Here is a 55457-nt window from a genome sequence, read left to right on the forward strand (position 1 = left end):
ATTGGAGACGATCCACCACCGAAAACCATCATGAGGCGCAATGCGTGACCTCGGAGAGAACCATGACCCCGAACGGACAGATCGCTAGCCCACTTGACATAGCCGCAATCAGAGAACCGTTTTTGTTGCAGATGCCCCCTTCACGGCCGGTGTGCATGTGATGGGTGGCGCTCCCGGCACGCGCGAAACGGATCTGCTGGCTCCGGACAAGACCGTGCAGCAGGTGGACGCGCTGGTTTTGTCAGGTGGGTCCGCATTCGGCCTTGATGCCGCGTCAGGGGTGGCGGATGCCCTGCGGCAGATGGGGCGGGGTTTCCGCGTTGGCGCGCAAATTGTGCCCATCGTGCCCGCGGCGATCCTGTTCGATCTGAACAATGGCGGTGCCAAGGAATGGGAGCAGAATCCCTACAATGCGCTTGGCCGTCAGGCGCTGGCCAATGCGGCGACGTCTTTCGACATCGGCAGTATTGGCGCAGGGACGGGCACGATCACCGCCAACCTGCGCGGCGGGTTGGGATCTGCGTCAGTCGTGCTGCCCTCCGGCCACACGGTCGGCGCACTGGTTGCGGTCAATGCTTTGGGATCGGCCACAGTTGGGGAAGGTGCGCATTTCTGGGCCGCTCCTTTCGAGATGGGCGATGAGTTCGGCGGGCATGGCGTGGCGCATCACTACCCCGATCCCCATATTGCCGTGACCAAAATTGCCAGCCATGCCAATACCACCATCGGGATCGTCGCCACGGATGCCGATTTGACTCAGGCGCAGTGCACGCGCATGGCGACCGCCGCCCACGACGGTTTCGCCCGTGCGATGGTGCCTGCGCATACACCGATGGATGGCGATCTGATCTTCGCCGTCTCGACCGGAGCGCGGCCTTTGGGGCACCCGATCATCGACACGCTGGATCTGGGCCATGCCGCCGCCACCTGCATGGCGCGGGCCATCGCGCGCGCGATCTTCGCTGCCGCAACCTTGCCGGGCGATGTCAAACCCAGTTGGCAGGCCCGCCACGGCAAATAGCCGGATCAAGCCGCCTCTTCATCTTGGCAGAACTCCTCAGAGCACCAAAGCGCGCTTACCCAAGCAGGCGGCGGACCATGGTGCTGTCCGCATCGGCCAATGCGTCGATCACATCGAAGTGGTGCTTGCCCTCGTCCACCACATGCCCGCACCCCCAAGCCTCGGCCAGCCAGCGCGCCTGATCCAGAAAGACCGGACGCTCATCCGCGCCGACCCAGACGGTGACGGGAACGGGCAAACGTTCGACCGTCAGGGCGGGGCTTTCCGCGATGGCCGTTACCTCATCCAGTTTGAAGTCGGCATTCATGCTGGTGCGGAGCAGGGGACGCAGGTCGGACACAGGTGAGATCGGCATGACATGTCGGAGCCTTGCTGCGACCGCTTCGGGAAGCAGGCCGGGTTGCAGCATCCGTGCCACAAGATGCCCGCCCGCCGAATGCCCGGCCAGTGTCACAGGCCCGGCGACCATACCTGCTGCGGTCGTGACCGCTTGGGCAATCTGACGCGTGATGTCGGCGATCCTCACCTGCGGGCAAAGGTCATAGGACGGCATCACTACGGCCCATCCATGGGACAAAGCCCCCGCCGCCAGATGGGACCAGACGCTTTTGTCAAAGCGCAACCAATAGCCGCCATGGACAAAGACCATCAGACCTTTGGGCGTGCTGCCCGGATGAAACAGATCGAACCGCTGGCGCGGACTGTCGCCATAGGGCTGGTCCAGATCGGCCAGTCCCTGCTCCAGCAAACCTTCCCGCAAGGCCGCCGCCGCGCGCTCCCATCGGGGCGGAAAGTCAGCCGCGCCCGGTATGTAGGCGGCATTGGCATAGGCATCGTCAAGCTCGGCCATCGGTATTCTCCCCTCCTGCTCTGGACAAGAGTAGCCCCAGATGGTTTGCCTATGCCATATGTGAATTGGAGGATACGCCATGCTGGACAGCAAGACAGACCTGAAATCGCTGCTCAAGGACCCGTCGCTGCTGGCCGAACAGGCCTATATCGGCGGCAAATGGGTGGACAGTGCCAATGGTGCCATTTTCGAGGTGACGAACCCCGCGCGCGGAGATGTTATCGCCCGTGTCGCGGACGTAACCCGCGCGCAGGTGGCCGAGGCGATCAAGCACGCGGAAGCCGCGCAAAAGGAATGGGCCAAACAGACAGGCAAGGAACGTGCCGCGATCCTGCGCCGCTGGTTCGACCTGATGGTCGAGAATACCGATGATCTGGCGGTGATTCTGACCGCCGAACAGGGCAAGCCGCTGGCCGAGGCCAAGGGTGAAATCGCCTATGGCGCCGCTTTCATCGAGTTTTTCGCCGAAGAGGCCAAGCGCATCTATGGCGAGACGATCCCCGGCCACCAGCGCGACAAGCGCATCACCGTCATCAAGCAACCCATCGGGGTGGCCGCGTCGATCACACCGTGGAATTTCCCGACCGCGATGATCACCCGCAAGGTGGCCCCCGCTCTGGCCGCCGGTTGCGGCTTTGTCGCACGGCCTTCCGAGCTGACGCCGTTGTCGGCGCTGGCCATGGGTGTGCTGGCGGAACGCGCCGGTATTCCTGCGGGTGTTCTGAACATTGTGACAACCACCGATGCGTCCGAGACCGGCAAGGAGTTCTGCGAAAACCCCACCGTGCGCAAGCTGAGCTTTACCGGATCGACCAATGTGGGACGCATCCTGTTGCGTCAGGCTGCGGATCAGGTGATGAAATGTTCGATGGAACTGGGCGGCAACGCGCCGTTCATTGTGTTTGACGATGCCGATCTGGATGCCGCCGTCGAAGGTGCCATCATGTGCAAGTTCCGCAACAACGGGCAGACCTGCGTCTGCGCTAACCGGATCTATGTGCAGGCCGGTGTCTATGATGCCTTCGCCGCCAAGCTGAAAGACGCGGTGGCCAAGCTCAAGGTCGGGGACGGGCTGGAGGCGGGCACCACCTTGGGTCCGCTGATCAACCCTGCAGCCATCAAGAAGGTGCAAACCCATGTGGCCGATGCGACATCCAAGGGCGGCACGGTGATCATGGGGGGCGAGGCTCTGCAAGGCCCGGGCAATTTCCTGACACCGACAATCGTGACGGGGGCGACCCGCGACATGCTGGTGGCCACCGAGGAGACCTTTGGCCCCTTTGCGCCGCTGTTCAAGTTCACCGATGTTGATGAGGTGATCCATCTTGCCAATGACACGATCTTTGGTCTGGCGGCCTATTTCTATGCCCGCGACCTGAGCCGGGTCTACAAGGTGGCAGAGGCGCTGGAATACGGAATCGTCGGCGTGAATACCGGCATCATCTCGACCGAGGTGGCGCCTTTTGGCGGGGTCAAGCAATCGGGTCTGGGTCGCGAGGGCAGCCGCCACGGGATCGAGGATTACCTTGAGATGAAATACATCTGCATGGCGGTCTGACGGCAGGTCATCAGATCGACGACAAAGGCGGGCCGCGCATGGCCCGCCTTTTTTACATTCATCCCGCCGCGATCAGGCGACCCAGTCGCGCCAGACCGTCCGCGATCATCGCTTCGGTCGGGCTTGAGAAGTTCAGCCGGGTCGTGTTGCGTCCTGAACCATCAGGGAAAAAGGCAGCGCCAGGGACGAAGGCCACTTTTTCTTGCGCAAGCGACCGCTCCAGAAGCGTGGCGCCGTCCATCCCCTCCGGCAAGGTAACCCAAACGAACATGCCACCTTCGGGCTGGGTCCATGTCACGCCCGCGGGCATGTGCTGCGCCAGTGCCGCCAGCATCGCATCGCGCCGCGCGCGATACAGGGCGCGCACGCGGGTCACATGGCCATCAAAGCCCTGCGCCACGTCCAGCATCGCGATCTGGTTCAGCGTGGCGCTGTGCAGATCGCCGGCCTGTTTCAGCAGCACCATCTGACGGATCACCGGGGTCGCAGCACAGACCCAACCCAACCGCAGACCGGGCGAAAGGGTCTTGGAGAAACTGCCGCAATAGATTGTCCGGCATGCCTCGATATCGCCTTTGCGGGCGATCTCCAGCGCGAGGATCGGCGGCACAGGCTCTCCGTCATAGCGGAGCGCCTGATAGGCGGCGTCCTCGATCACCGCGCAGTCAAGGGCATCGGTCAGGTCCAACAGCGCTTCGCGTCCGGCGCGGTCCAGTGTGACGCCGGTCGGATTGGCGAAATCTGGTGACAGATAGGCGAACTTGACGCGCCCCCCGGTGGCAGATGCCGCTTGTGCGTAATCGGCGGGGGCGCGGTTGCTGCCTGCGTCCAGCCGGTCATAGCGCGGCTCATAGGCGTTGAAAGCCCCCAGCGCCCCCAGATAAGTAGGCCAGCCCACCAGCGCGGTATCGCCAGGTGACAGGAACAGCTTGCCCAGATAATCCAGAGCCTGTTGCGACCCCGAGGTGATCAGGATGTTGTCACGTCCGCAGGCAACACCAATCGCGGCCATTTGTCCCGCGATCCAGTCGCGCAGGCCAGCGTGGCCTTCGCTGGCCGAGTATTGCAACGATTGTGCGGCCCGACCGTCGGACAGGGCGCGGGTCAGGGCAGCTGCGAATTCAGTCGCCGGAAAAAGCGAGGGGTCAGGGATCCCCCCTGCAAATGAGATGATGCCTGGCTGATCCAGCAGTTTCAGAAGCTCGCGGATCTCGGAGGCTTTCATGCGCGACGCGCGGGTGGCGAAAATCTGGGTCAGCGACATCGGGTCCTCCTGCCTGTTCGCGTCGCAAGCTGGCTTGGCGGTTTCCTTCCGTCAATATAGGGCAGCAGGTCTGACATGAATCGTGAAGGATTGCGCTTGCGGCACCTGATGCCTATCTGGCGGGGATGCAGGGTTGCGCCACCTCTTGGCAAGGCCCGTGAAACACGGGTTTTCCATGACGCCTTTCACTGCCTATGCCACGCTTTTCTTCAGCGCATTTACATCGGCCACGATCCTTCCGGGCTCGTCAGAGGCTGTTCTGCTGGGATTTCTTGTGGCCGGTGTGGGTGACCCTGTCACGCTGGTCGGTGTTGCAGTTGTCGGGAACCTGCTGGGCTCGATCCTGACCTATGCGATGGGTCGCTATGCGGTCGCGTTTCGGGACAAACGCTGGTTTCCCGTTTCCCCCGCTCAATATGATCGCGCGCAGGCATGGTATGACCGATATGGCTGGTGGTCACTGCTGATGGCCTGGGTGCCACTGGTTGGGGACCCGCTGACTGTTGTGGCCGGGGCTATGCGGGCCAGACTGGCGCTGGTGATCCTGCTTGTCGGTCTTGGCAAGTTCGGCCGCTATGTTTTCGTCGCGGGCGGCTATGCGCTGTGGTCCACATGAACGAAAAGGCCCGCGGGCTTTCATCCGCGGGCCAGTGCGTCAGGGCAGAGGGCGTGCCCTTCAGTTGACGGCTTTGGCGTCAACGACGTCCTTGTCGGTGCCATGGTTGGCAGCGGAGCTTGCAATCTGGATCCGGCGCGGCTTGAGAACCTCGGGGATCTCGCGCACGAGATCGATGTGCAGCATTCCGTCAGCATGAGTGGCCCCTGTCACGCGCACATGATCGGCCAGCGTGAAGCGCCGTTCGAACGCGCGGGTCGCAATCCCACGATGCAGATAGGTCCGCGTCTCTTCCGCTTCATCAGCCTTGCGAGCGGCGACAACCAACGCATTCTCCTTGACCTCAACGGTCAGGTCATCAGCGGCAAAGCCTGCCACGGCGATCGAGATGCGATAGGCGTTCTCGGCGGTCTTTTCGATGTTGTAGGGCGGATAGGTCGGCTGCGGCAGGTCGCTGGCGAATACGCGGTCCATCAGGTCTGCAATCTGGTCAAAGCCGACGGTTGCACGGTAGAGCGGTGCAAGGTCAAAGTTTCGCATGGGTCATCCTCCATCTGAGCGATACCGTTTCATGCCTTCCCTCAAGGGACAGGCGGTCAGGCGAGGCCCTCTTGTGGCACCCCGCTCATTCAGATGTGGGTAGCGTTTCTCACGCTTTCAAGATCATGAAATACGGGTTGCGATCAGCGTTCAGGGACGCACGAACTTGGCCCCGGTATCGCGTTGCACGCCGCCCGGCGTGACCCGGTTCACATCCGGCGACGCATGGAGGAACACGCCGTCTCCGGCGGCCAGTTGCGCCTTGAGGCGGCTGAGCGGTTCCTGCAACTGTGTGCCCAACGCGACCTTGGTGCCGCGCACCTCGGCTTTGGCGGACACGACCGATACGATCCGCACGCCGTCCTGGCCAAAGGAAAAGATCGGCGCGCCGGAGGATCCGAAATCGACCGAACAGGACATGATCAACACGCCCTCCTGTTGACCCATCACCCCGCACATTTCCTGCAAGGAGGGCGCATCGGCGCGGTCATAGGCATAAGAGACGACACCGACACGATCACCTGTGCGGGGACGGACATCGGTTTCGAAGGGCACGACCGACGTGGTGCGGATCGGTTGCTGCAATTCCAGCAGGGCCACGTCATTGCGCACGCGGGTCGATACGACATCACCGTCAAAGGAGTAGTCCGGATCGATGACCGCCCGGCGCACCCACCGATAGGCTTCGGCACGACCATTGCGCCAACCGGCCCGGAATTCGATCTTGCCGTGATCGATCCTGTCACCCGTTGCCTTGTCAAACAGGCAATGGGCTGCTGTCAGAACAAGGTCTGGCGCAATCAAGGCCCCGGTGCAGAAGCCGCGCCCGTCGATGTCCAGCCGACCGACAGCTTCCCAGCCGCGTGTCTGGTCACCCGTATCCAGACGGGTAAGGCGTGCGTCCTGCGCCTGCGCTGTTCCAAACATGACCACCAAAACAGTGCACATCAGGCCGGTGGCCAGTGTCAGTCCGCGTCGCATCGCATGTCCCCTAAATTCACCACCAGAGATAGGCGCAGATTAAGGCGAAAATGCGTCACGGGTCAGCGCAGAATCGGGACTTGTGGTGGTCTTTTTCCCGGCGCGCTCAGGGCCGGCGGTTGCGGGCCACCCGTCGCCCAATCCAGAAGCTCGACCGTGTGAACGATGGGAATCTGCGTGGCAGATCCGATCTGCATCATGCAACCGATGTTTCCGGCGGCAATCAGGTCGGGATTGCGTGCCTCAAGCGTCTGGACCTTGCGGGTCTTGAGCTGTTTCGAAATCTCGGGCTGCATCAGGTTGTAGGTCCCGGCTGATCCGCAGCACAGGTGGCTGTCGGCGGGTTCAACCACGGTGAAACCCGCGCGCTTGAGCAGATCCTTGGGGAAGGACTTGATCTGTTGACCGTGCTGAAGTGAACAAGCCGCGTGATAGGCAACCGTCAGGCCCTTATCCTCGCCCTTGGGCAGATCGAGGGTCATCAGGACTTCGGACACATCCTTGGCGATCGCCGAAACCCGCGCCGCATCCTCTGCCAGATCGGTATTGCGGAACATGTGACCGTAATCCTTGACCGTCGTGCCGCAACCGCTGGTATTGATCACGATGGCATCCAGACCGCCGCGATCCATCTCAGTGACCCAGGCACGGATGTTGCGGGCGGCCGTGGCGTGGCTTTCCTTTTCCTTGCCCATGTGATGGGTTAGCGCTCCACAGCAACCCTGCCCTTCGGCAATCACCACATCGCAGCCATGTCGTTGCAACAACCGGATCGTGGAATCGTTGATGTCCGTATTCAGTGCCCGTTGCGCGCAACCCGTCATCAGCGCCACACGCTTGCGCCGTGTGCCCTGCGCCGGGAATGTCTGCGGGTCATCATTGCGGCTGACGGGCGGGATTTCTTTCGGGGCCATTTCCAGCATGGCGCGCAAGCGGGCATCCGGCATCAGGAAGGCAAAGGGCCGCCCGATCTTGGCCCCCAGAAGGGCGACGCGAAACCGCATTGGATAGGGCAGAACCCGCGCCAGCACCCAGCGCAGCAGCCGATCAGACAGCGGGCGTTTGTAGTTGTCTTCGATATAGGCGCGGGCATGATCAACCAGATGCATGTAATGCACACCCGAAGGGCATGTGGTCATGCAGGCCAGACAGGACAGGCAGCGGTCGATATGCTTGACCGTCTTTTCATCCGGCACCCGGTTGTTCTCCAGCATGTCCTTGATCAGGTAGATCCGGCCACGCGGGCTGTCCAACTCATCCCCAAGCACCTGATAGGTGGGGCAGGTCGCCGTGCAGAACCCGCAATGCACGCAAGACCGCAGGATCTGGTTCGACCGCGCGATGGCCGGGTCCTTGAGTTGTTCGGGCGTAAAGGTCGTCTGCATGTCAAATCCCCGCCAATGCGCGCAAAAGGGCTGAAAGTGCGATAAGAAGAATGACAGCCACAAGGGCATAGCCCCAGACTGGCAGGCGCGGCCCAAGAATCCGGTGTGTCAGATGGGCCAGTGCTGCGAGTGCGACGCCGGGGGCGGCCATCATGGCATAGGTACTGGTCAGCCCGTCATCCTGCTCCCCTCCTGACGCGAACCAGAGCGCGGCGAGTAGTGCCGCAGAGATACCGATACCCAGAGCCGCCTGCCGTCCCGGAGGCAGCAGACAAAGGGACAAGGCCACCACCACGGGCACGATGATCAACACGATCATGATGCGGCGGCCCGGAGGGGATCGGTCTCGGTCGCAAAGATACCGCGCGGATCGAACTTGGCGCGAAGACCCGCAGAGAGCGCAGCCAGAGATGCCGTTTCGGGCTGTTCCAGGGGAAACTTCGCCAAGGTCGAAGCATCGGCCCGCACTAGCGTTGCATGCCCCTGAAACGGCGCAATCCGCGCACGAAGATCTATCCCCGGAGCCATGCGGAGCCAGATCAGCCCGCCGCCCCAATCATAAAGCACCGCCTCAGCCCCGGCACGGGCCACGATACCGGGCGCGTCCGTCGGTTTGACCGAGATGCGCCAGATATCACCCTCTCCCGCGTGGAAAGGGGCCACATCGCGGATATCGGCCCAGCGTTGCGCGCCTTCCTCGATCTCGCCGCCCAGCATCTCGCGCAATTGCGCAGCGCGATAGGTGACGGATCCGGCGAAGCCCTCGATCCTGAGGAAAGTCCCCTGCCCCGGCCAATGCGCCGCACCGGTCACCTCAAAGGGCGAAGCCAGCGCCTGCGACATGGCCGTGACCGCCGCCGCATCGTTCAGCCCTTTCAGGACCAGCGTCACTGACACTTCGGGCAGGGGCAGGACCTTGAAGGCAACCTCGCTCAGAACGCCCAGACGGCCACGCGATCCTGCCATCAGTTTCACCAGATCATAGCCGGTCACGTTCTTCATGACCCGCCCGCCATTCTTAAGGATGCGCCCCGCACCATCGACAAACCGCACGCCCAGCAGGAAGTCCCGCGCCGCCCCCACCTGTATGCGGCGCGGACCGCTCACATTGGCGGCAACCACGCCCCCGATCGTCGGCGTCCCGCTGGTCCCCAGCAGGCCGCGATGATCCATCGGTTCAAATGGCAAACGCTGACCTTCGGCGGCGAGGGCCGCATCGATCTGTTCCAGAGGCGTGCCGGCCTGCGCCACAAGCGTCAGAGATCCGGGTTCGTGCAGGGTGATCCCCGAAAGGCCACTGGCCGACAGAAGGGTCGCATTGCCCATTGGCACCACTGACCTCGTGCCCCCGCCGATGATGCGCAGAGGCTCCTTGGTCGCGGCAATCACTTCGGCCAGCTCGGCCTCGCTTTGTGGTGTGATCATCTTCATCGTTCCCAAAATACTCCGGGGGTCCGGGGGCAGCGCCCCCGGCACTGGATCAGGCCGCGCGGCGCGCTTCGGATGCAGCCAGAGGGAACACCTTGGCCGGGTTCAGCAACCACTGCGGATCAAACACGTCCTTGACCGCCATCTGGATATCCAGATCGTCGGGTGCGAATTGATTAACCATCAAATCGCGTTTTTCGATCCCCACGCCATGTTCGCCGGTCAGGCAACCGCCCACTTCGACGCAAAGCCGCAGGATGTCGGCACCGAATGCCTCGCACAGTTCCAGATCACCGGGCTTGTTGGCATCGAACAGGATCAGCGGGTGCATGTTGCCGTCGCCTGCATGGAAGACGTTGCCAACGTCCAGACCGTATTCCCTGCTCATCTCACCGATCCGGCGCAAGACGTAAGGAAGCTGGCTAACCGGAATCGTACCATCAAGGCACATGTAATCGTTGATCTGCCCCATGGCGCCAAAGGCCGATTTGCGACCGAGCCAGATCCGGGCACTTTCATCGGCAGATTTGCTTTCGCGCAGTTCGACCGGATTGTGTCGCCGGGCAATGGCAACGATCTTTTCAAGCTGCTCGTCGATCTCGGCGTCCGAACCCTCGACCTCGACGATCAGCAGCGCCTCGCAATCAGGATAACCCGCCTTGGCAAAAGCTTCGGTCGCGCGGATGCAGGGGCGGTCCATGAACTCGATCGCGACGGGCAGCACGCCCGCCTTGATGATGTCAGAGACACATTCGCCCGCCACCTCGTTGCTGTCGAAGCCCATAAGGACGGGCCGCGCACCTTCGGGCTTGCGCAGGATTCGCAGGGTGGCTTCGGTCACCACACCCAGTTGGCCTTCTGACCCGCAGATTACGCCCAGAAGGTCCAGGCCCGGAGCATCCAGATGTGCTCCGCCAATCTCGACCACGGTGCCATCCATCAACACCATCGTCACACCCATCAGATTATTGGTCGTCACCCCGTATTTCAGGCAATGCGCGCCACCCGAGTTCATCGCGATATTGCCTGCAATGGCGCAGGCCAACTGGCTGGAGGGATCAGGCGCATAGAAGAAATCGTTCTCCTGCACAGCGCCGGTCACGCTCAGGTTCGTACGGCCCGATTGCACGCGGACAAAGCGGTTCTCGTAATCGGTTTCAAGCACGGCATTCATGCGCGCCACCCCAAGGATCACGCAATCCGCCGTCGGTAGCGCACCCCCCGCCAATGAGGTGCCGGAACCGCGCGGCACTACCGGCACGCCCATCTCGTGGCAGATTCGCAGGATGTCCGACACTTCCTGCGTGGTCGAAGGCAGCACCGCCACCATGGGCGGGCAGCGATAGGCCGTAAGGGCATCACATTCATAAGCGCGGGTTTCGGCCTCAAGATGGATGACCGCATCGTTTGGCAGGACGTTCAAGAGCCGCTCGACAAGCCGGGGCTTCTTGGCCAGAATCGCGGGATTCGGGGTCGGCATGTCCATCGGGGCGCTCCTCCTGCGTATTGGTAAGAAAATATAACCAATTTATGCCATATGGCAAGTCCTCATCTGACAGTCTAGGAGAGCATCATGACATGGATGGATCGCCTTGGATTGTTCGGGCCGCTGGATCTGGCGGGTTTGACACTGTTGTTCACTGGCTGGCTGTTGATCGGATGGCGGATCGAAGCCAAGGGCCGATGGCGTCCGTCCGTCTCGATCCTGATGGCAGAGTATCGGCGCGACTGGATGCGAATGATGGTCATGCGCCAGACGCGGATTTTCGATGCGCAGGTTCTCAGTACATTGCGGCAGGGTGCGTCCTTCTTCGCTTCGGCCACAATGATCGCCATCGGCGGCGGTTTGGCCCTGATCGGCAATGCAGAACGTTTGCAAGGTGTGGCAAGCGACCTGACGATGACCAGCGATCCGATCTTTGTCTGGGAGGTGAAGCTGCTGGTCACGCTAATCTTTCTTTCCAATGCCTTTCTGAAATTCGTCTGGTCGCACCGCCTGTTCGGCTATTGTGCGATCCTGATCGCTGCCGTGCCGAACGAAGCGGATGATCCCTATGCCTTGCCCCGTGCGGCAAAGGCGGCCGAGGTGAACATCTCCGCTGCGCGCAGTTTCAACCGCGGACTGCGCTCGGTCTATTTCGCGTTGGGAAGCGCGGCATGGGTGCTGGGTGCCTGGCCTTTGATCATCGCCACCGTGATCACACTTTCGGTTCTCTGGCGGCGCGAGTTCGCGTCGCAATCGCGGGCTGTGCTGATCGCTGACACTGATGGAAGCCGGCACACGCAGACGTGAGGGCGCTGAGGGTCAACGTCCTGTTAGTGTTTCGGAATGAGTATCTCCCGCAGCACAAGCCCCGCCATCGCCCTTCTGGTCGCCTGCCTGCCCGCCATGGCGGAGCCGCCGCAAATTCTGGACGTGGAGACTGGCCTTGCCGGGATGGGGTGGCGCTTTGATGTGACGCTCTCACATCCTGACAGCGGTTGGGACCATTTTGCCGATGGATGGGAGGTGCTGGATGCGGCAGGCAATCGCCTTGGCTATCGCGAGCTGTTCCATCCACATGTCGATGAACAACCCTTCACGCGAAGCCTTCGCAACGTGATGATCCCCGATGGCACGACCGAAGTGTTCATCCGTGTCCGTTGCAACCGCGACAACTGGTCCGGCGCCTTGCACCCTGTGGCGTTGAAACGCTAGGGATCAGCGGCGTCCTTCACGCAGCCAGGCACCGACAATCAGACCCGACGCCAGAAGCAGTACCAGCCAAGCAGGCAGCAACGGGGTCTGCCGCAGGTCGCGGGTTTCGAAAGCCTCGCGAGGGGTCAGGCCGATCCAGCCGCGCCCTGCTGCGGGACGTCCCTGGCTGACATTGCGGATAGCAGGGATGCCATCGACCAAAGGCAGGACTCCACCACGCAGCGAGTCGATGGCGGGCTGCATCACCTCGCCCGTGGCAATGGTCTGCTCGAATTCGCGCGGCGCAGCGGGTCCAAGTCCTATCACTGAGGACTGATCGCCATCCGTCAGACGGTAAAGTCCGATCTCTGGTCCCTCATAGATCGCTTCGAACCGTCCGGGGCTGACCTCGGTCAGGGGCAGTTCCACTTCGTCGCCGCTTGGCGTTGTCACCGTGACTGGCCCTGCGCCGTCTTCCAGCGTGCGGCGAATGATCCGCATCGTCTGACCCGTGGGTTCGGCCCAGATCGCCTCTTCCTCAAGCTCGGGTTCCTTCATCATCCAATGGGCCAGTCGTCGCAGCAATTCCAGTTGCGGGCCGCCCCCTTCATAGCCGCGATCCCAGAGCCACGCCTGATCCGACGCCAGAAGCGCGATACGGCCCTCATCCACACGGTCAAGGATCAGCAGAGGTCGATCCTCTACACCCGACATCACGACATTTCCACGCTCTGTCTCAAGGTCGATCTGACGGAGCCACCGACCCCAGGCATCCTCGCCCTCGGGCGCCAGTCCCGCAGTCACCGGATGCCGTTCGCCCAGATCGGTAATCTGGGGCACGAAGCCCTGTTCGATCACGCGGGCGGTGGGGCGGGCCGGCAGGACCGTGGACAAGGGCGAGCGATACAGCGACGCTGCGGTCGCAAAGTCCGGTCCGGCGGCCACCAGTACAGCCCCACCGTTGCGCACATAGGCGGCCACGTTTTCAAGATAGAGCGAGGGCAGAATGCCGCGCCGTTTGTAGCGGTCGAAGATGATCAGGTCGAAATCCTCGATCTTCTCCATGAACAACTCGCGCGTGGGAAAGGCGATCAGCGAGAGTTCCGACACGGGCACGCCGTCCTGCTTGTCTGGCGGGCGCAGGATCGTGAAATGCACAAGATCGACCGAACTGTCGGATTTCAGCAGGTTGCGCCATGTCCGCCCACCCGCATGGGGTTGACCGGACACCAGCAGGACACGCAGACGGTCGCGCACCCCGTTGATCTGCACCAGCGCCGTATTGTTGCGGTCGGTCAACTCGCCCTCAGCCTCGGGCACCGTGAACTGGATCACGTTGCGCCCACCATGCGGCAGCGTGACGGGAAGGTCGAAGGTGCGACCAATCTCGACCTCGTAACGCTGCGGTTCTCCGCCATCGACCGAGATTTCAAGCGGCGCGTTGGTCATGCCTTCGGGCACGGCCCCCATATCCTCGATCCGCAGGGACAAAGTCACAGGCTCCCCGAGGATGGCAAAAGCCGGAGCGTTCTCGATGATCAGACGGCGGTCCCAATCGTCTGGCAGACCCGTGTGCAGCAGATGCAGCGGTGCCGGGAGATCCGGCGCGCGGTCCATATCGTGAATGCGCCCGTCGCTGAGCGCCACGATCCCTGCAATACGGCCACGCGGCTCCTGCGCCAGAGCTTCGTTCAGGGCGGTCATCATCTGCGTGCCGGTATCGCCTTCCCCATCGGGCACTTCGATGCGGCGCACCTCCGTATTGGCGCGAGCAGCCAGTTCGGTTTCCAGCCTGTCCGCCGCCTCAACTGTGCGGACTGCACGGTCGCCCAGCGCCTGACTGGACGAGCCGTCCACCAGCATCAGCACGATGTCGGACAGAGGGGTGCGATCTTCCTCCTGCCAGCCGGGGCCGGTCAGGGCGGCGAGCACCACTATCCCCGCAAGCAGTCGCAACGGCCAGCCGGACAAGCCGCGAACCAGCGCCAGCAAGCCGGCAACCACAACGATCCCGCCCAGAACCGCCAGAACTGCCCAGGGCAGCAATGGGTCAAATATGATCTGCCCCGTCATTGGCCCAACCTGTCCAGAAGTGCAGGCACATGGACCTGATCGGATTTGTAGTTTCCGGTCAGCACATGCATCACCAGATTGATACCGAAACGAAACGCCAGTTCCCGCTGCCGTTCGCCCCCGAAGCCACGCCCGACGGGGTAAAGCGCATTGCCGCGGTTGTCGATCGCCCAGGCTGCGGCCCAGTCATTGCCGCCGATCACAACAGGTGTGACCCCGTCATTGAGATTACGAAACGGCATCCCCTCGATCTGTTCGGCATCGGCAGGGGCGGCTTCGACCCAGACGTCACGGGCCGTATGGCGGCCGGGAAAATCCTGCAAAAGATAGAAGGTGCGCGTGATGACGTGATCCTCGGGGATCGGCTCCAGCGCGGGAATGTCCAGTGAGGCGGCCAGTTGTTGCAGCTTGCGTCCATTGGGGCTGGCTGCGCCGAAACCGGCCACATCTGCGTCGCGTGTATCGAACAGGATCATGCCACCCGATCGCAGGTAACGGTTCAGTTTCTCATAAGCTTCAACCGAAGGAGTCGGCTGATCCGGAGTGATCGGCCAATACAGAAACGGAAACAGGCCAATTTCGTCAGTTTCCAGATTGACGGCCATCGGTTCGCCAGGTTCGACCGAGGTGCGGAAGAACAGTGTCTCGGACAGGCCGCGCAAACCAGCTTGCGCCATCTCGTCCAGTTGGCGGTCGCCCGTCACGATATGCCCCAGTTTCAGTTCTGTCGTCGCGGCTATGGCAAAGGCATCATCGGCCAAGGCATCGCGCGGCATGGCGGACAACGCCGCCACGACGATCACCGCGGCCCGCGCGCCAAGCAAACGACCCGACAGCGCAAGCGAGGCGATCACGTCAGCCAGCAACAGGGCTAGGGCACCTGCCAGCAGCCAGCCCGCCAAAGGGGTTTCCGCCGGTCGGGACAACCCTTCCACCGGGATACGGGACGGCCAGCTTGCAGGTTCCAGCACGGTATCCGCCGACATCGTGTTGCGTGCGATGCGGCGGTCGCCACCATCGTACAGACCGGGGCGCAGGTCAGGGCCGAGCGAGTCGGAGAGAAGCGCCGCACCATCAACGCCAGGCAGGGTCTGCGCATCCTGCACCCGGCCTGCGCCATCCAGAACAGTCACGGGTTGCCACGTCGTGCCTTCCATATCCTCGGCATCCAAACCTTGCCCCAGTGAGGATACCGCGAGACGATCCAGCATCCGCACGAACAAGCCAGAGAGCGGAAGACTGGACCATTCCGCATTGGCGGTCACGTGGATCAGCACGACCTGCCCTTGTCCGACGGGTTTGCGTGTTACCAAAGGCGTGCCATCGGTCAGTTGCGCGATCACACGGTCGGCCAAGGTCGGGTCGGGCTGCGCCATGACCTGCGCGGTCACGGTGACGTCATCCGGGATCGGGAGGCCGAAAAAGGGGCTGTCCTCGCTAAAGGTTGCCAGCGTCTTGGGATCGCCCCAACTCATCGCGCCGCCAACCGTGCGACCACCGGCCCGCAAACGGACGGGCATAAGGGGATGCTCCTCGGTCCGGCTCACCTCGCTTGCAGCAAGGCGGGGGCCTGCAAAGCGCAGCAAAAGACCGCCAGCTTCGGTCCATTCCATCAACGCGTCTTCTTCGGACGGTGACAAGGTTGCCACATCGGCCAGAATGACGACGTCGGGATTGGCCGGCAGCACATCGGCCAGACCACCCTCCAGCAAATCGGCGTTTGGTGCCAAGGCCTGCCGCAGGTAATGCAGCGGAGACAGCAGTTCCAGCCCCTCGCGGTCATCGCGCCCGGCAATCAGCGCCACTTCACGGCGGCTGAGGCTGTCGTCGGACAGCGCCACAGCACCGGCGCTGCGGATGCCTTCGATCTCGAAACGTGTGATTCTGGCACGCAATTCCGCAGGCAGACTGGCTTCGGTCAGGGCTTCAGTCTCGCCCGCCTCGAAACGCAGCGGCAGCGTAGTCAGGATACGCGGTGTCCCGGAAGGGTCCAGACCATGCGCCGCGATCGTGAATTCCTGTGCACCACCGGCCGCAGCCCGTCTTGCCGCCAGTTGCAGCACACCATCCTGATAGACAGCGGGCAAAAGCGCCACGGGTGTACGACCCGACGCAATCACACGCACCGGGCCATGAGATTCAAGCGCCTCCAGCATAGTGTCGCGGCCATCCATTGTCAGACCGTCCGTGAACCAAAGCGTCTCGAACCCGCCTTCTGGCAACAATTCAACTGCGCGGGCAATCATGTCGGAGGTGGCTGTCCACGGCTGCGGGGCCAGCCCTGCGATGCGAGATCGCCACAGATCTGCGGACTGAAACGCGGCCTCCTCGGGGGCAGTCAGGCGCAAGACGGCCGCTGTGCGTCCCTCGCGTCCGGCTTCTGCCAGAAGCCGATCGGCCAGCTCGGCACGGCTGGTCCAGTCCTGCGCTCCCGGCCAGCCGCCGTCCATCACGATCAGAACCGGGCCCGTGCCCGGCTGACGATCCTGCTGCGGATTCAGGACAGGGCCCGCCAAACCGACGATCACCGCCGCCACAGCCAGCATCCGCAGCAACAAGAGCCACCAAGGCGTGCGGTCCGTGACGCTGTCATCATCCTTGAGGCCCAGCAGCAAGGCTACGCCGGGAAAGCGGCGGCGGATCGGTGCGGGCGGGACCGCGCGCAAGATGATCCAGAGGATCGGCAGCGCCAAAAGCCCCAGCAGCAACCACGGGGCCGCAAAGCCTATGGGACCAAGCATCATGTCCCAGCCCCCCGTTCCAGCGCGCGCCAGATCCACAGCAGCGCTGATTGCGCCGAGGCATCAGTGTGATGGCACTGATATTGCCAACCGGTCGCGGCGCAGAGATCGGACAGTTCCGCCTTGCGTTCTGCCAGCCGTTCCAGATAGCGCCCGCGCAGATCACCAGCCTTCAGGGTTTCATGGGCCAATGTGCCGCCCATGCTCTGGAAAATCGTGCGGCCTTGAAAGGGGAATGCTTCTTCGGTGGGGTCCAACACTTGTAGAAGAATACCACGCACACCACGATCAGCGGCTTTGGTCAAAGCAGCCTGCACGGGGGCAATATCCGAAAGGAAATCAGACACAAACATGGCCCGCGCCTGCGGAATCATCGCCCGCGCTTCGGGAATGCCATAGTCGGTTTCGTCATCGCGGCTGAGCATTTCGGCGAGGCGCAGAAGTTGAGCATTGCCCCGGCGCGGAGGCAGGGTCGTGCCGGTCAGACCAACCCGTTCGCCACCGCGGACCAGAAGCACCGCGACCGACAGTGCCAATAACCGGGCACGATCGGCCTTTTCAGGCAAGTTAGGGTCTGATGTGAAACGCATCGAAGCGGCCTGATCGACCCAGAGCATCACACTTTGCGCGATTTGCCATTCCCGTTCGCGCACGAATTGGGTGTCGCCTCGTGCGGAGCGGCGCCAGTCGATTGTCCGGACCGGATCACCCTGCTGCACTGGCCGGTATTGCCAAAAATCATCCCCCTGTCCGGCGCGGCGGCGACCATGTTCGCCCAGCAGCACGGTGCCTGCCAGATGCTCGGCCCGCGCCAGAAGCGGGGGGAAGCGGGCGGCCTCGGCCTCGGCTCTTGCGCGCAGGGTCAGGGGTTGGGTTTGTGTCACGCCGCCGCCTCGATCCGCGTGATGCGGGCGGCGGTGTCGGTGATCAGGCCAGTCAACGTATCGCCACGGGCACGGGCGGCGAAGTTCAGCGCCATCCGATGCGTCAGCACGGGCCGCGCCATCGCGACCACATCTTCGACAGAAGGAGCAAGCCGTCCTTGCAGCAGCGCCCGCGCCCGCACCGTGAGCATCATGGCCTGCGCCGCACGCGGACCGGGACCCCATGCCACGGTCTGACGCACACGGTCATCAGCTGTGGCATCATCGGGGCGGAAGGCGCGGACCAGATCAAGGATCGCTTCGACCACGGCGTCACCCACGGGCATCCGCCGCAGCAGGGTCTGCGCCGCAAGCAATTCGCCATCGGTAAAGACCTGATGTGCCTCTTCCTCGGCCACGCCTGTGGTGGCGATCAGAATATCCCGCTCGGTTGCGCGGTCGGGATATTGCACGTCGATCTGCACCAGAAAACGGTCAAGCTGCGCTTCGGGCAGCGGGTAAGTGCCTTCCTGTTCGATAGGGTTCTGCGTTGCCAGCACATGGAACGGCGTGCCAAGCGGGCGATCCTGCCCGGCGACGGTGACGCGGCGTTCTTGCATCGCCTGCAACAGCGCGGATTGCGTGCGCGGGCTGGCGCGGTTGATCTCATCCGCCATCAGAAGCTGACAGAAGATCGGGCCTTCCACGAAACGAAAGGCACGGCGGCCATCTGCATCGGTTTCCAGCACCTCGGACCCAAGAATGTCGGCAGGCATCAGATCAGGCGTGAATTGCACGCGGTTGCCATGCAGACCCATCACGGTCGACAGGGTTTCCACCAGACGGGTCTTGCCCAGACCCGGCAGACCGATCAGCAGGCCATGCCCGCCGCACAGCAGCGCCGAGAGCGTCAGGTCCACGACCTGCTCCTGCCCGATGAAACGGCGCGTGATTGAGGAGCGGGCCTGCGCCAGCTTGTCCTCAAGCGCCTCGATACCGGCAACCAGATCGGCGTGATCGGACATGGCAATCCCTCCTTTGAACCCTAACTTGTTATGATGATAGTATCGCGCGAAAGGGAAATGGCAAAAGCAATGAGCGGACAAATGATCGTGACCCCGTCGGCAGAGGGTATCGCTGCCTCTGTCAAGGCAGCCAAAGGGCGGGGACTGCCGCCTGTGCACCTATGGGACCCACCCTTCTGCGGCGATCTGGACATGCGGATCGCGCGCGACGGCACATGGTTCTATCAGGGCACACCGATCGGTCGCCCCGGGCTGGTACGTCTGTTTTCGACGATTCTGCGCAAGGATGGGGATCAGTACTTTCTGGTTACTCCGGTCGAGAAGGTTGGGATCACGGTTGACGACGCGCCTTTCGTGGCAGTGGATTTCGATGTCGCGGGCGAAGATCGGGGCCAGCGTCTGACGTTTCACACCAATGTTGGCGACAGCGTGACGGCGGGCCCCGCAACGCCGCTGCGTTTCGTGCGAGATCCCGAAACTGGTGAGCCATCGCCTTATGTGATGGTCCGCGCCGGTCTGGAGGCTCTGATTGATCGCAAGAGTTTCTACCGGCTTGTCGAGCTTGGAACCGAACATATGGTCGATGGGACGGAATGGTTCGGCATCTGGTCTGATGGTGCGTTCTTCGGCATCATTCCTGCAGCGGACCTACCCTGAGACAGAGCCGCTTTCGGCCGTCTCCGGCTTGGGCTGCATCAGCAGCACGAAAACACCGGGTAGAGTGCTGAGCAGGAACATAAGCCCGAAGGCAAGACTCGCAGCGAAACCTTCGGTCGCGCTGGCGCCTATCACTGGGAAAAGGGCTGCCGCGGCGCCCTCGCGTAGACCCCAACCGCTGATCGAGACGGGGATCAGCATCGTGAAGAGGATCAATGGCACCACGATCAGCACTGCCGTAACGGCCATAGTCGTACCTGTGGCACGCGCGCACAGGGCAAAAGCCAGCAGGTTCAACGCGGTGGTTCCAAGGCTGAGAAGCACCTGATGCGGCAGAACTGCGGGTGTCAGAACAGCGGTCCTGAATGCGGCGATCCAGTCCCTGATATGGCCCTGAATGCCCCTATTGCCGCGGCTGACTGCCAACAGAATACCCCCTGCCAGAACCAGAGCAAGCATGGAAACCGCCACCAAACGCAGCACCCAATCAGGTAGAGAGATGCCACCGGGGCTGATCCAGACCATCAGAACTGCTGCCGCCGTCACCACGAACAATACAAGTTGTCCGGCCAATCGTTCGAACACGACCGCCTGGCCGGCACGTTTCAAACCGGCCTCATGTCGGGCACGGACAGCGCGGCCCGCGTCGCCCAGCACACCGCCCGGCAAGGACTGGTTCACGATCTGAGACAGATAGTATTCGCGCATTGCCCGCCCGACCGGAATGGTCTGACCCAAGGCGCGGGCCGTCAGCCGCCACCGCAAGGCTGAAAACAAGGTCTGCGCCGTCAGCGCCACAACCGCCGCCAGAAGCCAGCGAGGATCGGCGGCAAGCAGCAGCTTTAGCGCGGCAGGACCATCCACCGCTTGCCAAAGAAGCGCCAACAAGGCCAGCGTTACGGCAAGGCGGAGAAGTCTCATCATCACGGGGCGCGAGAACATGGACTCAGCCTCCGTTCATGGATGTGACGGGCAAGGACGCCCCGGTGGGCGGCGCGGTGCTGAATGCCTCAAGCAAGAGGTCGCGCATCGCCTCCATAGGCAGGACGGGTGAGGCCTGCTCAGGTATCATGCCACGCGTCCAGCCCCAATCCGCCACATGTTCCAGCAGATCAGGAGGGCCGATCAGGTGGACGGGAACATCGCTTCGCTCGTCCAGCGCGATGAAACCTGCGGCCTGATGATCGCCCAGAACGATCATCAGCGGCGGGTCGTCAGCGTGGCGCAGAGCATAGTCGACGATCACCTCCATCGCATAGGTGATCGACATCCGATATTGCGCACGGACGCGGTCATGGTCGCGCCAGACAACATCAGGACGATCGTCCGACATGGCCATATCGTTGAAGACAGACCCGTCGCCCAGATCCTCCCACGGGATCAGGCGCGGAATCGGCACCCATGGCGCATGAGAGGAGATCAGGGCCACCTGCGCGAACAACCGTTGGTCGGAAGCATCATTACGCAAAAGTCGGTCCAGCGCGGCCAAGGTGAACTGATCCGGCATGGTGACCCAGTTGAAGGGGAGCCCGCGATAGCCAAGGTCGGCAGCGGGCAGCACCGTATCGAAACCCATAAAGTCCGCTTCGGGCCAGTCCAACGTGATGGCAGGCATAACGGCGGCAGTATGAAAGCCTGAGCGCGCGGCGATGTGAAACAGCGTCTCGCGTCCACTGGCGATCGCGGCCTGATAGCGAGCCTGCCCATCAACTCGCATCCCGTTGGCAAAGGTGGCATGCGCGAGCCAGCTTTGCCCGCCGCGTGTAGGAGAATCCAGATAGGCCGACCGCATGGCAAGACCGGCTTGTTCAAGGCGCTTGGTCGCCTTGGCAAGCAACGGTCGGTGTTCCTCGGCGTAGAACGGAGTGTCGAGGCTTGTCCGCCCATAGCTTTCGACAAAGATCACAAGCACGTCGCGGTCGATCCGGTCCAGTAAACCGGACTGCGCTGCGAAGGGATCCGCGCGAGCCAGTTCATTGAAAGCGCGCAGATCAGCTATCGTGTCGCGAACCAGCACCGCGCGCTCGACCCCGACACGCGCGGTAAAGGCGGCTCCCGGTGCGTTGAAGGGCACAGGCCAGCGCGCCATGATCGCGCCGACATCCATCACGGCAAGACCCAGTGCGAGCACAGCCCCGCCGCCTGCGAAAAGATGTGCCGGTCTTGGCAGGGACAGCCTGGCCCATACGCTCATTGCCCACCACAGGCTTGCGGTCAGTCCAAGAAGCGCGACGACCGCGCCAATCACTGCACCGATCGCGGCCCAAAGGCCTACAGAGCCCCAGAGCAGACGAAACGCCGCCTCCATCAGCGGCAGGTCACCCACAGGATTGAAGCCGCGCATGAAGGAGGTGAACATCGCGAAATCGGCGGTTTTCAGCACAACGATCACTGAGAGGACGACGACGAGGACCCCACGCAGCAGGCGTCCGGTCCGCCCATCGCCGATCACCGGCAGGGCCAGAAGCAGCACAACCCATTCCAGCGAAAGAACTGCAAGAGCCGCCCATGTCATGGCGGCCGGGTGATTGGGCTGAATCAGAACCACATGGAGTAGAGTGGCGGCCAGAACAGCAGCACCTGCGGCGCGCAGGAAGGGCAAGCTCACGTCTGATGCCTCCAGAGCCAGAGGATGTCGCGCCCGAAGGACCAGATCAAGGCCAAGGCCGCGCCCAGGGCGACAGAGAGAGCTATCCCCCCGCTGACGACAGGGGCTTGCAACGCAATCAGGGCCGCAATCTGGATCACGCAGACAACCTTGCGTCCAAACCTGTCAGGAAGAGGTGCCGCCATCCATGGCAGACTCCAGGAGGCCGCGACAAATCCATAGCGCATCACGCCCAACAACAGCACCACTGGCCCCACGCTGCCGTCGGCAAGTGCCAGCAAGGACAACAGCAGGGCAAGCGCTGCGTCCACCTCCATATCGAAGCGTGCGCCGAACTGCGACGAAAGCCCGCTCCGCCGCGCGAGAAAGCCATCCACACCGTCCAGTGACAGAGCCGTGGCTGCAACCAAAGCGACACCCCAGCCATTCAGGACATCATCGCTCAGCCCGGGTGCCAGCAGCGGAGTCAGAAGTGTTGTCCCCAACCCGGCGCGCAGCAGGGTGACCGCATTGCAAAGACCGAACCGTGGATGGGGATAGTGATGAGGAAGTTGACGCCAGAGAAATCCGACACCCAGAACGAACAGCGTGACAGAGGCCAGCGCCCCCATTGCAGAGGGAAGAACGAGCAGATGCAAGCCCAGTATCGCGGTCAGCGTCACAACCGCCGACGTCAAAAGCCCCGCACGCGGCGCCATCGCACGCGTCGGAGCAGCAGGTATGGCATCTGGCGGCATCAAGATCATCCAGCAAAGATAGTTTACATCGCGGGCAGTCAAGGAAGGTGGGGACACACAGCGAAACACGGGCGGCATCTTGCCTTGAAGGCGGGTGTCTGGACAGGAAACTTGACCGACACCGTGATCCGACTACGTCTGTAGAGGTCCATATCGGGGGAGCCATGAAGCCGCAACTGGATCATTACAAGGCACCTGCACGCTGGTTGCACTGGTCAGTGGCGCTTCTCGTTCTGGGGATGCTGCCGGTCGGTTACTTGATGGTGCAGGAAGGATTGAGCCGCCCGGTTCAGAATGCCCTGTTTCTGTTTCACAAGAATACCGGTGTGATCGTGGCGCTTCTGGTGGCTGCTCGCCTGTTCTATCGTTGGCGCAACCCGCCGCCACCGCTTCCGCGCAGCTTGCCGCTTTGGCAAAAGAGAATATCGGCCTGGACGCATGGCCTTTTATACGTGCTGATCGTGTTGATGCCTGTCTCGGGTTATGTGCGCGTCAGGGCGGGCGGATTTCCCATCGAGATGCTGGATGCGATGGGGATCGGGACCTTGCTGCCAAAATCCGATGCCTTGGCCAACTCTGCCAAGTCGCTGCACTACGCAGGGGCCTGGGCGCTGGCCGTTCTGGTTGCGCTGCATGTCGGAGCAGCCTTGCACCATGCGCTGATCAAGCGCGACGGGATCCTTCAGCGGATGTGGCCCGCGCGCGATTGAACCGACAAAGCCTGATTGAACAAAAGGACAGACCCTGCCCGTGACCTATCAGGCCCGACAGTCGGATATCTTGCGCGCGTATCGTTTAAGCCGTGCAGACCCTGCACGTCCCGCGATACCGTGGGCCCGTCCTTTTTTTGCTGTGCTGACCCTTGGCATCACCGTGATCACTGGTCTCGCTGTCGCGGCTTTCGTGTCAGAGTGGACGGCTTGGGCCGTTCTTGCGATGGCCTTGATCCTGCCCAGTCTTTTGTGGATTGCAGGCGGGGCGGCAACTGCGCTGACCGGATTGATCTGTGCGGCACCGGCCAGCCCCAAACCACCGCATGGGTGGGTGCCAAGTGGGCTTAGTGCGATCCTGCTGCTCCTGTGCCGTGAAGATCCCAAGGCAGTCGCCTCACGTCTGATCGCATTGTCCCGACAACTCAAGGACGCAGGGTTAGAGACACATACACGCCTGATCGTCCTGTCCGACACGTTCGGGGAGGACGCGGTTTCGGCCGAAGAGGCCGCCCTGAGACCATTGATTGCCAATGGATTGATCCGATATCGACGCAGGACCGACAACACGGGCAGAAAGCCCGGCAATATCGCCGAATGGTATGACCGGGAAGGCGGCGATTACGCTACCATGCTTGTGCTTGATGCGGACAGTCGGATGAGCGGGGCACGGATCGCCCGGATGATCTGGAAGATGGAGAGCACACCATCGCTTGGCCTTTTGCAGGCGGGAATGACATTGGCGCCAGCCCGCAGCCGTTTCGGACAGGTGCAACGGACAGCGTCGCGCCTGCTGGGGCCACCTTTCGCAACAGGTCTGGCTGTATGGGCTGCGGATACGGCAAACTACTGGGGCCATAACGCGCTGATCCGCACCGCTGCCTTTGCCAAGGCCGCGCATCTGCCACGTCTATCGGGTCGCGCGCCTTTTGGTGGCGACATCCTGAGTCATGATTTCATCGAGGCCGCCATCATCCGCGGCACCGGATGGACGGTGGAATTCGACCCCGATTCAGCGGGAAGTGCCGAGGACGGGCCGCAGGAGCTGGCCGAATTCCACCAACGGAACCGGCGCTGGTGCCAGGGGAATCTGCAACATATCCGTCTGATCGGGTGGCCAGGGTTGCATCCTCTCAGTCGATTGCACATTGCCTCGGGGATCTTCAGCTTTCTGGCGGCTCCTGTCTGGCTTGCATTGGTTGTTCTGATGGGATCGGGCCTTGTGATGATGGAAAGCGGGCTTCCCTTTGCCATGATCCTAGGTGTTCTGATGGTGCCGAAGTTCTGCGGTGTCTGGCGACTGATGGGTCCCCGCTCGACTGTGTGGCGCAGGCGCATCGCGCTCAAAGCTTTTGCCGGAGAACTGGCGGTGTCGAGCCTGCTTGCCCCGATCGTGATGCTGCATCACACCGGTGCCGTTCTGTCGGTTCTGGCGGGGCGGGACTGTGGGTGGAAGCGACCGAACCGGGTCGGGATCACTCTGCCACAAGGATTGCCCGAGGCAGTGGTCGGGCTGACGCTGACCGCCCTCGTCGTCACTCTGAACCCGGTGGCGGCCGTCTGGATTGCCCCGGTGGCCGGACCGATGATCGTCGCTCCTGTTTTGATCCGCTGGATGAACGGTGTCAGGCCCCGTCGGATGGAGCCGACCCCCGCAACCTGACATTGGCTGCGACAGGCCGGTGGTCCGAGGCCGCGCGGATGCCCGGTCCGTCAAGGGCGCGCATATCTTCGACCCGACCGGGTGCCGTCGTCAGAATGCGGTCCAACGGCAGAAACGGGCGTCCGACCGGAAAACTCGGGCAGGCAGGTCCCAGAAGCGCTTGCCCCAGAAGGCGTGGTGACAGGGCCAATCCGCCCCAAGGCCGCCATTCGTTCAGGTCACCGATCAAGACTGTTTGTCGGTCTGACCGGCGGCGCAGATGCTGTCCGATCACCCGCATCTGTGCGATCCGCGCGGGCTGGCCCAAAGACAGATGCGTGCCGATTACCCGAAACGGTCGCCCGTGATGCATGGCGTCGATCACGACAGCGCCCCGGTGGCAGTGACCGGGCAGGTCCAGAAGAACGGCATCCTCGATCTGGATATCCGGGGCCATGAACAGAATGATGCCCAGAAACCCGTGACTTTCAGGTCCCCAACGCAAGTGCAACGCCGCATGGGCGTGGCGCAGACCGGTGGCAGCCTCGATCCTTGGTATGTCCAGAAAACCGCGATGAGGGCGGACGTCCTCATCAGCCTCCTGTAGCACAAGGATACCTGTTCCCGGCAGTGCCACCTCTGACAGCAGGACATCTGCGGTGCGGACTGGATCGACGCGTCCATCATTGCCCTTGCCGCGATGGATATTCCAACTGACGCAGGTCAGCGTGGGATCGGTATCCGTGTTCATCCGTTCATCAGGACAGAAACGACGCTGCGCGACGTGGCACCGCTTGTGCGCTGTCATGAACGGGCAGCAGGGCCGCGCTGGCCTGGGGTGAGAGGCCACAGTCAAAAAGAACATCCGTGCCCAGCGCAAAAACACGCATATCCGGGCGGATGCAATCAGCCAGTTTCAGACGCGGTGACGCTGTGGTCAGCGCCGCAGGCCCTGCCCCGATCAGCAGGGGCGCGACTGCAACCTGCATCCGCGTCAGTAACCCGGCCTCGAGAAATGTCGAAATGGTGATACCGCCACCTTCGATCAACAGGGTCGACAGACCCGCGTCATGCAAGGCGCTCAGAATGGCGCGCGGACGGAATGTGCCGTCAATCTGCGGCAGACGGATCACCTCTACCCCTGTGGGGCGGGGACGCTCGACCGCCTGGATCACGAAACGGCGCGTGCCATCCGCACGCAGAGCGGGGGCGTCATCCGGCAGGCGGCCCTTGGGGTCGATCACGATCCGCGCCGGGTTCGGGCCGCTGCACAGTCGCACGGTCAGACGCGGATTGTCATGCAGGGCAGTTCCTACGCCGATCACCACGCCATCGACCAAGGCGCGCATCCGGTGCAGATGGGCCAGTCCGTCGGGGCCCGATACGTCGCGCGCATCACCCGCCACTGTCGCCACACGCCCATCAAGTGACTGGCCGATCTGGGCCACCGTCACAGGACCAAGATCACGCCGGGCAAGCGGCCCATAGAGGGCCAATGCCGCACGTTCACCGTCGGACCAGTCACCACAACAGGGGCAAGCCCGACCGGCACGGACGGCAAGGATACGGTCCCAGACATCGGGGGTCACGGTCACGTTGTGCATCGCTGTCCTCCTTGGTTGTGGGTCATGCCGTTCCCTTCGGCAAAGCCAGAAGGTCACGGTGGCCAATATGGCAAATCGCGGTATCCGCCGCGCTTGTTCGCGCGGCCCCCCATGTCTTGGCCGCGGATTCACCGGCCTCATGCGCGGCCTGTGCGATACCCTGCAGCAGTTCGCGGTGCAGGGCGGCGTGATTCTTGGTCAAACGCCACGGGCTGTCGGCTTCGACAATGTCGTAGCCAGCCGCTCCGAAGACTTCGGCGATCACGGCGGCAGCGTCAGGGCCGAGGGCCGGACCGAAACCCTTGTCGCCGCGTTGGTGGCGGTTGAACGCAAGCGTGACCGCAGCGTCATCGGTGTCGGCAGGAGACCACCGCATGATACCATCATAATTGAGTGCCGCGTAGAAAGGCAGGCCATGTGCGGACAGACGCTCTGCCAGCCTCGCTACCCAGTTGCGCGAGCACAGGTCCAGCAAGGCCGAGGCGGTGACTAGGCTTGCTCCCTCAAGCGGCAGAGAGTCCAGATCGCGCAGGTCGATCCGATGGGTCGTGGCCCGCTGACCTGCAGCGTCGGCGGCAATGGTCAGAAGTTCGGGGTCGTTGTCCACCAGTCGCCAGCTTGCCGGTGCCGCCAGATGCCCGGCAAAGGCGCGGATCGTCGATCCGGTGCCGCAGCCCAGATCAACGATCACAGGTTTGAGGCCCGCTGCATCCGCCGCTGCCGACAACAAGGAGGGGTCCCGCGCCGCATGGTCGGCGGGTTCACGCAGGGCCAGCCAGTCGGCGGAAAAGCCCATGGATCAGATCTCCGCCTCAAACCAGCCGCGCGCCAAGTGGCTTTCGTGAAGGGTGATACGCAGTTTCTTGACGCGGCCCGCGTCCTTGAGCGCACCGGCGCGCACCTTGGCGGCCATCTCGCGGAAGATGTGCCCTGACAGGAACTCGGTCGTCGTGAAGATGTTCTTAAACTGTGGCACCTCGTCCAGGTTCTTGTAGCGCAGCGGTTCCAGAACGGCGGCCAATGCTTCGATCGCCAGCCCGATATCGACGACCAAGCCATGCTCGTCGATGTCATCCGCGAAGAAAGCCGCGTCTACAGTGAATGTCGCGCCGTGCATCCCCTGAGCTGGCCCGAACAGAGGCGAGGGAAATGAATGGGCGATCATGATATGGTCACGGACTTCGACGGCGTACATTTGGGCTCCTTCGGGGGACGTTCAGTAGTTGCGTTCAATAACGGATGCGGTGGCAAAGAGTTCCCGGCGCGGCCAGAATGCCGGCGTAGGAGTCGGGCAGCTCGGCAAAGTCGGTCTCTCCGGAAATCAGTACGTCAAGGCGATCATCGCACAGAAGGTCAAGCGCCTTGGCAAGACGGCGGCCATAGCTCCAGCGTGGAAGGCGCTGGGCCGGGATGTTCCCGACTTGTGAACTGATCAGACGCAGGCGGCGACTGTGGAACGCCCCGCCCAGCGGCACCGATACCGGCCCGTCGCCGTGCCAGCTGGCCTCGACAACCGTGCCTTCCTGCCCGGCGAGGGACAATGCCAGCGTCAGTCCAGACTCGGACGCGCTGGTGTGAATGACGACATCACAGTCTTGCGGTGCGGCATCCGGCAGGGCGAAGTCTGCGCCAAGTGACTTTGCAAGACCGGTTCGGTCTTGGTTGATATCCACCAAGGTGACCTCGGTCCCCGGCAAGCGCGCGGCAAGGCTGGCCACCAGCGCGCCGACCACACCGGCACCGATCACGGCGATACGGTCCCCGGCACCTGCGCCACTGTCCCAAAGGATCGTGAGCGCGGTTTCCATATTTGCAGCAAGCACCGCCCTTTCAGGTGGAAGCTGGTCCGGCAGCGGAGTCAGTGCGGTCTCGGGCAAGCGATAACGTGTCTGATGGGGAAACAGGGCAAAGACTGCGCGCCCCTTCAGCGGTCCTTCGACAACACGTCCGACGCTGCAATATCCATACTTGACCGGATAGGGGAAATCTCCCTCCATCCCCGGACCGCGCATGCGGCTGTATTCCGATGCCGGAACGCGGCCCGCCGCTACAAGCCGTTCGGTGCCCCGACTGATGCCCGAGAACAACGCCTCGACCAAGACCCCCTCACCGATCTGGCCGGGTCTGATCTCGACCCTGTCCGGGGCCACGCACCATAGAGCTTCGGCGGTCATTTCAGCAGATGTCCCGACTTCGCGGCCTTGGTGGCCAGATAACGCGCGTTCTGCGCCGTCTGCCCCACCTGCAACGGCACCCGTTCCGCCACGGTGATACCCTGCGCCTGCAACATCGCGACCTTGGCCGGATTGTTCGTCAGCAAGCGGACCGCAGCAATTCCCAACCGCGCCAGAAGGGCCGAACCAATGCGGAAATCGCGTTCATCGTCATCAAAGCCGAGGTGGTGGTTGGCCTCTACGGTATCAAAACCCTGATCCTGAAGGGCATAAGCGCGCATCTTGTTCGCCAGACCGATCCCACGCCCTTCCTGATTGAGGTAGAGAAGGACCCCGCCTCCCTCTTCGGCCATGGCGGCAGTGGCGGCGTGCAGTTGCGGGCCGCAATCACATTTCAGGCTTCCCAAAACGTCGCCCGTGAAACAGGCCGAGTGAAGACGGACCAGAACCGGCGCGGTCCGGTCGGGTGTGCCGATCTCGATCGCATAATGCTCGATCCCGCCATCATCCGGGCGATAGACGTGCACGCGTCCGGTTTCATGCGCGGCCATCGGCAGCCGGGCGGAGGCGACAGGATGTTGCACGCGAGCCCGGGTCAGTTCGGCCAGGATCACGCCTGCCTCCATAATGGAGAGACCGTGCCGCACAGCCTCGGCCAATCCATCTTCGACCGAAAGCACCAAGGCTGCGGGCAACAGCTGAGAGGATTTCGCCAAGGCGATGGCCGCATGATGGATCGTGTTGCCCGGCATCAGGCGAGGCCGGGATCTTTCCACCGGATGGACCATGCCACGCGGCGCGGCGCGTGTCGGATCAGCCAAAGCCAGCACCCCTTCAAGCCCAAGCTGCACGGGCAAAGGAAAGGCCACCACATCCGTCTCGGGCAGATCGGTTATATCCAGTGCTGCCGCTCGGTTGCGCGTCAGGATCACCTGTGCAGCCGCGCCACCCGCCATCAAGGCCGCGTAGCGATCGACACTCAGCGTTTCGAGGGGGACAACAAGGCAGGCCATACTGTCCCCCGTCAGGACAACAGGAAGCCCCAGCCGGAGATCACCCTTGAGGCGCATCAGACGTTCGAGGGCGCTGGGCGCCAGAAGGGACGTGGCAGGATTTTCCGCCACGCGAGCAGGTCTCAGTGCATTCATGTCGTAACCAGGATTCCAGATATCACCGTCAACGTAGTGTTACAAAACCGCAGACAAGCCCATGCGTTGTATTTCGGCGGTTATCGTCAGGTCGTGCGCGATCTTATGCTTACACGGTCTGGACCTTGGCTAAGTTGCACTATGTGAACACTTCTTGAGTTTTTTCCACATCACCAGAGGAGACGTGGCTTGGCCCTGACAACTTGGCTTGGTTTGTTGCGTTCACTCGTGATCTATCACAATCCGGTGAGGACGGGTCCGTTGCGTCGCTTCTATCGCGATCTGCTGCGCCCCGGTGATCTTGTCTTCGATGTCGGCGCACATGTCGGCACAAGAGCGCGGGCCATGCGCGCCGCAGGGGCAAGGGTCGTGGCGCTGGAACCGCAGGAACCTTTCTCGACATTTCTGCGCCGGACCCTGCCGCGTGATGTCCGTCTGGTCGAAGCGGCGGCCGGCGGCGTGGAGACCGTTGCGGAGATGGCGGTGTCTTCGCTGCATCCCACGGTTTCGTCTCTGAAGGCGGGCTTTGCGGATGAGGCCGGGTCTGCCCCCGGTTTTGGTCATGTCCGGTGGGACCGGGTTCAACGGGTGCAAGTAACAACCCTGGACCGATTGATCGCCGAGGAAGGTCTGCCACGCTATGTCAAGATCGACGTGGAAGGCTTTGAGCTGGAAGTGCTGTCCGGCCTCAGCCAACCGGTCGAGATGGTCTCGGTCGAATATCTGCCCGGACTCCCTGATCTGACCCTGTCCGTGATCGACCGGCTGCAACAGCTTGGGTCCTACAGGTTCAATCCGGTCCGGGGTGAATCGGGTCGTTTTCTGTGGGATGACTGGCGCGATGCGGAATCGACGCGGACCTGGTTGAAGGGTCTGGCTGCCGATGGTCCATCAGGTGATCTTTACGCGCGGCTTGATGGCTGACCGCGCAGTAGTTCCGCGAATGCGTCGAACACGACAGGATTGGCCGTCAGCACAGTGCCGGACCGTTCGGGCCGATCGTGGGGATCAAGGGCGGCTGTCCGCGCACCGGATTCATGCAGGATGACCAATCCAGCAGCGATATCCCATTGTTGCAGGCGGCGCTCCCAGAAGCCGTCCAGCCGACCGGTGGCCACATAGGCCAGATCCAGCGCCGCAGCCCCCATACGGCGCACTCCGGCGCAATGCGGCATCAGTCGGCCAATATCGGCGGCGTGGTCGTCGATATGGGCCATGTCCCCAAAGGGTATCCCCGTGCCGAACAGGGCCGAAGACAGGCTTTCGGTTCTTGAAGCGGAGATAGGTGCACCGTTCAGATGCGCGCCTTGACCGAGACTGGCCGAAAAGGTCTCGGCCTTCACCGGATCGTGCACAACGCCAATGCGGCGCAGGCCATCGACCTCAAGCGCGATGGACACGGCCCAATGGGGAATCCCGCGCAGGAAGTTTGTGGTGCCGTCCAGCGGATCGACGATCCAGCGACGGCTGGCGGGGGCAGAGGCACCGGTTTCTTCACCCAGCCATCCATCCCCCGGACGCGCCCCCAGCAAGGTGGTTTTCAGGCAAGCTTCCGCCTCGAGATCGGCCTGAGACAGAAAGTCGCCCGCTCGTTTGGTCTGGACAGTCAGGTTGGCTCGGTCGGACCAATGGCGCATCAATATCTGACCAGCGTCATCAGCGGCTTTCAGAGCGAGCGTCAGATCAGCGGCATCTTGCGCAACTTCAATCATGTGCGACTCCGGGCTGCGGCATCAATGGCATTGCCCGCAACGCGCGCGGTGTCGGCCCATGAGGCAAGAGAGGCACCCTTTTGTCTGGCGGCTGTGGCCATTGCGGCGTGCCGGGCGCTGTCCGACAGAAGGGTTCTCATTGCTGCGGCAAAAGCAGTGGGATCGTCACGCTCAACCAACAAGCCTGCGTCCGCCGGCACGGTGTCCGGCACTGCTCCCGTTCGGCAAGACACGATGGGCAGCCCATGGACAAGCGCCTCGTTGAACACGATCCCATAGCCTTCGTAGCGGGTCGCCAATGCGAAAACCTTGGCCTGCCGATAAAGCCTGTCCAGTTCCTCAGGCGAGACCCGTCCTGCAAGACGAATCCGCGCGGCCAATCCGAAAGTGTTGATCCTGTCCTGAAGCGCGGCAGAATGGCCCTTTTCCCATGGATTGCCCACGATGACGGCCTGCCAGTCCAGATCCGCAAGCCGCGCCAGTGCGTCGATCAGCACATCATGTCCCTTGCGGGGATGCAGGATACCGACCGAAAGGATCAGCGGCGGGCCATCATGCGCCTCGGGTGTGATCGATTGATGTTTTGGCTGTGCGATTCCCGGCAGCGCGACATGGACGCGGTCGGCGGGAACATCATACCGCTCGATCAGGATGGCGCGGGTGTGCGGGCTGGGGACAAGAACCTGTGCCGCATGGCGCAAATTATCCCGCTCGGTTTGCCAGAGCATCCGTTGCTGATCCTCGGGCAGCCCGCTTTCCAGCGCCAGAGGATGATGGACCAGTGCCACGATGGGTGCCTTGATTCTTGCAACCCCGTCAGTGGTCAACGCGCCAAAGGCCAATCCGTCGATGATGACAGGGCAATCGGCGGGCAGTTCTTGCAGCGCATTCAGCGCCTCTGTCATCGCGCGGTCTGTGGGAAATGGAAACCCATCCGGCAATTGCACCAGTGTCATATCGCGCCCCGCCGCGCGCAATTCCTCGAGCAAGAGCCGGTCATAGATATACCCGCCCGTCAGCGTGGTGATGTCACCCGGCAAGGCCAGGGCTGCGGATGGGGCCTGCATTGTCATGAAAATGGTGCCGATCTTGGTGTGCGTCAGGGATGCGGAGCCTAGGGCCTGCGCGCTTGCAGGCAAGTCCTGTCAGACCCGTGTGACGAAAATCAACTCGGACCGCATTGTCATAAAAGGTTTACAAAAGGTTCATAGAAGCGTTGTGCCGGGTGACTAGGCACTGGGCCGAGATCGCCGATCGGGTGATCGAAACCCAAAGGTATCAGGAGTTTTCCATGACCGTCAAACTGTCCGCCTCCGTGCTGGCCATCGCTGCCGTCTCGGCAACCACCGCCATGGCACGCGACAATGTGCAAGTCACCGGTTCATCCACCGTTCTGCCTTATTCGACGATCGTCGCCGAAGCGTTTGGCGAAAACTTCGATTTCCCGACCCCGGTCGTGGAAGGCGGAGGCTCGGGTGCAGGCCGCGCCAAGATGTGCGAAGGCGTGGGCACCAACACTGTCGATATCGCCAACTCGTCCTCGCGCATCACCCAGAAAGACCTGGACACCTGCGCGGCAAATGGTGTGACCGAGGTGATGGAAGTCCGCTTCGGCTATGACGGAATCGTCTTTGCATCCGATGTGAACGGCCCCGCGTTCGCTTTTACCCCGGCTGACATCTATAACGCTTTGGCTGCACAGGTTGCGGTCGACGGTGCCATTGTCGCGAACCCCTATTCCCAGTGGTCCGATTTCAACAACGCGATGCCCGCGCAAGAAATTCTGGTCCTGTCGCCCGGCACCAAGCACGGCACCCGTGAAGTGTTCGACGAGCGTGTGATTATTGCTGGCTGCAAGGAAACAGGCGCTTACGACCTGTTCCTCGCAACGGCAGAGGGCGACGACGATCGCGCCAAATCCCGCGTCGCCAATGGCGAATGCACCAAGCTGCGCACCGATGGCCGCAACGTGGACATCGACGGCGACTACACCGAAACCCTGGCCCGTCTGGAAGCCGACAAGAAAGCCATCGGCGTGTTCGGTCTGTCCTTCTACCAGAACAACACCGACAAGCTGCGCGTCGGCACCATGGGCGGCATCACGCCGTCGACAGAATCCATCGCTTCGGGTGAGTATCCGGTATCCCGTCCGCTGTTCTTTTATGTGAAAATGGCGCATCTGGATGTGATCCCCGGCCTGCAGGAATATATCGAGTTCTTCGTGTCCGACGACATGGCTGGTCCCGATGGTCCGCTGGCCCAGTACGGTCTTGTGTCCGACCCAGAGCTGGCTGCGACACAAGAGATGGTCGCCAACCGCACTCCGATGGGTCCGCTGAACTGATCTGACACATCTGCCAGCCTCCGGATCATGGTCCGGGGGCTGGCGCTACCTCTGCCTCTCATCTCCGGGAACCACCATGCCAATCCTGTTGCTGATCATTGTTCTTGGGGTTCTCGCGATTGCAGGTTTCGTTCTGGGGCGACGGCGTGCTCTGGCTTCGGTCGAGGGGAATACCCGACGACTCCATTCACTTCCGAACTATTACGCCTGGCACGGGGCCATCATGGCCTTTCTGCCAGCGATTGCCGTTCTGACGCTCTGGCTGATCGCTCAACCGCTTATCATCGAACGCCAGCTTTCGGGGTACTTCCCTACCGAGCAATTCGAGAATAACAGCCAGCGTATCCTCTTGATGGCCGATGTGCGTCGCGTCGCCGAAGGGCTTGATGTCGCCGTGGCCGCAGGGGCCTTGAGCGAGACTGATGCTGCAAGCTTAAGTGCGGACGGATCGATCCGTGAACGCCTGGCCGGCGTTGGCGTGGCCCTTGGCGCCGACGTGACCCCGCAGGTTCTGGAAGCGTCGCAAGCCTATCGGCAGCTTGCTGCAAACGGCGGCCTATGGCGGAGTGTTTTGACGCTGATCGTGGCTGTAGCGGGACTGCTCTATGCCTTGCGCATCACCAATGGAGATTTCCGCGCGCGCAACCGTGTGGAAGGTGTGATCCTGGGTGTTTTGATCATGGCTTCGACCATCGCGATCCTGACGACGATCGGGATCGTTTTGTCGATGCTGTCCGAGACGATCCGCTTCGCCTCGATGTATCCATTCAAGGATTTCCTTTTCGGCCTCACATGGCAGCCCAGTTTTCAGGGCAACAGCCAGCTTGGCCTTTTGCCGCTGCTTTGGGGCACGCTCTACATCAGCCTTGTGGCGATGATCGTCGCGGTCCCCACCGGTCTGTTTACCGCGATCTATCTGGCCGAGTATGCCAGCCCGCGTGTCCGTTCGATCGTCAAGCCGCTGATCGAGGTGATCGCGGGCATCCCAACCGTTGTCTTCGGCCTGTTCGCGCTTGTGACCGTTGGCCCCTTCCTGCGCGACTGGTTCGCAGTGCCAACGGGGCTTGGGTCTTCAGGCTCGTCGGTCATGACGGCCGGGTTGGTGATCGGTGTGTTGAACATCCCGTTCATTTCGTCACTTGCCGACGACATCATTAACGCTGTGCCGCAATCGCTGCGTGACGGCTCTTATGGCTTGGGCGCGACCAAATCCGAAACCGTGCGGCAGGTGATCCTGCCTGCGGCCCTTCCAGGAATTGTGGGGGCCATCCTTCTGGCCGCCAGCCGCGCCATTGGCGAGACGATGATTGTGACGATGGGTGCTGGGGCCGCTGCCAAACTTGACCTCAACCCGTTCGAGGCGATGACGACGATCACCGTCAAGATCGTCAGTCAGTTGACCGGCGATACCGAGTTCAATTCGCCCGAGACTTTGGTGGCCTTTGCCCTTGGCATGACGCTTTTCGTCATCACGCTGGGCCTGAACATCTTTGCCCTTTGGGTCGTGCGCAAATACCGGGAGCAATACGAATGACCGACGCCACTTCCGCCAATGTCCCGGCATCCGCACCGGTTCCGCACGCATCCTCATTGCTGACGCAGACCGCGTTGATGAAAAAGCGCAATGCCGCCGAGACGCGGTTCAAGGCCTACGGGATCGCCGCGATCTGTGTCAGCCTTTCGGTTCTGGCCGTCATGCTGTGGACAATCTTCAGCGACGGGGTTTCGGCCTTCAAGCAAGCCACTTTCACTTTTCCCGTGACGCTGGACCCCGAGCGACTGGACCCCAGGGGGAACCGCGAACGTGACGAAATGATGCGTGTGACCACAATTGGCTACACCAACCTTCTGAACCAGCAACTGGTCGCCTATCTGGCGGAACGCGATATCTCGACCGAGGGGGTCGATGACAAGGACATTGCGGCTTTCATCTCACGCGACACCCCGGCGCGTCTGCGGAACATGGTGTTGGATAACCCTGACCTGTTGGGCCAGACAATCCGTTTCGAGGGCTTCGCGACGGGACGAATCGACGGCTACATCAAGGGTCGCGTGACCCGTGACACCGCCGAACGGGACACGAACATCTCGGTGGCACAGCTTGATCTGGCTGACCGCATGATCGACGAAGGCATCCTGTCGGCCAAGTTCAACTGGAGCTTTCTGACCGCGCCCGATGCCTCGGACCAACGGCCCGAGGCGGCCGGTCTGGGTGTGGCCATGATCGGTTCTGCCTATATGATGTTTCTTGTGGTGATCATGGTGTTGCCGCTTGGCGTAGCAGCCTCGATCTATCTCGAGGAATTCGCGCCGAAGAACCGCTGGACCGACCTGATCGAGGTGAATATCTCGAACCTCGCTGCGGTGCCTTCGATCGTTTATGGTATCCTTGGTTTGGCGATCTTCATCAACTTTGCCAAGTTTCCGCAATCAAGCCCGCTGGTGGGTGCGCTCGTGCTGACCTTGATGACCTTGCCAACGATCATCATCGCAACCCGTGCTGCGATCCGTGCCGTGCCGCCCTCGATCCGCGACGCGGCGCTGGGCGTGGGTGCATCGAAAATGCAGACCGTGTTCCACCATGTGCTGCCGCTTGCCGCGCCAGGCATCATGACCGGAACGATCCTTGGCCTGGCCTCGGCACTGGGAGAAACGGCACCGCTTTTGCTGATCGGCATGGTCGCCTTTGTGGCTAACTATCCCGCTGGACCGCTGGACGGAGGGATGCTTGACCCCGCCACCGCCCTGCCTGTGCAAGTCTATTCCTGGGCCTCACGCTCGGATCCCGCCTTTATCGAACGCTCGGCAGGTGCGATCATCGTCCTGCTGGCCTTCCTCGTCGTGATGAACATCGTCGCCATCGTATTGCGGCGCAAGTTCGAGCGGCGTTGGTAACCCATCGGACAGGACAGACAGCCATGTATGACGCGCCAACACCGGAGACGAGATTGACCCAGAATACCACCAAGATCACCGCACGCGGCGTGCAGGTCTACTACGGCGACAAGCAGGCGCTGAAAGATGTGAATGTCGACATCCTCGACAATACCGTGACTGCCTTCATCGGGCCTTCGGGTTGCGGCAAATCCACCTTCCTGCGGTGTTTCAACCGGATGAACGACACCGTAGCCAGCGCGCGCGTTCAGGGCGAGATCCTGTTGGACGGCGAGAATATCTATGACAAGCGCGTCGATCCGGTGCAGTTGCGTGCCAAGGTGGGCATGGTGTTCCAGAAGCCGAACCCGTTCCCCAAGTCGATCTATGACAATGTATCCTACGGCCCCAAGATCCACGGGCTGACACGCTCCAAAACGGAACTGGATCAGGTCGTCGAAGAAAGCTTGCGAAAAGCCGCATTGTGGAACGAGGTCAAGGATCGTCTGAACGAGGCGGGCACCGGCCTGTCGGGTGGTCAGCAACAGCGACTTTGTATCGCGCGGGCTATCGCCACCTCGCCCGAGGTGCTGCTGATGGACGAGCCCTGCTCGGCTCTCGATCCCATCGCCACCGCGCAAGTCGAAGAACTGATCGACGAACTGCGGGCCAGCTTCTCGGTCGTGATTGTCACCCACTCGATGCAGCAGGCTGCCCGGGTCAGCCAGAAGACAGCCTTTTTCCATCTGGGCAGTCTGGTGGAATATGGCGACACCAGCACAATTTTCACCAACCCGTCCGATCCGCGCACCGAAAGCTATATCACCGGCCGTATCGGCTGATCCCGAGATCACGCCCTGCGAGGGGCGATCCAGAGAACAGGAAGACTGATCCCATGTCCGACAGCACGCAACATATCGCCTCGGCCTTTGACCGCGACCTGGAAGGTATTCAGGGCCAGATCATCAAGATGGGCGGGCTGGTCGAGGCCGCGATCCTTGATGCCGCCCAATCGCTGGCTGATCGGGACGAGGAACTGGCCGAGAAGGTCCGCGCTGGCGACCGCGCCATTGATGAGCTGGAAGAGTTGATCAACGAAACCGCCGCCCGCGTGATTGCCTTGCGTGCGCCAACTGCGATAGACCTGCGCGTTGTGTTGTCGGTGATGAAGATCAGCGCCAACCTTGAACGCATCGGGGACTATGCGAAAAATATGGCCAAACGCACCTCGGTTCTGGTGCAGATGAGCCCGATCAACGGCAGTCACGCCGCCCTGCGCCGCATGGCCCGCGAGGTGCAGATGATGCTCAAGGACGCGCTGGACGCCTATATCCACCGCGATGCCGAGCTGGCACTTGACGTGATTCAGCGCGACCGCGACGTGGACCAGATGTATAACGCCCTGTTCCGCGAGTTCCTGACCTTCATGATGGAAGACCCGCGCAATATCACGGCCTGCATGCATCTGCATTTCATCGCCAAGAACACCGAACGCATGGGGGACCATGTCACCTCGATTGCCGAGCAGGTCGTCTATCTGGTCACCGGCGACATGCCCGAGGATCAGAGACCCAAGGGGGACAATGTGTCCTTCACCATGCCGGATGTGAAAGGCTGAAACGATGGCCGCCGATCAACCCACCGTCCTGATCGTCGAAGACGAGCCTGCGCAACGCGAGGTTCTGGCCTATAATCTTGAGGCGGAAGGTTTCCGGGTCAGCCGTGCCGAAAACGGAGAGGAAGCCTTGCTGCTGATCGCCGAGGAAGCGCCCGATCTGATCGTTCTGGACTGGATGCTGCCCAATGTCTCGGGGATCGAGGTGTGCCGCCAGTTGAAGATGCGGGCCGATACGCGCGGCGTGCCGGTCATCATGTTGTCGGCGCGGTCCGAAGAGGTGGACAAGGTTCGCGGACTGGAGACCGGTGCCGATGACTATGTCATCAAGCCCTATTCCGTTGTCGAACTGATGGCGCGGGTGCGTGCCCAGTTGCGCCGGACCCGTCCTTCAACGGTGGGTGGGCGGCTTGAATATGAAGACATCGTGCTGGACAGCGAAACCCACCGGGTCACACGGTCAGACAAACCTCTGAAACTGGGGCCGACCGAGTTTCGCCTGTTGTCCACATTCATGGAGAAACCAGGCAGGGTCTGGAGCCGCGAGCAGCTTCTGGACCGCGTCTGGGGACGAGACATCTATGTCGATACGCGCACGGTTGATGTCCACATCGGACGGTTGCGCAAGGCCCTGACCATCCACGGCGGCACTGACCCGCTGCGCACCGTGCGCGGTGCAGGATATGCGCTGGGCTGACGGCGTCCTTGTCAGTTCGGCCAGAAAACCCGGTAGGACATCCAGAGCGCCATGACGATCATCATGATATTCTCGGTCAGCGAGACAAAGCCCAGCGGGACATTGCTTGAACCACCGACGCAGGCGCATTTCAGGGATCGTTTGTCGATGTAGACGGCCTTGAATACAGATACTGCACCGACCGTCCCGATGAACAACGCCACGGGTGCGGCAATCCAGATCAAAGCCCCTGCAATCATCAGGATACCGGCCAGCGCTTCTCCGAAGGGGTAGAGATAGGCATAACGCACCCAGCGGCGCGCCAGCAGGTCATAGTTCAGATACATGGTTGAGAACGCTTCGACATCTTGCAGTTTCTGAATGGCGAGGATGCACATGCTGATGGAAATGAACCACTCGACCGCGCGCATGTTGAAAACCGTGCCGAAAACAAACCAAGTAACTGCCAAGGCCATCAACGCGGCGACCAGAAAAATCGCAATGACCGGCTCATAGGACGTGTCTTCGTCGGTCTTGACCGCTTTCCCGAAATATGCGCGCAGAGCGTCGTGGCCACCGATCCGGTCCGTGCCAATGAAGGTTTGCGGTGTTGTCTCGACATCATGCTTCTGCTTGAAAGCCTCGGTCTGCTCTCGCGTCTCAAGGTGATGATCCTCGACCGTGAAACCGTGCCGTTCAAGCAGATCCTTGGACTTGAGACCGAAGGGGCACACATGATCAGGCATCACCATGCGGTAGAGTATGGCTGTTCGGTCGGAGTTCTGAGCGTTCATTCGTCTTCCTTTCGGGACAGCTTTTGCAGGTTATCCCGGCTTGCAGGCAAAGAAGCCGCGGTAGCCAACGCGCAAACCCTCGGCGAGGGTGAACACCAAATCGGCATTCTGGCGCCAGTCCGCCTCCTCGCCCAAAGGCTGAACTGCGACTGAAATACCATCGGAAGCAAACGCGGCCGCACCCGCCTGCGGATCATCTCCGGGGTCCAGACCGATAAGGACACCGTTCAGCTTGATGGCGGCCGGGCCAGCCTTGTCGCCCCACAGGATCGGATCGGATTCGGGACTGCGATTGAATGTGCAGGATGCGCGGCTTGAAAGCACCTGTTGCGCCTCAGCCTCCGAAATCGGTGCAAGATCAAGTTGGCTGATCAAAGTATTTGACAATGCGTCGGACAGGCTGCCGGGTTTGGCTTCCGGGTCCTCATAGACACTGTCGGTCACTTCACCAGTCACGGTTTGTCCGATGAGATAGCGCATTTCGGCGATCTCTCGGCGCTGCGCCTCAATGATTTCGTCGGCCATCTTGCGCACACGCGCATCCGTGATTCCTGCCCGTTCCGATGTCATGACCGCAATGGAGTGATGCGGAATCATGGCCCGCATATAACTTGCCCCCGAGACCGTGACCTGACTCCGCACAAGCCAGAGAGTCGCGCCGAACAGGATGATCGCCGCCGCGAAGATCGCGATGTTCAGACCTTTGTTTTCGTACATGCCCAGCATAAAGGCCAGCATGATGACAGCCATGACTGCCCCCATCATGATCGCCATGTATGTTCTCGTCTCCGAGAAGAAGACGTGCTCCCACGCGTAGGTGTTCAGATACATCAGCACGAACATCACGACAGTGGACGTGAAGATCATCAAACCGAAGCGGGCATAGGACATGTCATCGTCCCTCCTTCGAGGCTATTCCAACACAGGACAAACGCCCTCCGCCGCCATGGGTTCCAAAGAGCCTGGACTATCGGTTGAATTCACATAAGCCCGGGGTCCATGCAGCACCCCAGGAAAAACAAAAGGCTCGGGCGTTTCTGCCCAAGCCTTTGAATTTAGTGGTGAGCCGTGCAGAACAGAAAGAAGCGATATAGAACAATCGCTTGCGGTGCCGAACCCCGAAAAATGCGCCTTTGAAAACAAAGACGATTTTGCGGGTTTGGCGAACCGTTTGAAGCCTGATCAGGCAATGAAAAACCCCGCGTCCGAGGCAACGGATCGCGGGGCTGGTGAGGATGTGAAACGGGTTCAGTCTCACAGTGAAAATAGCCCGATCATCGCAACCGAATCAACGCAAATCTTTTTGAGCCGCAACCATGAGCGCGCCGCGCGGGTGATCGGCTATGCCCTGACCCTCGACACTTCGAACGGCTGGACGGCAGTCGGGGCGATCCTTGCTGCGCGCCTGACACGACAAGAGCGGGGATCGCTGGCCTATGCCGCCTTGTGGTCGATGGACGCGGCAGATGCCGAGCTGGTGGCGCGGGTGGCCCTGCGCAACGCGGGGATGCCAGGTGCGCCCTTTCTCGGGATCATGGATGAGGCGGAGTCTTGGGCCGATCTGGCAACCGTCCAGGAGCGCAAAGCATACGCCCTTGCCTGCTACACCCGACTGTCAGAGCGCGATCGCGCCGCCTTTCTGGCGCATGTGCAGGGGGTGGCGGCATGAGCTGGCACATTACCCGCCTGCAGCGGCGCTATGGCCTGACAGAGGCACAGGCGCGTCTGATCGTGGCCCTGCTGACAGAGAGGGCCGCATGATGAAGCACGATCGACATATGACCGATCTGGCATCGGTGCGACGCCGAGCACGGGGGCGTGTGGGGGCCGCGCGCAAGGCGGAAAGCCTGATCCGGCAGGACGCCGCCCAAAAGCTGGCCTTGGCGATCTATGCGGCGCACCCGGAAGATGCGCGGCAGATACTGGCCGCCGCCCTGGACGATCTCACTCGACATGACGGCTGCAGCCATGAGCGAGGCAAGCTGGCCGAAGATGCCCGCTTCTGGACGGGCCGCGCGGGCTTCTGGCGCGCCATGCCTGCGCTGCGCGGTCTGATCCTGCAGATGACGGGGGCGGGCCATGAGTGAAGAATTTGACGAGGTGCGCCGCTTGCTTGGCACGGGTGAGGCGATCGAGCCGGAAAACCAGAACGTCACGCCGCTGCGAAAGGATCGGGAAAAGCTCAAGCCGAAGGCTAAGGACCTTCTAGCCCGCGTGGTCTGGGCAGGTGATATCACGCCGCAGCTCGACCGGCCCTATCTGGTCAAAGGATGGTTGGACCGGGGCGCGGTTTCGGTGGTCTATGGGCCGTCCAACGTGGGCAAGTCGTTTCTGGTGCTGAACATCGCGCACCATGTCGCCAAGGGTCTACCATGGGGCGGCAGGCGGGTCAGTGAGGGGCGGGTGCTCTACATCGGCGCGGAAGGCGGGGCCAGTCTCAACAACCGGATTGCCGCCCTGGACGATCCGAAATTCTTTCTTCTGTCGACCGCGATCACGTTGACGGGACAGGGAAGCCAAGCCGCACCTCTGGCCGAGGTGATGCAGCATCTGGGCGCGGTCGGGGGCGGCAACTTTGACCTGATCGTGATCGACACGCTGGCGCGGGTGATGGGTGGCCTCGATGAAAATCATACGCCGGACATTGCCGACCTGGTGCGCAACCTCGACCTGATCCGGCGCGCGACCGGGGCACATGTGATGCTGGTTCATCATACCGGCAAGGATACGACCAGGGGCGCGCGGGGCAGTTCATCGCTGCGCGCTGCGATCGATACAGAGATCGAGCTGAAGCGGGATGACCTGGGGATCATCACCGCCGAGGTGACGAAACAGCGGGACGGGCCGACCGGCTACAAGTTCAACTATCAACTGCGCCAGGTGGATCTTGGAAGGGATCAGGACGGCGATCAGATCACGACATGTCTTGTCGAGCCAGTGGACAACGCAGATGCGGGCCGCGTGGTGGTGACGGAAGCGGCACAGGGTGCGCTGTCCGTTCTCGACAGGGTGCTGTCGGAGAAAGGCAAGGTGGTGCGCGCCGCCAGCCTGCCGGGGACGCCCTGCGTCCAGTTCGAAGAATGGCGCGAAGCCTGTATGGAAGTCGGTGCGGTGTCGTCGTCGGATGACCGCGAAACACGGGGCCGGACCTTCCGAAAGTGTCGTGATCAACTGATCGATGCCGGGCTTGTTCTGGTGCGTGATAACCTTGTTTTTAAGGTAGATCGATGACCGGCCCTGACATCTCGGGCCGGTCAGGGCCGGTCAGGGCCGGACGTCAGAAAACACCCGGCCCCAGACTTCCGGGCCGGGTCGGGCCGGTCAGGGCCGGAAAGGAGTAACACAATGTTTTTAATAGTTAAAACCGCTTCACCCTCTCGGGCCGGTCTTGGGCCGGTCCAAGGTTCACGGCGTTTTGTGGACCGGGCCGGGTGGGGGTATGGACACCCCCCTTTAGGGGGGGGTCCATCCCTCCCCACGGGACACGCCCAGCAAAAACCGCAGGGCCGGACAAACGATTGGAGGTCGAGATGACTGAGAAGAAGCACGGCGAGATGATGGAAGTGGTAAACGAGGCGACACGCAAGTTGGCAGTCGAGCTGGTGCTCGCTCATGGTGTTCCTCTGCAGATCGTCCTGGCTGCGATGCACGCGCACACAATGGCCGCGATTGCGGAAACCTACGGTGGGCCAATGGCGGCTCTGGCTGCGCGGCAAGCTGCAGAGCGGGTCGAACATCTGCCAAGCAGGGAAGCATATGAGCGGGCCTTCCCGCTGGCTACTGCAACGCCAGCGGGTCGAGCGTGATGGAGTTCGGAGGAATGAAGGTGGACGATGCAACCAAGAAACTGTTGGATGAATGGTGCGCTAATGCGGACGCGGCACTGGCGGGCATGAGCGTGGAGGCCAAGCAAGTGTTGGCCGATCGTTTGGGCTGCTCGCTGGCGGAGCTGCACGACAGCAGCATCGATCAGCTCCTGCAAGTCGGTGGAGATGGATAGAAGGGGGCGCAGCATCGCGATAGCAGCGGACCGATGTGTTCACACTGCGAAAAGTTCGGCGAGAAATTCGCCGGGCCTCGGGTCCTTCCGACCCGAAAAACGTATGAGGGTAGCAAGGGCCCGATGTGTTTTCACCTCTTGACCACGAAAAAAGACTAGACATTTCAGACACTTGACGCAGGAAAGCTTGAAAATGGTGACCGGATCAGAGCTTGCAAGGATCTTCGGCGTTTCGAAGCAGCGGGTGCACCAATGGGTGAAAGAGGGCAAGCTCACGGGGTGCTATGACGGTGAAGGCCACTTTCGCCGTTTCGACCTGGCAAAGTCTGCCGAGGCTCTGGGCAAGCGGCTCGATCCCGGCCAGCTCATGGGCAACGGAGCTGCGACAAAGGCCGCGATCCGCGACCTGGGCACGGCCTCGATCGAGAGTGCGCCGTCTGCTGAAAGCAAGAGTGGAGTTGATCCTGACAGCTACGAGGCGGTGCGGACCCAGAAGGCGCAAGAGGAAACCCGCCGCCTGCGCCGGATCAATGCAGAGTCCGAGGGGCGCTATGTGCTGGCTTCAGAGGCGGCAAGAGCAACCACGCGGCTGGTCGCCCAGGAGATCGCGCAATTCGAATCAGCGATGCGCTATGGATCTCGGATGGTGGCCGACAAGCTCGGGGTAGATTTCAGGACCGTCCGCCAGATAATGGTCGAGGCATGGCGCGACCATCGGGACGAGCGTAGCGCCGCCCTGGAGGAGCTGGCGGATGCTGCGGAAATGTCCGAGGTGGAGCTGGCAGAAGATATTTAACGGATCGTTCTGACGGGCATGTCAGGGCTTTTTCAGCCGGACGCCAGCGCCGCCGCCATTGGGTTCGATGAATTGCACACCCGCATCTTCAATCGCCTTGCGAATGGCCTCTTGAGCATGTCCCGGCCCGGTGGCGTCTGTTTCCGCCCTTGTGACCGTGTTTCGATGGACACCTGCGCGATCTGCCAAGTCTCTGACAGTCCAATTCAGTAAGGCTCGCGCAGCGCGAATTTGTGCACTTGTCACCACGGCGATCCCTCTGTTATGGTGCGTTTGTCACCATAACACCTAACAGGAGAACATGACAATGACGAATGAACGCGCCTGCGCGATCGGAGAAGGCTTTCCCACCGTCGCGAGAACCAAACCCTTTCAGCATCCAATGACAATCGAAGCCGGGGCGCTTGACGAACAGGTTTTCAGGATCGAGGCGCTGGTAGAAGCTTTGGAGAAGTTGATTTGGCACAATGACGTTCTGATCGAGGGCGGGCGTGACAGTGGTCAAGGTTCAATGATCGAGCTGATTTCAGTCATCCGCAAGGATTTGGACTGTCTCGGACACCGCGTCAGCACCTAATCAAGTCCGCCAAAATACATCGCTTGAAGAAAAGCCTTGACGATGAACGCTTGGACGTGCCCTAAGGTTCATCAAGCGATGAAAACTTACAAAAGGAGATGAGCCTAATGTCAAATTTCTTCCATGATGGACCAAGGAAAGACGATGACGTCATCCATCGCGAAGTCGATAGTCAAAAGATCCACACGGATGCCGGGAGTCTGAAAGAACAGATCTACAAGATCGAGGCGCTTGTCCGCGCGTGTGAAGGCCTCGCGTTCGATGACCCAAATGTCCACAAGCGCGAAAGCCCGATGAATCCGATCCACCACGTCCTGGAGATCGTCCTAAAAGAAATGGACGTGTTGGTTCACCAAGCGGAGCAGCTTGAGCGTGAAAGTGAGCCAAAATACCCCAGTCGCGGCATGCGTGACTATCTCGGGGATGCAATGGCCACCGCACGACAGGTTTTTTCAGAACCAGTTCAGGATGACGAGTCGGCAGCAATACAGCGGTCTATTTTACATCAACAGAAGAAAAAGCATTGACGATGAACACATCGATGTGCCTTAACTTTCTTCAAGCGATGTAAAGGAGTCCCGATCAATGAAACGTGCCGCAATTGCCCGTTGTGCAGATGTTCACCCGAGACGTTTCGATCTCTTGGAGCAAAGGCAGCAACTGCCCTTTGAGACTGACAAAGGCCGGAAGGCGTATTCACTGGATGAGGCGTTTCGGCTTCGGCTGATGCTCGATCTGATCGGCAGAGAGCGTGAGGGTGATGATGAGCATGGAGGCCTTCCGACGAGCTACGCCTGCAAAGTGGTCGCCAACATCATCGGTCGCTTTCCTCGACACCCTTTGAAACAGATCGAGCCGACTGAATGGTGGGTTGGTGTCGTAATCTTTGAGGCTGAAAGCCAGAAGCAGACGGATCGGCGTTCGGCGTGGTTTGTTGGCGAGATCGAGAATCTTTCAGCTTGGATGGAGGATGAGGGTTCGAAGATGCGGACCGAAGGCTTTGATCGGCCTGTCAGGGTGTTTCTGGCCAACGCGTCCAGAGCGGCAGAGTTCATCCGCAACCGAGCGGAAAAAATGGGGCTGCCAGAAGCAGACTTTGCTCATGACCCGGAGGCAAAGCTGTGATCGAACCTTTCATGATCATGGGCGAGATCGGTTTCGATGAAAACTGCCGCCCTGGACCTCTGGGAAACTATCTGCGCGCCAACCCGGCGCCAGCCGCGCCAGAGATCATCATCAATTCGCCCGGCGGCAGTGCGATTGATGGCGCGGCCATGCTGGCCGAGATCGAGCGTCACGGCAACGCAACCTGCCGGGTGATCGGCATGGCAGCGAGCGCGGCATCCCTGCTGATGCTGGGGGGCCGGGAAGTCGTGATGCACCGCGACGCGATCGTGATGATCCATGAGCCTGCATCGATGGCCTTTGGCACATCGCAGGACTTTCGGGACGCAGCGGACACCCTGGACAAGTTCACCGGGATCTATGCCGCCGCCTATGCGCGTCTGACCGGCAATTCCGAGAAGTCCATCAGGAGTTGGATGAAAGACGAAACATGGCTGTCCGCCGAAGAGGCGCTGGCCCTGAATTTCTGTGACCGGATCGAGGGGGGAGAAGATCCGGTGGCCTATGCCAAGTTCGATTACGGCAGGTTCCGCCACGCACCCGCGCACCTGGTGCGCATGGCGCAGAAAAACGGATGGGCGACCGTCTCGCCTGATGCAAGCAAAAAGGAAAGCACCGATGCTTGACGATATTTTCGAGCCGAGCGCGCGCCGTGTGGCGCAAATGCGCAAGATCGCCATGAAGGCCAATATCCCCCTTGAAATCGCTGATATGGCAGCGAATGAGCCGAAGTTGACCGCTGCGCGCTTCGATGAAGCAGTAGCAGTCATCGCTGACACGTTGGAGGGCTGGAGTAAGGGCAACATTGCGAACCCGCCCCATCTGAATGCGGAAGAGCGCATGGCCGGTGTTCGGGCGGCGTTGGAAGCGATTCCTGCGCGCGGCGATTTCGATCCTCAATCACTCTACGCTATCATGGGCGGAGCGGCGATCGATGCGCGGGCAGATCGCACCCGAAAGGAAATTGAGAATCAGCCGCCGCATCATGTTGGTTCCAGCATGGATGGCCTGAAGGGTTTCGATATGATCGGCCATTCGTGGGAAGGCGGACATGGCTTCGTCGCCAAAATGTCGGAAGGTCTGGCCGCGCGGCTGAACCCGAAAGAAGCAACGGCCATGGGCCGCGCAGCCGCACAGTTCACGATCGCGGAAATTGCGATGCAGGTTTGTCGCAACGCTGGCCTCAAGCCGTTCGATCACGCCGAAGCAATCCGGATGGCGGCACACACTACGTCCGACTTTCCCCTGATCATTGAAGGCGCAATTTCCAATGACGTTGCGCGGCAGATCGAGCAGCGGATGCCTGATCTGGTGCGGGCTTCACATGAGGTCGCCCGCGAAGACTACCGTAGCGGCAACGCGCTTTCGCTGTCTGCGTCCGGGATGCCGCAAGAGGTGCTGGAGGGTGGCGAGATCAAGTTCGTGACGCTTGAAGAGAAAGGCGAGGCATTGCCAACCGTCCGCGACTTTGCGAGCGGCTTCAACATCTCGAACCAGGCACTGCAGAACGACTCCACAGCTCTGCGCCTCATGAGCGGGATTTCCGGCAAGATGACCGAGGGCGCGATTGAGCGCCTGCGTCATGTGCTGCTGGCACCCATTCAGGCGAACAGCGGCAACGGGCAGTTCATGGCCGATGGCAAAACAATGTTCCACCTTGATCATGGGAACCTTGCCGCCACCGGCGCGACGATCACGATCGACACGGTGTCGGCGGCGCGTCTGTCCATGCGGAAACAGAAGGGCCTGAAAGGCGAGTTGCGCCCGGTGGATCCTTGGGCGCTGGTTGTGCCGGCCGAGCTGGAAACGGCCGCGCAGCAGGTCGTGGCACAGATCAACGCTGCAAAGTCGGATGATGTGAACCCGTTCAGCGGCACTCTGGAAATCATCGTGGAGCCGGGTCTGACCGACGATGCCGCTTGGTATCTGATCGGTAACCCCACGCGCTACGATGGCCTTGCCCACGCCTTCCTGGAAGGCCAGCGCAACCCGCGTGTCGAATCCCGTGCAGGCTGGAATACCCTCGGGATGGAGTTTCGTCTGACCTGGGCGCTGGACGCGCGTTTCATCGAAACCGCAACCTGGTTCCGCAACCCCGGCGCGTGATCCGGTTTGACCAGGCGCGATCGTCGCGCCTGGTCCCTTGCAACAGCTTCTTGGAGGACCTGCCATGTCATTGCGTCTAAGATACAACCCCAAGCCTGGCCAGTTCGCAGAAGCTATGCGCGGGCTTTCCAAGCCTATTGCGCAAGCCAGCACCGAAGCCCTGCGGACAGCCGCCGACAAGGTCAAGACTGATGCCCGGCAGTCCATCAGCGCCGCGGGCTTTTCCAAGCGGTGGGAGAACGCCCTGCGCGTTGATGTGTATCCGAAGAAAGGCGACAGCATGAATGCCGCCGCTGTGATCCACCACAAGATTCCCTATGCCGATGTTTTCGAGAGCGGCGCAACCGTTCGGGGCAAACCGAAGCTCTGGATCCCGCTGTCTACCACGCCCAAAAAGGTCAACCGCAAGACCATGACGCCGGAGAATTTCACGGCGGCGATCGGTCCACTCTTCCCGATCAAGGCGAAGAATGGGGTCGAGGTGCTGGCGGCGAAAATGACGGTGGGCAAGGCAACTCTCAAGGCTGGCCCCCCTTACAAGGTGCGCCCCCAAATGCTGCGCAAGGGTGCGGCGGGGCAGGGCATCACCGTGGCAGTTCCTTTGTTCACGGGAATCGACACGATCCGAATTCCGAAGAAGTTCAACATCACGGAGATTGTGCAGAAGGCGCGTGACGATCTGCCAAATCTCTATCTCAAGAGTCTGAACCCTGACAGGTTCGATTGAACAGCGGGGCACCCTTTTGGGTGTCACGCCACGGAACCGGCTGGTGCTTTTGGGTCTTCGGGACGCCAGCCGAGCGGGGGGCTCCTTTGGCTCGAGGGCCGGGCCTCGAACAACAGTTTCGCATCCTCCCCCCGCCTCGGTCTGATGGGATGCGAAACACCCGGAAAAATTGAAACCGCAAGACGGGATCCAGAAGATGGCAAATCAGAGCGCAGCAATCACTCAATCGGCGCTGACCCGCATCCTCAAAGCGCATCGCGATGCTGGGATCCCGGTTGTGCGCACTGAGATTGGCCGCGACGGCAAGGTTGTTGTCTATTCGACCGAGCGTGACCAGGACGGCTCTGAAAACCCATGGGACAAGGCATGAAGCACCGGAGACAATTCCCCAACGCATCGCCGTATACCGACCGGCACGGGAAACGGCGGTGGAGGTTTCGCAAGGGCGGGTGGTCTGCCGAGCTGGGAACCGAATACGGTTCGGATGATTTTGTCCAACGCTATGAGGCGGCACAGGAGGGCCACAGGACGCGGGGCTTGATTGGTGCTGACCGAACCACTGCGGGCAGCGCGGATGCTCTTGTGGCGATGTTCTATCGATCGCCGGAGTATCTGGGACTCGCTGACAGCACGAAGCGTGTCTATCGCGGCACCATCGAACCTTTTCGCCTCAAGTATAAGCACCTCCCGATCAAGCTACTGGAGAGGCGGCACATCCAAAAGATGCTGGCAGAGAAAGCAGATACACCCCATGCTGCAAACAATCTGCGCAAGCGCCTGATCCAGCTTCTCGACCATGCTGTCAGCCTGGACTGGAGGCCGGACAACCCGGCGCGGGCAACGAAACCCTATAAGATTGGCGGAACAGGTTTTCATTCATGGGATGAAGGCGAGATTGCCAGATTCTTCGAAGTTCACAAACCGGGAACGATGGCGCATCGAGCTGTCACTCTGATACTTTACACCGGCGCTGCACGGGTCGATGTCGTCAAACTTGGCCCTTGGAACATCAAAGGCGACCGGCTGGAATACCGGCGCCAGAAAACGGCGCGTTCTGGCGGAGTCCTTGTGAGCATCCCAATCCACCGCGATCTGGCGGCGGTCTTGGCAACCCTTCCCGATGATCGGCCATTCTTGGCAACACTGGCTGGAAAGCCTCGATCAGCCGAAGGCTTTGGCAATGCGATGCGGAGCTGGTGCGATGAAGCCGGTCTTGAGGAATGTGCAGCACATGGTCTGCGCAAAGCCTGTGCGCGACGATTGGCGGAGGCCGGGGCGACAGCTCATGAAATCGGGGCAGTGACAGGGCATAAAACTTTGGCCCTGATTCAGCTCTACACCGAAGCGGCAGGCCGTGAAGGGCTTGCCGATTCCGCGATGGGAAAACTGATCGCAAGACCGAACAGCGAACAGAACGTGGTGAACCTTCCCAAAAGGTTCGCCACTAAAACCCGCAACCCCCTGAAAAATAAGGAGTAATTATGTGTAGTGGTGAGCCGTGCAGGATTCGAACCTGCGACCCACTGATTAAAAGTCAGTTGCTCTACCAACTGAGCTAACGGCCCACTAGAGCGCGCTTCTAGAAAGACCGGGGCAGAGGGTCAACCCCGAAAATCCACCTTTTGCTGCGTCATACTGGATAAACCCGCAGGGGCGGCGTATATGCGCGCCATGACACAGGAAAACCGGGCGGATCTGCCCTTCATGAAGATGCACGGTCTGGGCAACGACTTTGTCGTGCTGGATGCGCGTGCGCGCCAGTTTGATCTGTCAAAGGCTCTGATTGTCGCCATCGCGGACCGTCACCGCGGGATCGGCTTCGACCAGTTGGCTGTGATCACCAGAACGGACAAGGGTGATGCGCATCTGGTCTTCTACAACGCGGATGGATCCACATCGGCGGCCTGTGGAAATGCCACACGCTGTATCGCCCGGTATCTGATGGACGAGTCTGGACGGACGGAACTGACATTGACCACGGACCGGGGCACCTTGCAGGCCGTCGATGCAGGCGGTGGGCTGACCGCGGTCAACATGGGCCAGCCGCAGTTGGATTGGGCCGAGATTCCCCTTGCCGGCCCAATGGATACTCTGAAGCTGCCGATCGAGGGTGCTCCTACTGCGACTGGGATGGGCAATCCGCATTGCACTTTCTTTGTCGATGACGCCGAAGGGGTCGATCTGGCCGGGCGCGGTGCGCAGATGGAGCATCACCCGCTGTTCCCGCAGCGAACCAACGTCCAATTCGCGAGCATCATCAGTCCGGATCACCTGCGCATGCGCGTCTGGGAGCGCGGTGTTGGCGTGACGCTGGCCTCCGGCTCCTCCTCCTGCGCCACAGCGGTGGCAGCGGCGCGCAGGGGCCTCACAGGGCGGCAAGTCACGATCACGCTTGACGGGGGCAGCTTGCAGGTTGACTGGCGCGACGACGGCGTCTGGATGACCGGGACCACAATGCATGTCGCCTCAGGTCATTTCACGCAGGCCTTTCTGGAGAGCGCCAGATGACCCTGCATCCGCCGAAGTTCACTACGCTGGGCTGCCGGCTGAACGCCTATGAGACCGAGGCGATGAAGGAACTGGCTGCCGAAGCCGGACTGAATGGCGCGGTCGTGATCAATACCTGTGCCGTCACATCCGAGGCGGTGCGCAAGGCCCGGCAGGAAATCCGCCGCTTGCGTCGCGAAAACCCGGATGCACGTTTGATCGTGACCGGATGCGCCGCGCAGACCGAGCCTGAAACCTTCGCCGCGATGCCCGAGGTCGACCTCGTCATCGGCAATACCGAGAAGATGCAGCCCGAAACCTGGGCGCGTCTGTCGCCCGATTTCATCGGTCAGACGGAGCGCGTGCAGGTCGATGACATCATGAGCGTTACTGAGACGGCGGGGCATCTGATCGACGGATTCGGCACGCGGTCCCGCGCCTATGTTCAGGTGCAGAACGGCTGCGATCACCGCTGTACTTTCTGTATTATCCCGTTTGGACGCGGCAATTCCCGTTCGGTCCCCGCAGGCGTGGTGATTGATCAGATCAAGCGATTGGTGGATGCAGGCTATAACGAGGTGGTTCTGACAGGGGTGGACCTGACCAGTTGGGGCGCCGACCTGCCTGCAGCCCCCAAGCTTGGCGATCTGGTCATGCGCATCCTGCGTCTGGTGCCGGATCTGCCGCGTCTGCGGATCAGTTCCATCGATTCGATCGAGGTGGACGACAACCTGATGCAGGCCATCGCGACCGAACCCCGCCTGATGCCGCATCTGCATCTGTCGCTGCAACATGGCGACGATCTGATACTCAAGCGGATGAAGCGGCGGCACCTGCGCGACGATGCAATCCGCTTCACCGAAGAGGCGCGTCGCCTGCGTCCCGACATGACCTTCGGGGCGGATATCATCGCGGGCTTCCCAACCGAAACCGAGGCTCATTTCCAGAACTCGCTGAAGCTGGTTTCGGAATGCAGTCTGACTTGGCTGCATGTCTTCCCCTATTCGCCACGGCCGGGCACGCCAGCCGCACGCATGCCGCAGGTCAAGGGGGATGCGATCAAGTCCCGCGCAGCCCGGCTGCGTGCGGCAGGGGAGGCGCGTGTTGAAGCGCATCTCGCTGAACAGATCGGCCGCAGCCATCATGTTCTGATGGAAAACCCGCATATGGGCCGGACAGAACAGTTCACCGAGGTCACCTTTGTCATGCCTCAGCCAGAGGGCCGGATCGTCACGGCTGAGATCACTGGCACCAAAGGCACGCAACTGACCGCGCAAACCTGATCTGCCAATTCTTCTTGCGGCAAATATCCTCGGGGGAGTCGTCGAACAAAGTTCGACGACGGGGGCAGACAGCCCCCCTGATGCCCGTTTACAGCCCCGTGCCGCGCCCCTAGTGTCGCGCCGGAATGTCAGGGAGGACAATCATGCAACTCATCTCATCCGCGGCCTCGCCTTTCGTGCGCAAGGTTCATGTGGTCCTGCACGAAACCGGGCAGATTGCCGACGTCGAGGTTCTCGGTGTCAAGACGTCGCCTGTGGCCACGGCGGCAGAAGTGGCGGCGGCGAACCCGCTGGGCAAGATCCCGGCGCTTCTGCGCGACGATGCACCTGCGATTTATGACAGCCGGGTCATCACCCGGTTTCTGGATGCCCGCGCCGGCGGCAAGCTATATCCCGAAGCGCGGATCTGGGATGTTCTGACGCTGGAGGCCACGGCGGACGGGATCATGGAGGCTGCCGTTCTCATGACCTACGAGCGGCGCATAAGGCCGCCCGAAATGGTCTTCGAGCCCTGGATCGAGGCACAGTGGGCCAAGGTGTCGCGCGCGCTCGACACCCTGAACGACCGCTGGATGAGCCATCTGGAAGGGCCGCTCTGTATGGGACAGCTCGCCGTGGGATGTGCTCTGGGCTATCTGGATTTCCGTCATGACGCTCGCCAATGGCGCAAGGATCGGGGCACGCTGGATGACTGGTATGCCGCATTCTCGCAGCGTCCCTCGATGGTTGCGACCGCGCCCACTGATTGAGCAAGTAGCTGCAATCCAGCCAGATACGAAAAGGCCCTGCGTAACATGCGCAGGGCCCTTGCGATCTCGGGATGAATGGTCAGAAGCGGAAGGACAGACCCACATTCAGCGCGTTGCTGATCAGTCTGGTATTCAGGGTGCCGCCACCCTCGAGATCGGTTTCATTGTCAGAGACCGTGAACTGATACTCGCCAAAAGCCGACCAGCGCGCGTTCAACTCATAGGATGCGCCAGCCGTCAGGCGCAAAGCTGGGCCAGTATATTGGTATCCATACGTGCGGTTCCCGCCTTCGGTCACATCAACATGAGGAACCGCGATACCAAGACCCGCGCCGACATAGGGTGAAAAACGGTCTGCCCAAAGCCCTGGCCACCGCTTGGCCACATTGGCCGTGACGATGTTATGCCCGTCTGTAAACTCCAGACGCGAAAACCCTGCCGGCATGTCGCCCAAGGGGGCATAGAACTTGGCATGGGTCACTTCGATCCCGTAACCGATGTTGTTGGGCTGCCACCACATCGCGCGGACACCATAGTAGGGCGGCATATCGAATGACTTGCCGTCCCACCCGATGTTCTCGTCAAAGCTAGAGCCATCTGCACGTGTTCCGCTGACACTGCTGTGAGGTGCGGTCTGCCAACCGCCGTAGACGCTGATCTCTGTTTCAGCCAAGGCCGGCAGAGCCGACATCGTCAATACTGCACAAGCGGCGAGAGTGCGGGTCAGCATGAAGCTTGCCTTTCGAAATAAAGCCCGGATCGGGGTGGATCCGGTTCATGGCGTGTCAGACAAATTGGCGACACTATACACACCCGACCATAGTCCAGCCGCCGGTGGACGACAATATCAGCGGTGATGTACCAAAGGTCGCAGTTTGCATCTGAGGGGCATTGTCCGCTGGACGAGTCGGGGTTGCCCCGCTACATACCCCCTCGGAATGGTTGCGCTTGTCGCGGCCGAGACCCGTATTTGGCCAGCTTCGGCCCAGGAATGGAGAAAACCTCGTGTCCCACGCAGACGATCACGAAGGCACCCGCAGAGATTTCCTTTATTACGCCACCGCAGGCGCTGGTGCCGTGACCGCAGGTGCCGCCATCTGGCCGCTTGTGAACCAGATGAACCCTTCGGCCGATGTTCAGGCGCTTGCCTCGATTCGCGTCGATGTTTCGGGTGTCGAACCCGGGACTCAATTGACGGTGAAGTGGCTGGGCAAGCCCGTGTTCATCCGTCGTCGGACCGAAACCGAGATCGAAGAAGCGCGCGCCGTGGAACTGAGCCAGCTTCCGGAT

At 61.4% G+C, this 55457-nt stretch carries 59 protein-coding genes, 1 tRNA gene and 1 pseudogene (1 of these 61 running past the window's edge); 33 read left to right on the forward strand and 28 right to left on the reverse strand.

The features are described from left to right. Positions 1–115: 115 nt before the first annotated feature. Positions 116–1021, forward strand: a pseudogene (locus tag PVW27_RS15415) (P1 family peptidase); the annotation flags it as partial. Between the two features lie 55 nt (positions 1022–1076). Here PVW27_RS15415 and PVW27_RS15420 read toward each other — a convergent pair. Then, positions 1077–1871, reverse strand: coding sequence for an alpha/beta hydrolase (locus PVW27_RS15420; protein WP_274559256.1), 795 nt, complete (start codon positions 1869–1871; stop codon positions 1077–1079). A gap of 79 nt (positions 1872–1950) precedes the next feature. Between PVW27_RS15420 and PVW27_RS15425 the strand changes: the two genes are divergently transcribed. After that, entirely contained in the window at positions 1951–3429 is a 1479-nt protein-coding gene (locus PVW27_RS15425) for an NAD-dependent succinate-semialdehyde dehydrogenase (protein ID WP_274559257.1), read from the forward strand. A 58-nt stretch (positions 3430–3487) separates the two neighbouring features. On the opposite strand, the gene PVW27_RS15430 is transcribed toward PVW27_RS15425, so the two are convergent. After that, on the reverse strand, positions 3488–4693 hold the full coding sequence (locus tag PVW27_RS15430) for an aminotransferase-like domain-containing protein (protein ID WP_274559259.1): 1206 nt from the start codon (positions 4691–4693) through the stop codon (positions 3488–3490). 175 nt (positions 4694–4868) lie between these two features. Between PVW27_RS15430 and PVW27_RS15435 the strand changes: the two genes are divergently transcribed. After that, positions 4869–5309, forward strand: a complete 441-nt coding sequence (locus tag PVW27_RS15435; protein ID WP_274559261.1) for a YqaA family protein — start codon at positions 4869–4871, stop codon at positions 5307–5309. 60 nt (positions 5310–5369) lie between these two features. Here PVW27_RS15435 and PVW27_RS15440 read toward each other — a convergent pair whose 3' ends face one another. The 6 genes from PVW27_RS15440 to PVW27_RS15465 all read right to left on the reverse strand — a co-directional run bounded on the left by PVW27_RS15440 (position 5370) and on the right by PVW27_RS15465 (position 11129). Beyond that, positions 5370–5849 carry an Hsp20 family protein gene (locus PVW27_RS15440; RefSeq protein WP_274559262.1) on the reverse strand — a complete coding sequence of 160 codons (480 nt, stop codon included), beginning with the start codon at positions 5847–5849 and terminating at the stop codon, positions 5370–5372. Between the two features lie 150 nt (positions 5850–5999). After that, positions 6000–6830, reverse strand: a complete 831-nt coding sequence (locus PVW27_RS15445; RefSeq protein WP_432762055.1) for a trypsin-like serine peptidase — start codon at positions 6828–6830, stop codon at positions 6000–6002. 62 nt (positions 6831–6892) lie between these two features. Continuing rightward, positions 6893–8215, reverse strand: coding sequence for a glycolate oxidase subunit GlcF (gene glcF, locus PVW27_RS15450; protein WP_274559264.1), 1323 nt, complete (start codon positions 8213–8215; stop codon positions 6893–6895). Position 8216: 1 nt separating this feature from the next. Next, the gene (locus PVW27_RS15455; RefSeq protein WP_274559266.1) at positions 8217–8534 is read right to left on the reverse strand and encodes a hypothetical protein; all 318 of its coding nucleotides are present in this window, start codon (positions 8532–8534) and stop codon (positions 8217–8219) included. Further along, a complete protein-coding gene (locus PVW27_RS15460; protein WP_274559403.1) occupies positions 8531–9637 on the reverse strand; it encodes an FAD-binding protein in 1107 nt (368 codons plus the stop codon). The genes PVW27_RS15455 and PVW27_RS15460 overlap by 4 nt, the downstream gene beginning before the upstream one ends. A 58-nt stretch (positions 9638–9695) precedes the next feature. After that, positions 9696–11129 carry an FAD-linked oxidase C-terminal domain-containing protein gene (locus PVW27_RS15465; protein ID WP_274559268.1) on the reverse strand — a complete coding sequence of 478 codons (1434 nt, stop codon included), beginning with the start codon at positions 11127–11129 and terminating at the stop codon, positions 9696–9698. Positions 11130–11216: 87 nt separating this feature from the next. Here PVW27_RS15465 and PVW27_RS15470 point away from each other — a divergent pair, with 87 nt between their 5' ends. Together PVW27_RS15470 and PVW27_RS15475 are read left to right on the forward strand one after the other, a co-directional pair. Continuing rightward, positions 11217–11936, forward strand: coding sequence for a DUF599 domain-containing protein (locus PVW27_RS15470; protein WP_274559270.1), 720 nt, complete (start codon positions 11217–11219; stop codon positions 11934–11936). 36 nt (positions 11937–11972) lie between these two features. Then, entirely contained in the window at positions 11973–12341 is a 369-nt protein-coding gene (locus tag PVW27_RS15475) for a hypothetical protein (protein ID WP_274559272.1), read from the forward strand. 3 nt (positions 12342–12344) lie between these two features. Here PVW27_RS15475 and PVW27_RS15480 read toward each other — a convergent pair whose 3' ends face one another. The 4 genes from PVW27_RS15480 to PVW27_RS15495 are packed head-to-tail and all read right to left on the reverse strand — an operon-like array spanning position 12345 to position 19022. Continuing rightward, the gene (locus PVW27_RS15480; RefSeq protein ID WP_274559273.1) at positions 12345–14393 is read right to left on the reverse strand and encodes a hypothetical protein; all 2049 of its coding nucleotides are present in this window, start codon (positions 14391–14393) and stop codon (positions 12345–12347) included. Beyond that, positions 14390–17137 carry a DUF4159 domain-containing protein gene (locus PVW27_RS15485; RefSeq protein ID WP_274559275.1) on the reverse strand — a complete coding sequence of 916 codons (2748 nt, stop codon included), beginning with the start codon at positions 17135–17137 and terminating at the stop codon, positions 14390–14392. Before PVW27_RS15485 ends, PVW27_RS15480 begins: the two co-directional genes overlap by 4 nt. Then, the gene (locus PVW27_RS15490; protein ID WP_274559277.1) at positions 17134–18018 is read right to left on the reverse strand and encodes a DUF58 domain-containing protein; all 885 of its coding nucleotides are present in this window, start codon (positions 18016–18018) and stop codon (positions 17134–17136) included. The genes PVW27_RS15485 and PVW27_RS15490 overlap by 4 nt, the downstream gene beginning before the upstream one ends. After that, on the reverse strand, positions 18015–19022 hold the full coding sequence (locus PVW27_RS15495) for an AAA family ATPase (RefSeq protein WP_274559279.1): 1008 nt from the start codon (positions 19020–19022) through the stop codon (positions 18015–18017). Before PVW27_RS15495 ends, PVW27_RS15490 begins: the two co-directional genes overlap by 4 nt. Positions 19023–19091: 69 nt before the next feature. Between PVW27_RS15495 and PVW27_RS15500 the strand changes: the two genes are divergently transcribed. Next, the gene (locus PVW27_RS15500; RefSeq protein ID WP_274559282.1) at positions 19092–19679 is read left to right on the forward strand and encodes a DUF1285 domain-containing protein; all 588 of its coding nucleotides are present in this window, start codon (positions 19092–19094) and stop codon (positions 19677–19679) included. Here the strand turns inward: PVW27_RS15500 and PVW27_RS15505 are convergent. From PVW27_RS15505 to PVW27_RS15515, 3 genes are read right to left on the reverse strand one after another with little or no spacing between them, the layout of a single operon-like run. Continuing rightward, positions 19671–20621, reverse strand: coding sequence for a lysylphosphatidylglycerol synthase transmembrane domain-containing protein (locus tag PVW27_RS15505; RefSeq protein WP_274559284.1), 951 nt, complete (start codon positions 20619–20621; stop codon positions 19671–19673). The two genes, PVW27_RS15500 and PVW27_RS15505, sit on opposite strands and share 9 nt — an antisense overlap. A gap of 4 nt (positions 20622–20625) precedes the next feature. Further along, positions 20626–22287, reverse strand: coding sequence for a sulfatase-like hydrolase/transferase (locus tag PVW27_RS15510; RefSeq protein ID WP_274559285.1), 1662 nt, complete (start codon positions 22285–22287; stop codon positions 20626–20628). Continuing rightward, on the reverse strand, positions 22284–23024 hold the full coding sequence (locus PVW27_RS15515) for a CDP-alcohol phosphatidyltransferase family protein (RefSeq protein WP_274559287.1): 741 nt from the start codon (positions 23022–23024) through the stop codon (positions 22284–22286). The genes PVW27_RS15510 and PVW27_RS15515 overlap by 4 nt, the downstream gene beginning before the upstream one ends. Positions 23025–23188: 164 nt before the next feature. On the opposite strand from PVW27_RS15515, the gene PVW27_RS15520 reads away from it, so the two are divergent. Together PVW27_RS15520 and mdoH are read left to right on the forward strand one after the other, a co-directional pair. After that, on the forward strand, positions 23189–23734 hold the full coding sequence (locus PVW27_RS15520) for a cytochrome b (protein ID WP_274559289.1): 546 nt from the start codon (positions 23189–23191) through the stop codon (positions 23732–23734). A gap of 40 nt (positions 23735–23774) precedes the next feature. Next, positions 23775–25397 (forward strand): glucans biosynthesis glucosyltransferase MdoH, encoded by a 1623-nt coding sequence (gene mdoH / locus PVW27_RS15525; RefSeq protein WP_274559291.1) that lies wholly within the window; start codon positions 23775–23777, stop codon positions 25395–25397. Here the strand turns inward: mdoH and PVW27_RS15530 are convergent. From PVW27_RS15530 to ribA, 6 genes are read right to left on the reverse strand one after another with little or no spacing between them, the layout of a single operon-like run. Next, a complete protein-coding gene (locus tag PVW27_RS15530; protein WP_274559292.1) occupies positions 25360–26127 on the reverse strand; it encodes an endonuclease/exonuclease/phosphatase family protein in 768 nt (255 codons plus the stop codon). The two genes, mdoH and PVW27_RS15530, sit on opposite strands and share 38 nt — an antisense overlap. A gap of 7 nt (positions 26128–26134) precedes the next feature. Then, a complete protein-coding gene (locus PVW27_RS15535; RefSeq protein ID WP_274559293.1) occupies positions 26135–26980 on the reverse strand; it encodes a RibD family protein in 846 nt (281 codons plus the stop codon). 22 nt (positions 26981–27002) lie between these two features. Next, on the reverse strand, positions 27003–27776 hold the full coding sequence (locus PVW27_RS15540) for a class I SAM-dependent methyltransferase (protein WP_274559294.1): 774 nt from the start codon (positions 27774–27776) through the stop codon (positions 27003–27005). Between the two features lie 3 nt (positions 27777–27779). Then, positions 27780–28175, reverse strand: a complete 396-nt coding sequence (locus PVW27_RS15545; RefSeq protein ID WP_274559295.1) for a 6-pyruvoyl trahydropterin synthase family protein — start codon at positions 28173–28175, stop codon at positions 27780–27782. Between the two features lie 34 nt (positions 28176–28209). Beyond that, a complete protein-coding gene (locus tag PVW27_RS15550) occupies positions 28210–29154 on the reverse strand; it encodes a zinc-dependent alcohol dehydrogenase (RefSeq protein ID WP_274559297.1) in 945 nt (314 codons plus the stop codon). Beyond that, on the reverse strand, positions 29151–30302 hold the full coding sequence (gene ribA, locus PVW27_RS15555) for a GTP cyclohydrolase II (RefSeq protein ID WP_432762054.1): 1152 nt from the start codon (positions 30300–30302) through the stop codon (positions 29151–29153). Before ribA ends, PVW27_RS15550 begins: the two co-directional genes overlap by 4 nt. A gap of 261 nt (positions 30303–30563) precedes the next feature. Between ribA and PVW27_RS15560 the strand changes: the two genes are divergently transcribed. Then, positions 30564–31226: an FkbM family methyltransferase gene (locus PVW27_RS15560; protein WP_274559299.1), complete on the forward strand. Its 663-nt coding sequence runs from the start codon at positions 30564–30566 to the stop codon at positions 31224–31226. Here PVW27_RS15560 and PVW27_RS15565 read toward each other — a convergent pair. Together PVW27_RS15565 and PVW27_RS15570 are read right to left on the reverse strand one after the other, a co-directional pair. After that, complete coding sequence (locus PVW27_RS15565; protein WP_274559301.1) at positions 31205–32014, reverse strand: inositol monophosphatase family protein; 810 nt, start codon at positions 32012–32014, stop codon at positions 31205–31207. The two genes, PVW27_RS15560 and PVW27_RS15565, sit on opposite strands and share 22 nt — an antisense overlap. Further along, positions 32011–33087: a glycosyltransferase family 4 protein gene (locus PVW27_RS15570; protein WP_338019960.1), complete on the reverse strand. Its 1077-nt coding sequence runs from the start codon at positions 33085–33087 to the stop codon at positions 32011–32013. The genes PVW27_RS15565 and PVW27_RS15570 overlap by 4 nt, the downstream gene beginning before the upstream one ends. A gap of 218 nt (positions 33088–33305) precedes the next feature. Between PVW27_RS15570 and PVW27_RS15575 the strand changes: the two genes are divergently transcribed. The 6 genes from PVW27_RS15575 (at position 33306) to phoB (ending at position 39544) form a co-directional block, all read left to right on the forward strand. Then, positions 33306–34358 (forward strand): PstS family phosphate ABC transporter substrate-binding protein, encoded by a 1053-nt coding sequence (locus PVW27_RS15575; protein WP_274559303.1) that lies wholly within the window; start codon positions 33306–33308, stop codon positions 34356–34358. Between the two features lie 76 nt (positions 34359–34434). Beyond that, on the forward strand, positions 34435–35892 hold the full coding sequence (pstC, locus tag PVW27_RS15580; protein ID WP_274559305.1) for a phosphate ABC transporter permease subunit PstC: 1458 nt from the start codon (positions 34435–34437) through the stop codon (positions 35890–35892). Then, positions 35889–37253 (forward strand): phosphate ABC transporter permease PstA, encoded by a 1365-nt coding sequence (pstA, locus tag PVW27_RS15585; RefSeq protein WP_274559307.1) that lies wholly within the window; start codon positions 35889–35891, stop codon positions 37251–37253. The genes pstC and pstA overlap by 4 nt, the downstream gene beginning before the upstream one ends. 23 nt (positions 37254–37276) lie before the next feature. Next, positions 37277–38074 carry a phosphate ABC transporter ATP-binding protein PstB gene (pstB, locus tag PVW27_RS15590; protein ID WP_274559309.1) on the forward strand — a complete coding sequence of 266 codons (798 nt, stop codon included), beginning with the start codon at positions 37277–37279 and terminating at the stop codon, positions 38072–38074. Between the two features lie 53 nt (positions 38075–38127). After that, positions 38128–38850 (forward strand): phosphate signaling complex protein PhoU, encoded by a 723-nt coding sequence (gene phoU, locus PVW27_RS15595; protein WP_274559311.1) that lies wholly within the window; start codon positions 38128–38130, stop codon positions 38848–38850. Positions 38851–38854: 4 nt separating this feature from the next. Then, positions 38855–39544 carry a phosphate regulon transcriptional regulator PhoB gene (gene phoB / locus PVW27_RS15600; RefSeq protein ID WP_274559313.1) on the forward strand — a complete coding sequence of 230 codons (690 nt, stop codon included), beginning with the start codon at positions 38855–38857 and terminating at the stop codon, positions 39542–39544. 11 nt (positions 39545–39555) lie between these two features. On the opposite strand, the gene PVW27_RS15605 is transcribed toward phoB, so the two are convergent. Together PVW27_RS15605 and PVW27_RS15610 are read right to left on the reverse strand one after the other, a co-directional pair. Beyond that, the gene (locus PVW27_RS15605; RefSeq protein ID WP_274559316.1) at positions 39556–40317 is read right to left on the reverse strand and encodes a glutaredoxin family protein; all 762 of its coding nucleotides are present in this window, start codon (positions 40315–40317) and stop codon (positions 39556–39558) included. Between the two features lie 30 nt (positions 40318–40347). Then, positions 40348–41208: a DUF305 domain-containing protein gene (locus PVW27_RS15610; RefSeq protein WP_274559318.1), complete on the reverse strand. Its 861-nt coding sequence runs from the start codon at positions 41206–41208 to the stop codon at positions 40348–40350. A 412-nt stretch (positions 41209–41620) separates the two neighbouring features. Between PVW27_RS15610 and PVW27_RS15615 the strand changes: the two genes are divergently transcribed. The 6 genes from PVW27_RS15615 (at position 41621) to PVW27_RS15640 (ending at position 45113) form a co-directional block, all read left to right on the forward strand. Then, positions 41621–41986, forward strand: coding sequence for a hypothetical protein (locus PVW27_RS15615; protein WP_274559320.1), 366 nt, complete (start codon positions 41621–41623; stop codon positions 41984–41986). An 88-nt stretch (positions 41987–42074) separates the two neighbouring features. Continuing rightward, entirely contained in the window at positions 42075–42404 is a 330-nt protein-coding gene (locus PVW27_RS15620; protein WP_274559321.1) for a hypothetical protein, read from the forward strand. Next, on the forward strand, positions 42397–43548 hold the full coding sequence (locus PVW27_RS15625) for an AAA family ATPase (protein WP_274559322.1): 1152 nt from the start codon (positions 42397–42399) through the stop codon (positions 43546–43548). Before PVW27_RS15620 ends, PVW27_RS15625 begins: the two co-directional genes overlap by 8 nt. 299 nt (positions 43549–43847) lie before the next feature. After that, complete coding sequence (locus PVW27_RS15630; RefSeq protein WP_274559323.1) at positions 43848–44123, forward strand: hypothetical protein; 276 nt, start codon at positions 43848–43850, stop codon at positions 44121–44123. 14 nt (positions 44124–44137) lie between these two features. Further along, the gene (locus PVW27_RS15635; RefSeq protein ID WP_274559324.1) at positions 44138–44317 is read left to right on the forward strand and encodes a hypothetical protein; all 180 of its coding nucleotides are present in this window, start codon (positions 44138–44140) and stop codon (positions 44315–44317) included. Between the two features lie 193 nt (positions 44318–44510). Then, positions 44511–45113: a hypothetical protein gene (locus PVW27_RS15640; protein WP_274559409.1), complete on the forward strand. Its 603-nt coding sequence runs from the start codon at positions 44511–44513 to the stop codon at positions 45111–45113. Positions 45114–45134: 21 nt separating this feature from the next. On the opposite strand, the gene PVW27_RS15645 is transcribed toward PVW27_RS15640, so the two are convergent. Next, positions 45135–45362 carry a helix-turn-helix transcriptional regulator gene (locus PVW27_RS15645; RefSeq protein WP_338019961.1) on the reverse strand — a complete coding sequence of 76 codons (228 nt, stop codon included), beginning with the start codon at positions 45360–45362 and terminating at the stop codon, positions 45135–45137. Positions 45363–45420: 58 nt separating this feature from the next. Between PVW27_RS15645 and PVW27_RS15650 the strand changes: the two genes are divergently transcribed. From PVW27_RS15650 to PVW27_RS15685, 8 genes are all read left to right on the forward strand, one after another. Beyond that, positions 45421–45690, forward strand: a complete 270-nt coding sequence (locus PVW27_RS15650) for a hypothetical protein (RefSeq protein ID WP_274559328.1) — start codon at positions 45421–45423, stop codon at positions 45688–45690. A gap of 107 nt (positions 45691–45797) precedes the next feature. Then, a complete protein-coding gene (locus PVW27_RS15655) occupies positions 45798–46217 on the forward strand; it encodes a hypothetical protein (protein WP_274559330.1) in 420 nt (139 codons plus the stop codon). Positions 46218–46275: 58 nt separating this feature from the next. Next, positions 46276–46815 carry a hypothetical protein gene (locus PVW27_RS15660; protein WP_274559331.1) on the forward strand — a complete coding sequence of 180 codons (540 nt, stop codon included), beginning with the start codon at positions 46276–46278 and terminating at the stop codon, positions 46813–46815. Next, entirely contained in the window at positions 46812–47441 is a 630-nt protein-coding gene (locus tag PVW27_RS15665; RefSeq protein ID WP_274559333.1) for a head maturation protease, ClpP-related, read from the forward strand. Before PVW27_RS15660 ends, PVW27_RS15665 begins: the two co-directional genes overlap by 4 nt. Then, the gene (locus PVW27_RS15670; protein ID WP_274559335.1) at positions 47434–48921 is read left to right on the forward strand and encodes a phage major capsid protein; all 1488 of its coding nucleotides are present in this window, start codon (positions 47434–47436) and stop codon (positions 48919–48921) included. Before PVW27_RS15665 ends, PVW27_RS15670 begins: the two co-directional genes overlap by 8 nt. 37 nt (positions 48922–48958) lie before the next feature. Further along, positions 48959–49648: a DUF6441 family protein gene (locus PVW27_RS15675; RefSeq protein ID WP_274559337.1), complete on the forward strand. Its 690-nt coding sequence runs from the start codon at positions 48959–48961 to the stop codon at positions 49646–49648. Between the two features lie 196 nt (positions 49649–49844). Continuing rightward, positions 49845–50018 carry a hypothetical protein gene (locus PVW27_RS15680; protein WP_274559339.1) on the forward strand — a complete coding sequence of 58 codons (174 nt, stop codon included), beginning with the start codon at positions 49845–49847 and terminating at the stop codon, positions 50016–50018. Positions 50019–50185: 167 nt separating this feature from the next. Then, complete coding sequence (locus tag PVW27_RS15685; RefSeq protein WP_274559341.1) at positions 50186–51127, forward strand: site-specific integrase; 942 nt, start codon at positions 50186–50188, stop codon at positions 51125–51127. Between the two features lie 10 nt (positions 51128–51137). On the opposite strand, the gene PVW27_RS15690 is transcribed toward PVW27_RS15685, so the two are convergent. Next, positions 51138–51213 (reverse strand) — tRNA-Lys (locus PVW27_RS15690). 97 nt (positions 51214–51310) lie between these two features. Here PVW27_RS15690 and dapF point away from each other — a divergent pair. From dapF to PVW27_RS15705, 3 genes are all read left to right on the forward strand, one after another. After that, positions 51311–52156, forward strand: coding sequence for a diaminopimelate epimerase (dapF, locus tag PVW27_RS15695; RefSeq protein WP_274559343.1), 846 nt, complete (start codon positions 51311–51313; stop codon positions 52154–52156). Further along, positions 52153–53418 (forward strand): tRNA (N(6)-L-threonylcarbamoyladenosine(37)-C(2))-methylthiotransferase MtaB, encoded by a 1266-nt coding sequence (gene mtaB / locus PVW27_RS15700; protein WP_274559345.1) that lies wholly within the window; start codon positions 52153–52155, stop codon positions 53416–53418. Before dapF ends, mtaB begins: the two co-directional genes overlap by 4 nt. Positions 53419–53561: 143 nt before the next feature. Further along, complete coding sequence (locus PVW27_RS15705; RefSeq protein WP_274559347.1) at positions 53562–54167, forward strand: glutathione S-transferase family protein; 606 nt, start codon at positions 53562–53564, stop codon at positions 54165–54167. 79 nt (positions 54168–54246) lie between these two features. Here PVW27_RS15705 and PVW27_RS15710 read toward each other — a convergent pair whose 3' ends face one another. Continuing rightward, on the reverse strand, positions 54247–54897 hold the full coding sequence (locus tag PVW27_RS15710) for an outer membrane protein (protein WP_274559349.1): 651 nt from the start codon (positions 54895–54897) through the stop codon (positions 54247–54249). 275 nt (positions 54898–55172) lie between these two features. Between PVW27_RS15710 and petA the strand changes: the two genes are divergently transcribed. Further along, on the forward strand, positions 55173–55457 hold the 5' portion of the coding sequence (petA, locus tag PVW27_RS15715; protein WP_274559351.1) for a ubiquinol-cytochrome c reductase iron-sulfur subunit. 276 nt of this gene lie beyond the right edge of the window; the window shows 285 of its 561 coding nt (coding positions 1–285); the start codon lies at positions 55173–55175; its stop codon lies off the right edge, out of view.

This window comes from Seohaeicola sp. 4SK31, from assembly GCF_028802875.1.
In the GTDB taxonomy this organism is placed as follows: domain Bacteria; phylum Pseudomonadota; class Alphaproteobacteria; order Rhodobacterales; family Rhodobacteraceae; genus Seohaeicola.

What these genes read in the sequence shown, in the direction of transcription:
- PVW27_RS15420 (WP_274559256.1), bottom strand. Translation starts at nt 1,871, where the DNA reads ATGGCCGAGCTTGACGATGCCTATGCCAATGCCGCCTACATACCGGGC.
- PVW27_RS15425 (WP_274559257.1), top strand. Translation starts at nt 1,951, where the DNA reads ATGCTGGACAGCAAGACAGACCTGAAATCGCTGCTCAAGGACCCGTCG.
- PVW27_RS15430 (WP_274559259.1), bottom strand. Translation starts at nt 4,693, where the DNA reads ATGTCGCTGACCCAGATTTTCGCCACCCGCGCGTCGCGCATGAAAGCC.
- PVW27_RS15435 (WP_274559261.1), top strand. Translation starts at nt 4,869, where the DNA reads ATGACGCCTTTCACTGCCTATGCCACGCTTTTCTTCAGCGCATTTACA.
- PVW27_RS15440 (WP_274559262.1), bottom strand. Translation starts at nt 5,849, where the DNA reads ATGCGAAACTTTGACCTTGCACCGCTCTACCGTGCAACCGTCGGCTTT.
- PVW27_RS15445 (WP_432762055.1), bottom strand. Translation starts at nt 6,830, where the DNA reads ATGCGACGCGGACTGACACTGGCCACCGGCCTGATGTGCACTGTTTTG.
- glcF (WP_274559264.1), bottom strand. Translation starts at nt 8,215, where the DNA reads ATGCAGACGACCTTTACGCCCGAACAACTCAAGGACCCGGCCATCGCG.
- PVW27_RS15455 (WP_274559266.1), bottom strand. Translation starts at nt 8,534, where the DNA reads ATGATCGTGTTGATCATCGTGCCCGTGGTGGTGGCCTTGTCCCTTTGT.
- PVW27_RS15465 (WP_274559268.1), bottom strand. Translation starts at nt 11,129, where the DNA reads ATGGACATGCCGACCCCGAATCCCGCGATTCTGGCCAAGAAGCCCCGG.
- PVW27_RS15470 (WP_274559270.1), top strand. Translation starts at nt 11,217, where the DNA reads ATGACATGGATGGATCGCCTTGGATTGTTCGGGCCGCTGGATCTGGCG.
- PVW27_RS15475 (WP_274559272.1), top strand. Translation starts at nt 11,973, where the DNA reads ATGAGTATCTCCCGCAGCACAAGCCCCGCCATCGCCCTTCTGGTCGCC.
- PVW27_RS15480 (WP_274559273.1), bottom strand. Translation starts at nt 14,393, where the DNA reads ATGACGGGGCAGATCATATTTGACCCATTGCTGCCCTGGGCAGTTCTG.
- PVW27_RS15485 (WP_274559275.1), bottom strand. Translation starts at nt 17,137, where the DNA reads ATGATGCTTGGTCCCATAGGCTTTGCGGCCCCGTGGTTGCTGCTGGGG.
- PVW27_RS15495 (WP_274559279.1), bottom strand. Translation starts at nt 19,022, where the DNA reads ATGTCCGATCACGCCGATCTGGTTGCCGGTATCGAGGCGCTTGAGGAC.
- PVW27_RS15500 (WP_274559282.1), top strand. Translation starts at nt 19,092, where the DNA reads ATGAGCGGACAAATGATCGTGACCCCGTCGGCAGAGGGTATCGCTGCC.
- PVW27_RS15505 (WP_274559284.1), bottom strand. Translation starts at nt 20,621, where the DNA reads ATGTTCTCGCGCCCCGTGATGATGAGACTTCTCCGCCTTGCCGTAACG.
- PVW27_RS15515 (WP_274559287.1), bottom strand. Translation starts at nt 23,024, where the DNA reads ATGCCGCCAGATGCCATACCTGCTGCTCCGACGCGTGCGATGGCGCCG.
- PVW27_RS15520 (WP_274559289.1), top strand. Translation starts at nt 23,189, where the DNA reads ATGAAGCCGCAACTGGATCATTACAAGGCACCTGCACGCTGGTTGCAC.
- PVW27_RS15530 (WP_274559292.1), bottom strand. Translation starts at nt 26,127, where the DNA reads ATGAACACGGATACCGATCCCACGCTGACCTGCGTCAGTTGGAATATC.
- PVW27_RS15535 (WP_274559293.1), bottom strand. Translation starts at nt 26,980, where the DNA reads ATGCACAACGTGACCGTGACCCCCGATGTCTGGGACCGTATCCTTGCC.
- PVW27_RS15540 (WP_274559294.1), bottom strand. Translation starts at nt 27,776, where the DNA reads ATGGGCTTTTCCGCCGACTGGCTGGCCCTGCGTGAACCCGCCGACCAT.
- PVW27_RS15545 (WP_274559295.1), bottom strand. Translation starts at nt 28,175, where the DNA reads ATGTACGCCGTCGAAGTCCGTGACCATATCATGATCGCCCATTCATTT.
- PVW27_RS15550 (WP_274559297.1), bottom strand. Translation starts at nt 29,154, where the DNA reads ATGACCGCCGAAGCTCTATGGTGCGTGGCCCCGGACAGGGTCGAGATC.
- ribA (WP_432762054.1), bottom strand. Translation starts at nt 30,302, where the DNA reads ATGAATGCACTGAGACCTGCTCGCGTGGCGGAAAATCCTGCCACGTCC.
- PVW27_RS15565 (WP_274559301.1), bottom strand. Translation starts at nt 32,014, where the DNA reads ATGATTGAAGTTGCGCAAGATGCCGCTGATCTGACGCTCGCTCTGAAA.
- PVW27_RS15570 (WP_338019960.1), bottom strand. Translation starts at nt 33,087, where the DNA reads ATGACAATGCAGGCCCCATCCGCAGCCCTGGCCTTGCCGGGTGACATC.
- PVW27_RS15575 (WP_274559303.1), top strand. Translation starts at nt 33,306, where the DNA reads ATGACCGTCAAACTGTCCGCCTCCGTGCTGGCCATCGCTGCCGTCTCG.
- pstC (WP_274559305.1), top strand. Translation starts at nt 34,435, where the DNA reads ATGCCAATCCTGTTGCTGATCATTGTTCTTGGGGTTCTCGCGATTGCA.
- pstA (WP_274559307.1), top strand. Translation starts at nt 35,889, where the DNA reads ATGACCGACGCCACTTCCGCCAATGTCCCGGCATCCGCACCGGTTCCG.
- pstB (WP_274559309.1), top strand. Translation starts at nt 37,277, where the DNA reads ATGTATGACGCGCCAACACCGGAGACGAGATTGACCCAGAATACCACC.
- phoU (WP_274559311.1), top strand. Translation starts at nt 38,128, where the DNA reads ATGTCCGACAGCACGCAACATATCGCCTCGGCCTTTGACCGCGACCTG.
- phoB (WP_274559313.1), top strand. Translation starts at nt 38,855, where the DNA reads ATGGCCGCCGATCAACCCACCGTCCTGATCGTCGAAGACGAGCCTGCG.
- PVW27_RS15605 (WP_274559316.1), bottom strand. Translation starts at nt 40,317, where the DNA reads ATGAACGCTCAGAACTCCGACCGAACAGCCATACTCTACCGCATGGTG.
- PVW27_RS15610 (WP_274559318.1), bottom strand. Translation starts at nt 41,208, where the DNA reads ATGTCCTATGCCCGCTTCGGTTTGATGATCTTCACGTCCACTGTCGTG.
- PVW27_RS15620 (WP_274559321.1), top strand. Translation starts at nt 42,075, where the DNA reads ATGATGAAGCACGATCGACATATGACCGATCTGGCATCGGTGCGACGC.
- PVW27_RS15625 (WP_274559322.1), top strand. Translation starts at nt 42,397, where the DNA reads ATGAGTGAAGAATTTGACGAGGTGCGCCGCTTGCTTGGCACGGGTGAG.
- PVW27_RS15630 (WP_274559323.1), top strand. Translation starts at nt 43,848, where the DNA reads ATGACTGAGAAGAAGCACGGCGAGATGATGGAAGTGGTAAACGAGGCG.
- PVW27_RS15635 (WP_274559324.1), top strand. Translation starts at nt 44,138, where the DNA reads ATGAAGGTGGACGATGCAACCAAGAAACTGTTGGATGAATGGTGCGCT.
- PVW27_RS15640 (WP_274559409.1), top strand. Translation starts at nt 44,511, where the DNA reads ATGGTGACCGGATCAGAGCTTGCAAGGATCTTCGGCGTTTCGAAGCAG.
- PVW27_RS15650 (WP_274559328.1), top strand. Translation starts at nt 45,421, where the DNA reads ATGACGAATGAACGCGCCTGCGCGATCGGAGAAGGCTTTCCCACCGTC.
- PVW27_RS15655 (WP_274559330.1), top strand. Translation starts at nt 45,798, where the DNA reads ATGTCAAATTTCTTCCATGATGGACCAAGGAAAGACGATGACGTCATC.
- PVW27_RS15660 (WP_274559331.1), top strand. Translation starts at nt 46,276, where the DNA reads ATGAAACGTGCCGCAATTGCCCGTTGTGCAGATGTTCACCCGAGACGT.
- PVW27_RS15670 (WP_274559335.1), top strand. Translation starts at nt 47,434, where the DNA reads ATGCTTGACGATATTTTCGAGCCGAGCGCGCGCCGTGTGGCGCAAATG.
- PVW27_RS15680 (WP_274559339.1), top strand. Translation starts at nt 49,845, where the DNA reads ATGGCAAATCAGAGCGCAGCAATCACTCAATCGGCGCTGACCCGCATC.
- dapF (WP_274559343.1), top strand. Translation starts at nt 51,311, where the DNA reads ATGCGCGCCATGACACAGGAAAACCGGGCGGATCTGCCCTTCATGAAG.
- mtaB (WP_274559345.1), top strand. Translation starts at nt 52,153, where the DNA reads ATGACCCTGCATCCGCCGAAGTTCACTACGCTGGGCTGCCGGCTGAAC.
- PVW27_RS15705 (WP_274559347.1), top strand. Translation starts at nt 53,562, where the DNA reads ATGCAACTCATCTCATCCGCGGCCTCGCCTTTCGTGCGCAAGGTTCAT.
- PVW27_RS15710 (WP_274559349.1), bottom strand. Translation starts at nt 54,897, where the DNA reads ATGCTGACCCGCACTCTCGCCGCTTGTGCAGTATTGACGATGTCGGCT.